The 48,988-nt window shown below is 66.7% G+C and carries 61 protein-coding genes and 1 tRNA gene; 44 read left to right on the top strand and 18 right to left on the bottom strand.

Features of this window, described 5'->3' with window-relative positions; translation table 11 throughout:
* The 6 genes from D620_RS0107495 to yghU all read right to left on the bottom strand — a co-directional run.
* The coding region (locus tag D620_RS0107495; RefSeq protein WP_017665182.1) for an ATP-binding protein at window positions 1-931 on the bottom strand (931 nt) is incomplete at its 3' end.
* Window positions 932-1,002: 71 nt separating this feature from the next.
* On the bottom strand, window positions 1,003-1,350 hold the full coding sequence (locus D620_RS0107490) for a hypothetical protein (RefSeq protein WP_017665181.1): 348 nt from the start codon (window positions 1,348-1,350) through the stop codon (window positions 1,003-1,005).
* A gap of 105 nt (window positions 1,351-1,455) precedes the next feature.
* On the bottom strand, window positions 1,456-2,079 hold the full coding sequence (locus D620_RS0107485; protein ID WP_017665180.1) for a response regulator: 624 nt from the start codon (window positions 2,077-2,079) through the stop codon (window positions 1,456-1,458).
* On the bottom strand, window positions 2,076-3,701 hold the full coding sequence (locus D620_RS0107480) for a sensor histidine kinase (RefSeq protein WP_017665179.1): 1,626 nt from the start codon (window positions 3,699-3,701) through the stop codon (window positions 2,076-2,078). The genes D620_RS0107485 and D620_RS0107480 overlap by 4 nt, the downstream gene beginning before the upstream one ends.
* 205 nt (window positions 3,702-3,906) lie before the next feature.
* Window positions 3,907-3,981: transfer RNA gene (locus tag D620_RS0107475), tRNA-Gln, on the bottom strand.
* Between the two features lie 81 nt (window positions 3,982-4,062).
* Window positions 4,063-4,938: a glutathione-dependent disulfide-bond oxidoreductase gene (yghU, locus tag D620_RS0107470; protein WP_017665178.1), complete on the bottom strand. Its 876-nt coding sequence runs from the start codon at window positions 4,936-4,938 to the stop codon at window positions 4,063-4,065.
* Between the two features lie 114 nt (window positions 4,939-5,052).
* On the opposite strand from yghU, the gene D620_RS0107465 reads away from it, so the two are divergent.
* Genes D620_RS0107465 through D620_RS0107455 form a run of 3 tightly spaced genes read left to right on the top strand, consistent with a single transcriptional unit; the run spans window position 5,053 to window position 9,117 of the window.
* The gene (locus D620_RS0107465; protein ID WP_017665177.1) at window positions 5,053-6,084 is read left to right on the top strand and encodes a DNA topoisomerase IB; all 1,032 of its coding nucleotides are present in this window, start codon (window positions 5,053-5,055) and stop codon (window positions 6,082-6,084) included.
* Between the two features lie 52 nt (window positions 6,085-6,136).
* Window positions 6,137-8,215, top strand: a complete 2,079-nt coding sequence (locus tag D620_RS0107460) for an NAD(+) synthase (RefSeq protein ID WP_017665176.1) — start codon at window positions 6,137-6,139, stop codon at window positions 8,213-8,215.
* On the top strand, window positions 8,215-9,117 hold the full coding sequence (locus D620_RS0107455; protein WP_017665175.1) for a DMT family transporter: 903 nt from the start codon (window positions 8,215-8,217) through the stop codon (window positions 9,115-9,117). Before D620_RS0107460 ends, D620_RS0107455 begins: the two co-directional genes overlap by 1 nt.
* A gap of 59 nt (window positions 9,118-9,176) precedes the next feature.
* On the opposite strand, the gene D620_RS0107450 is transcribed toward D620_RS0107455, so the two are convergent.
* The 3 genes from D620_RS0107450 to D620_RS0107440 form a co-directional block, all read right to left on the bottom strand.
* Window positions 9,177-9,599 carry a DoxX family protein gene (locus tag D620_RS0107450; protein ID WP_017665174.1) on the bottom strand — a complete coding sequence of 141 codons (423 nt, stop codon included), beginning with the start codon at window positions 9,597-9,599 and terminating at the stop codon, window positions 9,177-9,179.
* Between the two features lie 110 nt (window positions 9,600-9,709).
* Window positions 9,710-10,306, bottom strand: coding sequence for an FMN-dependent NADH-azoreductase (locus D620_RS0107445; RefSeq protein ID WP_017665173.1), 597 nt, complete (start codon window positions 10,304-10,306; stop codon window positions 9,710-9,712).
* A 66-nt stretch (window positions 10,307-10,372) separates the two neighbouring features.
* On the bottom strand, window positions 10,373-11,074 hold the full coding sequence (locus D620_RS0107440; protein WP_017665172.1) for a pirin family protein: 702 nt from the start codon (window positions 11,072-11,074) through the stop codon (window positions 10,373-10,375).
* 108 nt (window positions 11,075-11,182) lie between these two features.
* Between D620_RS0107440 and D620_RS0107435 the strand changes: the two genes are divergently transcribed.
* Entirely contained in the window at window positions 11,183-12,094 is a 912-nt protein-coding gene (locus tag D620_RS0107435) for a LysR family transcriptional regulator (RefSeq protein ID WP_017665171.1), read from the top strand.
* On the opposite strand, the gene D620_RS0107430 is transcribed toward D620_RS0107435, so the two are convergent.
* From D620_RS0107430 to D620_RS0107415, 4 genes are all read right to left on the bottom strand, one after another.
* Window positions 12,091-12,471, bottom strand: coding sequence for an STAS/SEC14 domain-containing protein (locus tag D620_RS0107430; RefSeq protein WP_017665170.1), 381 nt, complete (start codon window positions 12,469-12,471; stop codon window positions 12,091-12,093). The two genes, D620_RS0107435 and D620_RS0107430, sit on opposite strands and share 4 nt — an antisense overlap.
* Before the next feature lie 44 nt (window positions 12,472-12,515).
* On the bottom strand, window positions 12,516-13,316 hold the full coding sequence (locus D620_RS14905) for a rhodanese-related sulfurtransferase (protein ID WP_017665169.1): 801 nt from the start codon (window positions 13,314-13,316) through the stop codon (window positions 12,516-12,518).
* Window positions 13,313-14,389, bottom strand: coding sequence for a branched-chain amino acid aminotransferase (locus D620_RS0107420; protein ID WP_017665168.1), 1,077 nt, complete (start codon window positions 14,387-14,389; stop codon window positions 13,313-13,315). The genes D620_RS14905 and D620_RS0107420 overlap by 4 nt, the downstream gene beginning before the upstream one ends.
* 829 nt (window positions 14,390-15,218) lie before the next feature.
* Window positions 15,219-15,758: a hypothetical protein gene (locus tag D620_RS0107415; protein ID WP_017665167.1), complete on the bottom strand. Its 540-nt coding sequence runs from the start codon at window positions 15,756-15,758 to the stop codon at window positions 15,219-15,221.
* A 35-nt stretch (window positions 15,759-15,793) separates the two neighbouring features.
* Between D620_RS0107415 and D620_RS0107410 the strand changes: the two genes are divergently transcribed.
* Window positions 15,794-16,558 carry a TlyA family RNA methyltransferase gene (locus D620_RS0107410; RefSeq protein ID WP_017665166.1) on the top strand — a complete coding sequence of 255 codons (765 nt, stop codon included), beginning with the start codon at window positions 15,794-15,796 and terminating at the stop codon, window positions 16,556-16,558.
* Window positions 16,559-16,654: 96 nt separating this feature from the next.
* On the opposite strand, the gene D620_RS0107405 is transcribed toward D620_RS0107410, so the two are convergent.
* Complete coding sequence (locus D620_RS0107405) at window positions 16,655-16,849, bottom strand: hypothetical protein (RefSeq protein ID WP_017665165.1); 195 nt, start codon at window positions 16,847-16,849, stop codon at window positions 16,655-16,657.
* A 338-nt stretch (window positions 16,850-17,187) separates the two neighbouring features.
* On the opposite strand from D620_RS0107405, the gene D620_RS0107400 reads away from it, so the two are divergent.
* From D620_RS0107400 to D620_RS0107380, 5 genes are all read left to right on the top strand, one after another.
* The gene (locus D620_RS0107400) at window positions 17,188-17,736 is read left to right on the top strand and encodes a TspO/MBR family protein (protein WP_017665164.1); all 549 of its coding nucleotides are present in this window, start codon (window positions 17,188-17,190) and stop codon (window positions 17,734-17,736) included.
* A 148-nt stretch (window positions 17,737-17,884) separates the two neighbouring features.
* A complete protein-coding gene (locus D620_RS0107395; protein ID WP_017665163.1) occupies window positions 17,885-18,136 on the top strand; it encodes an accessory factor UbiK family protein in 252 nt (83 codons plus the stop codon).
* Window positions 18,137-18,153: 17 nt separating this feature from the next.
* Window positions 18,154-18,753 (top strand): DNA repair protein RecO, encoded by a 600-nt coding sequence (gene recO, locus D620_RS0107390; RefSeq protein WP_017665162.1) that lies wholly within the window; start codon window positions 18,154-18,156, stop codon window positions 18,751-18,753.
* A gap of 13 nt (window positions 18,754-18,766) precedes the next feature.
* A complete protein-coding gene (leuB, locus tag D620_RS0107385; RefSeq protein ID WP_017665161.1) occupies window positions 18,767-19,825 on the top strand; it encodes a 3-isopropylmalate dehydrogenase in 1,059 nt (352 codons plus the stop codon).
* Between the two features lie 56 nt (window positions 19,826-19,881).
* The gene (locus D620_RS0107380) at window positions 19,882-21,057 is read left to right on the top strand and encodes a glycosyltransferase (protein WP_017665160.1); all 1,176 of its coding nucleotides are present in this window, start codon (window positions 19,882-19,884) and stop codon (window positions 21,055-21,057) included.
* Between the two features lie 121 nt (window positions 21,058-21,178).
* Here D620_RS0107380 and D620_RS0107375 read toward each other — a convergent pair whose 3' ends face one another.
* Together D620_RS0107375 and D620_RS0107370 are read right to left on the bottom strand one after the other, a co-directional pair.
* Complete coding sequence (locus tag D620_RS0107375; RefSeq protein ID WP_017665159.1) at window positions 21,179-22,519, bottom strand: phospholipid carrier-dependent glycosyltransferase; 1,341 nt, start codon at window positions 22,517-22,519, stop codon at window positions 21,179-21,181.
* Between the two features lie 45 nt (window positions 22,520-22,564).
* Window positions 22,565-22,978 (bottom strand): hypothetical protein, encoded by a 414-nt coding sequence (locus tag D620_RS0107370; RefSeq protein ID WP_155800067.1) that lies wholly within the window; start codon window positions 22,976-22,978, stop codon window positions 22,565-22,567.
* A 74-nt stretch (window positions 22,979-23,052) separates the two neighbouring features.
* Here D620_RS0107370 and D620_RS0107365 point away from each other — a divergent pair, with 74 nt between their 5' ends.
* The 4 genes from D620_RS0107365 to D620_RS0107350 all read left to right on the top strand — a co-directional run bounded on the left by D620_RS0107365 (window position 23,053) and on the right by D620_RS0107350 (window position 27,662).
* A complete protein-coding gene (locus tag D620_RS0107365) occupies window positions 23,053-23,616 on the top strand; it encodes a TetR/AcrR family transcriptional regulator (RefSeq protein WP_233992021.1) in 564 nt (187 codons plus the stop codon).
* Window positions 23,617-23,626: 10 nt separating this feature from the next.
* Window positions 23,627-24,844, top strand: a complete 1,218-nt coding sequence (locus D620_RS0107360) for a trans-sulfuration enzyme family protein (protein WP_017665156.1) — start codon at window positions 23,627-23,629, stop codon at window positions 24,842-24,844.
* A gap of 11 nt (window positions 24,845-24,855) precedes the next feature.
* Window positions 24,856-25,473 carry a 2-hydroxychromene-2-carboxylate isomerase gene (locus D620_RS0107355; protein ID WP_033376428.1) on the top strand — a complete coding sequence of 206 codons (618 nt, stop codon included), beginning with the start codon at window positions 24,856-24,858 and terminating at the stop codon, window positions 25,471-25,473.
* 98 nt (window positions 25,474-25,571) lie between these two features.
* Window positions 25,572-27,662 (top strand): alpha/beta hydrolase family protein, encoded by a 2,091-nt coding sequence (locus D620_RS0107350; protein ID WP_017665154.1) that lies wholly within the window; start codon window positions 25,572-25,574, stop codon window positions 27,660-27,662.
* Window positions 27,663-27,666: 4 nt separating this feature from the next.
* Here D620_RS0107350 and lepB read toward each other — a convergent pair whose 3' ends face one another.
* Together lepB and D620_RS0107340 are read right to left on the bottom strand one after the other, a co-directional pair.
* Window positions 27,667-28,299, bottom strand: coding sequence for a signal peptidase I (gene lepB, locus D620_RS15765; protein ID WP_017665153.1), 633 nt, complete (start codon window positions 28,297-28,299; stop codon window positions 27,667-27,669).
* Between the two features lie 44 nt (window positions 28,300-28,343).
* On the bottom strand, window positions 28,344-29,042 hold the full coding sequence (locus tag D620_RS0107340; protein ID WP_017665152.1) for a M15 family metallopeptidase: 699 nt from the start codon (window positions 29,040-29,042) through the stop codon (window positions 28,344-28,346).
* 144 nt (window positions 29,043-29,186) lie between these two features.
* Between D620_RS0107340 and apaG the strand changes: the two genes are divergently transcribed.
* The 30 genes from apaG to D620_RS0107190 all read left to right on the top strand — a co-directional run.
* Window positions 29,187-29,600 (top strand): Co2+/Mg2+ efflux protein ApaG, encoded by a 414-nt coding sequence (apaG, locus tag D620_RS0107335; protein ID WP_017665151.1) that lies wholly within the window; start codon window positions 29,187-29,189, stop codon window positions 29,598-29,600.
* Between the two features lie 52 nt (window positions 29,601-29,652).
* Entirely contained in the window at window positions 29,653-30,453 is an 801-nt protein-coding gene (locus tag D620_RS0107330) for a LysR family transcriptional regulator (protein WP_017665150.1), read from the top strand.
* 684 nt (window positions 30,454-31,137) lie between these two features.
* A complete protein-coding gene (gene rpsL, locus D620_RS0107325; RefSeq protein ID WP_006831873.1) occupies window positions 31,138-31,509 on the top strand; it encodes a 30S ribosomal protein S12 in 372 nt (123 codons plus the stop codon).
* Between the two features lie 136 nt (window positions 31,510-31,645).
* Window positions 31,646-32,116, top strand: a complete 471-nt coding sequence (gene rpsG, locus D620_RS0107320; protein WP_017665149.1) for a 30S ribosomal protein S7 — start codon at window positions 31,646-31,648, stop codon at window positions 32,114-32,116.
* 123 nt (window positions 32,117-32,239) lie between these two features.
* Window positions 32,240-34,372, top strand: a complete 2,133-nt coding sequence (gene fusA / locus D620_RS0107315; RefSeq protein ID WP_017665148.1) for an elongation factor G — start codon at window positions 32,240-32,242, stop codon at window positions 34,370-34,372.
* A 95-nt stretch (window positions 34,373-34,467) separates the two neighbouring features.
* A complete protein-coding gene (gene tuf / locus D620_RS0107310) occupies window positions 34,468-35,658 on the top strand; it encodes an elongation factor Tu (RefSeq protein WP_017665147.1) in 1,191 nt (396 codons plus the stop codon).
* A 363-nt stretch (window positions 35,659-36,021) separates the two neighbouring features.
* The gene (rpsJ, locus tag D620_RS0107305; protein WP_017665146.1) at window positions 36,022-36,333 is read left to right on the top strand and encodes a 30S ribosomal protein S10; all 312 of its coding nucleotides are present in this window, start codon (window positions 36,022-36,024) and stop codon (window positions 36,331-36,333) included.
* Window positions 36,334-36,612: 279 nt separating this feature from the next.
* Window positions 36,613-37,377 (top strand): 50S ribosomal protein L3, encoded by a 765-nt coding sequence (rplC, locus tag D620_RS0107300; protein ID WP_033376418.1) that lies wholly within the window; start codon window positions 36,613-36,615, stop codon window positions 37,375-37,377.
* A gap of 3 nt (window positions 37,378-37,380) precedes the next feature.
* Window positions 37,381-38,004, top strand: a complete 624-nt coding sequence (gene rplD, locus D620_RS0107295) for a 50S ribosomal protein L4 (protein ID WP_017665144.1) — start codon at window positions 37,381-37,383, stop codon at window positions 38,002-38,004.
* On the top strand, window positions 37,997-38,305 hold the full coding sequence (locus D620_RS0107290) for a 50S ribosomal protein L23 (RefSeq protein ID WP_017665143.1): 309 nt from the start codon (window positions 37,997-37,999) through the stop codon (window positions 38,303-38,305). Before rplD ends, D620_RS0107290 begins: the two co-directional genes overlap by 8 nt.
* Window positions 38,306-38,328: 23 nt before the next feature.
* A complete protein-coding gene (gene rplB, locus D620_RS0107285) occupies window positions 38,329-39,165 on the top strand; it encodes a 50S ribosomal protein L2 (RefSeq protein ID WP_017665142.1) in 837 nt (278 codons plus the stop codon).
* A 6-nt stretch (window positions 39,166-39,171) separates the two neighbouring features.
* Entirely contained in the window at window positions 39,172-39,447 is a 276-nt protein-coding gene (rpsS, locus tag D620_RS0107280) for a 30S ribosomal protein S19 (RefSeq protein WP_017665141.1), read from the top strand.
* Window positions 39,447-39,824 (top strand): 50S ribosomal protein L22, encoded by a 378-nt coding sequence (gene rplV / locus D620_RS0107275; protein WP_017665140.1) that lies wholly within the window; start codon window positions 39,447-39,449, stop codon window positions 39,822-39,824. The genes rpsS and rplV overlap by 1 nt, the downstream gene beginning before the upstream one ends.
* 1 nt (window position 39,825) lies before the next feature.
* On the top strand, window positions 39,826-40,521 hold the full coding sequence (gene rpsC / locus D620_RS0107270) for a 30S ribosomal protein S3 (protein WP_017665139.1): 696 nt from the start codon (window positions 39,826-39,828) through the stop codon (window positions 40,519-40,521).
* Between the two features lie 11 nt (window positions 40,522-40,532).
* The gene (gene rplP / locus D620_RS0107265; protein ID WP_017665138.1) at window positions 40,533-40,967 is read left to right on the top strand and encodes a 50S ribosomal protein L16; all 435 of its coding nucleotides are present in this window, start codon (window positions 40,533-40,535) and stop codon (window positions 40,965-40,967) included.
* Window positions 40,967-41,179 carry a 50S ribosomal protein L29 gene (gene rpmC, locus D620_RS0107260; protein WP_017665137.1) on the top strand — a complete coding sequence of 71 codons (213 nt, stop codon included), beginning with the start codon at window positions 40,967-40,969 and terminating at the stop codon, window positions 41,177-41,179. The genes rplP and rpmC overlap by 1 nt, the downstream gene beginning before the upstream one ends.
* A 12-nt stretch (window positions 41,180-41,191) precedes the next feature.
* Complete coding sequence (gene rpsQ / locus D620_RS0107255) at window positions 41,192-41,482, top strand: 30S ribosomal protein S17 (protein WP_017665136.1); 291 nt, start codon at window positions 41,192-41,194, stop codon at window positions 41,480-41,482.
* 76 nt (window positions 41,483-41,558) lie between these two features.
* Entirely contained in the window at window positions 41,559-41,927 is a 369-nt protein-coding gene (rplN, locus tag D620_RS0107250) for a 50S ribosomal protein L14 (RefSeq protein WP_017665135.1), read from the top strand.
* Window positions 41,927-42,247: a 50S ribosomal protein L24 gene (gene rplX, locus D620_RS0107245; RefSeq protein ID WP_017665134.1), complete on the top strand. Its 321-nt coding sequence runs from the start codon at window positions 41,927-41,929 to the stop codon at window positions 42,245-42,247. The genes rplN and rplX overlap by 1 nt, the downstream gene beginning before the upstream one ends.
* The gene (gene rplE, locus D620_RS0107240) at window positions 42,240-42,821 is read left to right on the top strand and encodes a 50S ribosomal protein L5 (protein ID WP_017665133.1); all 582 of its coding nucleotides are present in this window, start codon (window positions 42,240-42,242) and stop codon (window positions 42,819-42,821) included. Before rplX ends, rplE begins: the two co-directional genes overlap by 8 nt.
* A 42-nt stretch (window positions 42,822-42,863) precedes the next feature.
* Entirely contained in the window at window positions 42,864-43,169 is a 306-nt protein-coding gene (rpsN, locus tag D620_RS0107235) for a 30S ribosomal protein S14 (RefSeq protein ID WP_017665132.1), read from the top strand.
* A gap of 10 nt (window positions 43,170-43,179) precedes the next feature.
* Entirely contained in the window at window positions 43,180-43,575 is a 396-nt protein-coding gene (gene rpsH / locus D620_RS0107230) for a 30S ribosomal protein S8 (protein ID WP_017665131.1), read from the top strand.
* A complete protein-coding gene (gene rplF, locus D620_RS0107225) occupies window positions 43,575-44,108 on the top strand; it encodes a 50S ribosomal protein L6 (protein ID WP_026092022.1) in 534 nt (177 codons plus the stop codon). The genes rpsH and rplF overlap by 1 nt, the downstream gene beginning before the upstream one ends.
* A gap of 1 nt (window position 44,109) precedes the next feature.
* Window positions 44,110-44,454 carry a 50S ribosomal protein L18 gene (gene rplR, locus D620_RS0107220; RefSeq protein ID WP_017665129.1) on the top strand — a complete coding sequence of 115 codons (345 nt, stop codon included), beginning with the start codon at window positions 44,110-44,112 and terminating at the stop codon, window positions 44,452-44,454.
* A 2-nt stretch (window positions 44,455-44,456) separates the two neighbouring features.
* The gene (rpsE, locus tag D620_RS0107215) at window positions 44,457-45,167 is read left to right on the top strand and encodes a 30S ribosomal protein S5 (protein ID WP_017665128.1); all 711 of its coding nucleotides are present in this window, start codon (window positions 44,457-44,459) and stop codon (window positions 45,165-45,167) included.
* Between the two features lie 6 nt (window positions 45,168-45,173).
* Window positions 45,174-45,350, top strand: a complete 177-nt coding sequence (gene rpmD, locus D620_RS0107210) for a 50S ribosomal protein L30 (RefSeq protein WP_017665127.1) — start codon at window positions 45,174-45,176, stop codon at window positions 45,348-45,350.
* 140 nt (window positions 45,351-45,490) lie between these two features.
* Window positions 45,491-46,015: a 50S ribosomal protein L15 gene (gene rplO, locus D620_RS0107205; protein ID WP_017665126.1), complete on the top strand. Its 525-nt coding sequence runs from the start codon at window positions 45,491-45,493 to the stop codon at window positions 46,013-46,015.
* 139 nt (window positions 46,016-46,154) lie between these two features.
* Window positions 46,155-47,501: a preprotein translocase subunit SecY gene (gene secY / locus D620_RS0107200; RefSeq protein ID WP_017665125.1), complete on the top strand. Its 1,347-nt coding sequence runs from the start codon at window positions 46,155-46,157 to the stop codon at window positions 47,499-47,501.
* A 103-nt stretch (window positions 47,502-47,604) separates the two neighbouring features.
* Window positions 47,605-48,252 carry an adenylate kinase gene (locus D620_RS0107195; protein WP_017665124.1) on the top strand — a complete coding sequence of 216 codons (648 nt, stop codon included), beginning with the start codon at window positions 47,605-47,607 and terminating at the stop codon, window positions 48,250-48,252.
* A 91-nt stretch (window positions 48,253-48,343) separates the two neighbouring features.
* Window positions 48,344-48,988, top strand: a 645-nt coding sequence (locus D620_RS0107190) for a hypothetical protein (protein ID WP_017665123.1), incomplete at its 3' end; no start/stop codon positions are given.

Raw genomic sequence — 48,988 nt, 5'->3', positions numbered from 1 at the left:
CGGCTTCGAGATCGGCGCGCGGCGGCGGGGGCGGGGCGGGGCGGCGCACCTGCTGCGGGGCAGCGGCGGCCTCGGCGAGGCGATCGGTCAGCAGCGCCTCCATCGCGCCGTCTCCCGTGGCCTGCGGCAGCGGGATCAGCCCCTCGCCGCCGCCGCGCCCGGCGGTGCGCACCGGCCCGACATGGACCGCCACCGGCCGCCGGCTGATCGCCGGGCCGAGCCCCAGAAACTGCCCGCGCTGGAGATCGCGGATGCGCTCGGCCTGCCGTCGGTCCATGCCGAGCAGGTCCGCCGCGCGCTGCATATCGATGTCTAGGAAGGTCCGCCCCATCAGGAAATTGGACGCTTCCGCCGCGACGTTCTTGGCGAGCTTGGCAAGGCGCTGAGTGGCGACGATCCCGGCAAGGCCGCGCTTCCTGCCCCGGCACATCAGGTTGGTCATCGCCGCGAGCGTCAGGCGCCGGGTCTCGTCATTCATCTCGCCCGCGGCGGCGGGCGCAAACATCTGCGCCTCGTCGACCACCACTAGGGCGGGATACCAGTGTTCGCGCGGGGCATCGAACAGCGCGGTCAGGAACAGCGCGGCGCAGCGGATCTGGGCCTCGACCTCCAGCTCGTCCAATGCCAGCACCACCGAGGCGCGGTGCTGCCGGACGCGCGCGGCAAGCTCCTCGATCTCGCGGGGGGAATGGGCGCCGGCATCGATCACCACATGGCCGAAAGCATCGGCGAGGGTGACGAAATCGCCTTCGGGATCGATGATGATCTGCTGCACCCGGCCGGCGCATTCCTCGAGCAGGCGGCGCAGCAGGTGCGACTTGCCCGAGCCCGAATTGCCCTGCACCAGCAGGCGCGTGGCGAGCAGTTCGGCAAGGTCGATGCCGATCGCCTGTCCCTCAGGCCCGCGTCCGATGTCGATGGTGGCTGTCACGCGCAAGGGATTAGGCAGGCGGCGCCCCCTCGCAAAGACCGGGCCCGCGAGTTTTCCAGCGTTTCGCGCCACTATCTTGCCGCGGCACGCTCCGGCCCAAGCAGCAGCGCCGCGATATCGCCGCGGGTCAGCAGCGACTGGACGAGCACATAGACGGACATGAACGCCATCCCCCCGAACACCGCGACCAGCCCCAGCGCAAGGCCCGCGGGGCGGAACCGGTGGCGCCACGACACCCAGATCCCGGCAAGCAGCAGAAAGCACAGAAAATCGAGATTGAACTGCCCGGGCCACGCCATCTGCGCGATGTCGCCGAAAAACACCGGCACCGGGCCCCAGCCATGATAAGCGATGGTGACCGTGGTGTAGCCGGCGATGACCAGCATGCAGGCGAGCAGAAACAGGCGGAACAGGGTCATGGCGTATCACTCCCGCAAGCGTCGCGGTTTATGTAGCACATGCTACATATCGCGCAAGCCAGGCCCGGCGTGCCACCGGGAGCCGGTGGACGGGCCGCAGGCGGCTCAGCTCGTCTCGTCGTGATAGAGGATCGCCAGTTCGGTCCGGCTCCGCACGTCGAGCTTTTCGAAGATGGTGTGGAGATAGACCTTGATCGAGCCTTCGCTCATCGACAGTTCCTCGCCGATCTGGCGGTTGCGCAGGCCGCGCGCGACGCGTTCGACGATCTCCTTTTCGCGCCGCCCGAGCGCGTCGATCCGCCGCGCTGGCTTGTCGCCCGAGGTCAGTTCCTCGATCCGCAGGGCAAGCCGCGGGTCGATCGTCTTGGCGCCCGCATGCGCGCTGCGGATGCAATCGATGAGGAAATCCTCCGCATCTTCCTTGAGCACGATCCCGCTCACCCCGTGCCGGATCGCGCCGAGGAGCTGGCGGTCGTCGATGCTGGCGGTGAGGATCACCACCGGGCGCAGGTCGCCCCGCTCGCGCAGTGCGGCCAGCGTCGCGACCCCGTCGCGCCCGGGCATGGCGACATCGAGCACCACCACATCGGGTTCCTCGGCATGGATCGCGGCGAGTGCGGCGTCGCCATCGCCCACCGAGGCTACCACCGCCATGCCGGCGGTCCGCAGCACTGCTTCGAGCCCGGCGCGCAGGAAAGGATGGTCATCGGCGACAAGGACATTGATCATTGTTCGCTCCGGTCGGGCAGGCTGATCCTGAGGTGCGCACCCGCGCTGCCTTCGTATACCGCCAATTGGCCGCCATTGGCACGCGCTCTTTCATCGAGCGTGCGCGGATGGGGCGGCGGGTTGCCGGTGAAGCCCTTGCCGTCGTCGCGGATGTCGAGATCGATCCCCGATGCTCCGCGCGTTACGGCGATGCTGAAGTGTCTGGCATCGCCGTGGCGCACGCCGTTGGCGACCGCCTCGCGGGCGATCTGCTGGATCTCGTAGGCAAGGCCGACCGGCACGGCCAGATCCGCGGGCGTGGTCGACACCCGCACCGCCGCGCGCCAGTTGCGCTGGAGCTCGCCCGCGACCCCGTCCATCTGCGGCGCGAGCTTCACCGTCGCAGGCTCGAGATCGGTGCGGCGCAGGCGCTCGATCATCTGGCGCAGGTTGCGGTGCTCGCTGCTGAGGCTTGCCTTCATCTCGTCAAATTCGGCTTCGGCGTCGGCACCGGCGCGCACCTGCGCGCGCAGCGCCTCGATCCGGAAGCGCACCCCGGCGAGGGTCTGCGCGACGCTGTCGTGGAGATCGCGGGCGAGCGTGGTTCGCAGATGCGCCACCGCCGCCTCGCGCGAGACATGCGAGAGCAGCTGGCGGTCGAGCGCGGCGGCGATTTCCTTGGCAAGGCCGGGCGCCATGGCAAGGTGGTCGATGCTGATCGCCTTGTTGCCGCTGAGGATAAGCAGCCCCGTACCCGAGGCGCTGCGGATCGGGATGACGAGCCCCTCGGCGATGCCGAAGTGGTCCACCAGCGGCGAGGAGAAGGTCTGGCGCCGCGCGACAATCCGTCCGTCGGCATCGCTGGTCAGCAGGTGGCGCCGCGGCCGGTCGAACAGTGCGAGCGGCACGTCGGCAGGGGCTGCGAGCGCCTCGGGCGGCAAGTGGCGCAGCACCGGATCGCCGCACTCCACCTTGCACAGCACGACATGCGGATCCTCGTTGCTCCACCACCCCATGTAGATGCAGGACGAGCCGGTCGCCGCAATCGCGTAATCGGCGATTTCGCGGACGGGAAGCGCTCCGGTGTCCTCGCTCGCAAAGTCGAGTCGGGCGACTGCGCGCACCCTGCGCTGGAGGCCGAACCAGACGAGGATCAGCGACAGGAGGACCATGTAGGTGCCGCGGCGCCCGAAGCGGTAGAGTTCGACATCAAGCCCGGCCCATTCGAGCCACAAGCCGGCGGCCAGATAGCTCGCGCTCAACAGGCCGGCGACGATCGCCATGCCGGGCCACCCCCAGCGCACCGTGGCGGTCAGGATGATGAAGATGAACGAGGACAGGAACGGGCTGGTGAAGTCGCTGGAGCTGCTTTCGGTGAGGTAGATGGCGATCAGGAATACCGCACAGTCGAGCAGCAGCGCCGGCAGGCGCAATGTCACATCGCCCCACCAGTTGTCCCAGATCGCCGCCAGCAGAGCGAGCGAGATCACCGCATAACCGCCGAGAAAGACGAACCCCTCGTAGGAGCTGCGCACCGGCTGGTCGGGGTCGGCATAGAGGACAAGCAGGAACACCAGCGCCAGCGCCAGCCTGCACAGGGCAATGCCGCGGCCCGAATGGTAATCGAGAATGCGCTTCAGCATGTCCCCGCTTGATCTTCCCGCTGGCCGATGGCCGGGCCCGTGCCCTCACCGCTGCTGGATGCCCCAAGCACAAAGCGCGGCCTTTTTGAAGGGGATCTGTCGATTTCTCCGGCACTGCCGCAGGCCGCCCTTCGGCCGCAACCACCCCCCCCCACCCCCGCAAGGGGGCGAGGCGATCGGGCGGACTGGTGCATGAGGGAAGTGCTGGCTGGGGCGGAAGGATTCGAACCTTCGCATGGCGGTACCAAAAACCGCTGCCTTACCGCTTGGCTACGCCCCAGCAAGAGCGGCGCTCTATAGCGGCTGGAATGCGGATGTGAAGGGGGCGAAAGCGCGTAATCGCCCGCCCCTTTGCCGGGGCCTATGCCGGGGCGCTGGTCACCAGCCGCTTGCCTTCAAAGTCCGCTGCCGAGTGGCGTTCGCGCAGCTGGGTGTCTTCATCACCCCACACCTTGTTGACGATCCGCCCGCGCTGGACCCCTGGCCGCACGGATATCTCGGCGACCCAGCGCGCGACGTTGGTGTATTCGTCGATGCTGAGGAAGGTCTTGGCATCGTTGTAGATCTGCCCCGCGACGAAGGGGGCGAGCCACGGGAAGTTGGCAATGTCGGCAAGCGTGTATTCGTCGCCCGCAAGAAAGCGCGTCTCGGCGAGGCGCTTGTCGGCGACGTCGAAGATGCGCTTGGTTTCCATCGCGTAGCGGTTGATCGGATACTCGTATTTCTCGGGCGCATAGGCGTAGAAATGGCCGAAGCCGCCGCCGATGAACGGACCCGATGCCACCTGCCAGAACACCCAGCTCAAAACCTCGGCGCGCGCGGGCGCATCGGCGGGGAGAAACATCCCGAATTTCTCGGCGAGGTGGACGAGGATCGCGCCGCTCTCGAACACGCGGAAGGGCCTGGCCGGATCGCTCTTGTCGAGGAGGGCCGGGATCTTGGAATTGGGGTTCACGCCGACAAAGCCGCTGGTGAACTGTTCGCCTTGGCCGATGTTGATCGTCCAGGCGTCATATTCCGCGCCCGTATGTCCCGCCTCCAGAAGCTCTTCCAGCATGATCGTCGCCTTCACCCCGTTGGGGGTGGCGAGCGAATAGAGCTGGAAGGGGTTGTCGCCCTCGGGCAGGGCCTTGTCCTCGCGAGGCCCCGCGGTCGGGCGGTTGATGCTGGCAAAGCGGCCGCCCGAAACGGTATCGGCGCTCCACACGGCGGGCGGGGTGTAGGTGGCATTTGCCATGGCAAGCTCTCCATTCGGCGCAGCAGGCGCGCGCCATCGTGGGCCCTAGCTGGCGTGTGCGCGGGCGGGCTGCAAGATGGAACATTGCCGGACCTGCGCGCATTTCGCTTGGCCATGGAAAAGCTGGTCTATCTTGACGACGCGCTGCCCGGGATCACGCGGCGGCGGGCAGGGAAGGGCTGGGCCTATTACGACCCCGACGGGGCGCTGATCCGTGACCGGAGCGAAAAGCGCCGGCTCGATGCCATTGCGCTCCCGCCCGCCTATTGCGAGGCGTGGTTCTGCCCGGTACCCAACGGCCATATCCTCGCGACCGGCATCGATGATGCCGGGAGGAAGCAATACCGCTACCACCCCGATTTCCGCGCGGCACGTGAGAGCGACAAGTATGACGCCTGCGTCGCTTTCGGCAGGCGCCTGCCGCTGGTCCGCAAGCGGGTGGAGGAGGACCTCGCGGCGCGCGGCGTGTCCCGCGAGGCGGCGCTGGCGGCGGTGGTGCGGCTGCTCGACCTGTCGGCGATCCGCATCGGCAATGCCCATTATGCCCGCACCAATGAAAGCTACGGCGCGACAACCCTGCGCGCAGAGCACGCCGAGGTGGGCCGCCGCAGGCTGGCGCTGCATTTCGTCGGCAAGGGCGGCAAGGCGCATGATCTGGAGGTCGAGGACGAAGGGCTTGCGGCGGCGGTGCGGCGGATGGCGGACCTGGGCGAGGAGGAGAGCGACCACCTGTTCCGCTACGTGGCTGGAGATGGGGATGACAGCGGCGACATCCGCCCCGTCACCGCTGCCGACGTCAACGCCTATCTGCGCGAGACGATGGGCGGCGATTTCACCGCCAAGCATTTCCGCACCTTCCATGCGAGCAGCCTCGCCTTCCAGCGGCTGGCGACCGGCAAGGGGCGGGTAAAGCTGGGCGAAATGCTCGATCACGTCGCCGAGCATCTCGGCAACACCCCGGCGATCGCGCGCAAGTCCTATGTCCACCCTGCGGTGATCGCACGCATCGAGGGGCAGGAGGCGTGGCGTGCGGGCTTGATTCTCCCGCGCCAGACCCGCTGGCTCAGCCGGGCCGAGCGTGGCCTCATTGCCTTTCTGGAAGAATGCGGTAGCGCGCAGGGCTATCTGGGCGGCGAGCAGAGCTAGGCAGCGCAGGCCTCGCGGGTTATGCCCGCGCCCAGCAGGAGATGCCGCAGCGATGACCGAGGCCCACCCTTTCTTCGACATGCACGCCCACGGCTTCGTGCGCGTCGCCACGGCGACCCCGTGCAGCCGCACCGCCGATGTCGCCTACAACACCGCCGGCGTGCGCGCCGAGGCGGTCAAGGCACATGAAGCCAATGTCGATCTGGTGGTGTTTCCGGAGCTGACCCTCTCCTCCTACGCGATCGACGACCTGCTGCTCCAGAACGCGATCCTCGAACGGGTCGAGACGGCGCTGGCCGAGGTGGTCGCGGCCTCGGCCGAGCTCGATCCCGTGCTGGTGCTCGGTGCGCCGCTGCGCCGCGCGGACAAGCTCTACAACTGCGCGGTGGTGATCGCGCGCGGCACGATCCTGGGCATTGTCCCCAAGAGCTTCCTGCCCAATTACCGCGAGTTCTACGAAAAGCGCCACTTCGCCCACGGGCGCGGGTGCACCGACCTGTGGATCGACGTCGGGGGCGAGGACGTGCCCTTCGGCACCGACCTGGTCTTTGCCGCCGCCAACCTTCCCGGCTTCCGCTTCGGGGTCGAGATCTGCGAGGATTTCTGGGCTCCCGTCCCGCCGGGGATGCAGGCCGCGATGGCGGGCGCGCTGATCCTGTGCAACCTTTCGGCCTCGCCCGTCACCATCGGGCGCGCGGACGACCGCCACCTGCACTGCCGCTCCTCGGCTGCCCGCGCGATAGCCGCCTACGTCTATTCGGCGAGCGGCCACGGGGAGAGCACCACCGATCTTGCCTGGGACGGTCAGGGCGTCGTCTACGAGATGGGCAGCCTGCTCGCGCAATCGGAACGCTTCGACCGCGCGGGCGAGCTTACCATCGTCGACATCGACACCGAAAGGCTTGCCGCCGAGCGGATGCGCAACCAGACCTTCGCGGACGCTGCCGAATGGGCCGGGCGGCCCGAAGACACCTACCGCCGCATCGAATTCGCCCATGCCTGGCGCGCCGGCGACATCGGCCTCGTCCGCCCCGTGGCGCGCTTTCCCTTCGTGCCCGACCGGCCCGAGAAGCTCGACGAGGACTGCTACGAGGCCTTCAACATCCAGGTCGATGCCCTGATGCGCCGCATCCAGTCGACCGGGGCAAAGAGCCTCGTCATCGGCATTTCCGGCGGGCTCGACAGCACCCACGCGCTGATTGTCGCGGCCAAGGCCTGCGACCGGCTGGGCCTGCCGCGAAGCACGATCCGCGGCTACACCATGCCCGGCTTCGGCACCTCTGAAGGCACCAAGACCAACGCCCACCGTCTGATGCAGGCGCTGGAAATCACCGCAGGCGAGATCGACATCCGCCCCGCCGCGCAAAAGATGCTCGAGGATATCGGCCACCCCTTTGCCGCGGGCGAGCCGGTGCATGACGTGACCTTCGAGAACGTGCAGGCCGGCCTCAGGACCGATTACCTGTTCCGCCTCGCCGGACAGCACAAGGGTTTCGTGGTCGGCACCGGTGACCTCAGCGAACTCGCCCTGGGCTGGTGCACCTATGGCGTGGGCGATCATATGAGCCACTACGGGGTCAATGCCGGCGTGCCCAAGACGCTGATCCAGTACCTGATCCGCTGGGTGATTGCGACCGGCCAGTTCACCCGTCCTTGCGCCGAGGTGCTGGCCAGCGTGCTCGACACCGAGATCAGCCCCGAGCTGGTGCCGCCGGGCGCCGACGGGCAGGTGCAATCGACCGAGAGCCTCGTGGGCCGTTACGAACTCAACGACTTCTTCCTCCACCACATCATCCGCTTCGGCCAGCGTCCCTCAAAGGTCGCCTTCCTGGCGTGGCATGCGTGGAAGGAGGCGGCTGCGGGAATGTGGCCTGCCGGCTTCCCGGAAACTTGCAAGAACGCCTACGACCTGGCCACCATCGCTGCCTGGCTCGACAAGTTCTGCGCGCGCTTCTTCGGTTTCTCGCAGTTCAAGCGTTCCGCGCTTCCCAACGGCCCCAAGGTCTCCTCGGCAGGCGCGTTGTCCCCGCGGGGCGACTGGCGCGCCCCGTCCGATGCGGTCGCAAGCGTGTGGCGCGAGGAGCTGCGGGGGGCTCTGCCGGACGAGGTGGCGAGCAAACTTCCCACCTGATGCCGCGCCAGCTTCCTCTCTCCGCGCTCGGCATCATGCTGCTTTGCAATGTTGCCTGGGCGCTCAATGTGGTGGTCAGCAAGATCGCGGTGGCAACGCTTGGCCTGCCGCCGCTGTTTTACACCGCGCTGCGTTCGGCGACCGTGATCGCTGTGCTGTTTCCGCTGCTGCTGCGCGCGCGGCCGGAGCGTTTGCCCCACGTCCTGCTGATCGGCTTTGCGATCACCGGGGGGAGCTTTGGCCTCCAGTTCATCGGGCTCCAGACCGCGAGCCCTTCGGCGGTCGGGATCGTCAACCTGTCGGGCGCGCCGCTGACCGTGCTCTTCGCGATCCTGTTCCTCGGCGAGGAGGTGCGCTGGCGGCGCGGGATCGGGATGGCGCTGGCGCTGGGCGGGGTGGGCCTCGCGATCGGCGCGCCGTCGGATGCGGGCGATCCGGTGGGCCTCGGCTTTGCCTTTGCAGGCGTGCTGGTCGGGGCCTTCGCGTCGGTGTTCGTCAAGCGCCTCGATATCGGCTCGGCGCGCTTGCAGGCCTGGGCGGGGCTGGCCTCGCTGTGCGTGATGCTGCCTGCGACCATGGCATTGGAGACTGGGCAGATTGCCGCCGTCAGCGCCGCGCCGCTGGCAGTGGCGGCCTGCGTGCTGTTTGCCGGCGTGATCGTCTCGGTCGGCGCGCATTCGGCCTATTTCATGCTGTTCCAGCGCTATGACGCCAACCTCATCGTTCCGCTGACGCTGTTCACCCCGCTGCTGACCATCGCCTTCGGCACATGGCTGACCGGCGATACCATCGGCTGGCCGCTGATCGTGGGCGGGACGATGGCGCTGACGGGTGTCGCGATCATCGTCATCCGGCCGACCCGCAAGCTGTTCAAGCCGCGGCTGGTGCGGCCCGAGAGCTGACACGCGAAGGACCGGCGCACCGCGGGGTGCACCGGCCCTTGCGCGTCGCCGGTCGGGGTTCAGCCGCGGTCGAGCGACAGGCGGCCCGGGCCGAAGGCGGCGAGCTGGAACATGCCGCCGGCGATCGCGAGGTTCTTGAGAAAACTCGTGAACTGCATCTGGTCGGCGAAATCGGCGTGGAAGATCGCCGCGGCAAGGATGCTGAACACCCCGAGCCCGATTGCCGCCGCACGGGTGCGGTAGCCCGCGATCAGCAGGCACGCGCCGACCACTTCCAGGGCGATCGTGGCGTAGGTGAGGCCGGACGCAAAGGGCAGGCCGACGCTCGCGATATAGCCGGCGGTGCCTTCGATGGCGGCGAGCTTGCCCAGCCCGGCGATCAGGAACAGGCCGGCAAGCAGCAGGCGGGCGGTGAGCGCGGCAGCATCCTGCGTCGAGGTGGAGGGGGAGGTTTGCGGGAGGGAGGCAGTGATATCGTTCATGATGGTTCTCCTGGAGAGGAAGGTTGCAAGGCAGGGGAGGAAGAAGGGTGGGCGGAGGATGTTGCGCCCCTTGCCGGCCGCCGCCCCCCCCCGTCCCTGTGGATCGCCGGTCAGGCGGCGAGCTTCAGTGCGGCATCCCTGGCAGCGGCGATCTTCGCCTCGCCATCCACGCCCATGATCCCGTCAGCCGCGACGATCGCGACATCGGTGATCCCGAGGAAGCCGAGGAAGAAGGTCAGCCAGCGGCTCATGAAGTCGAAGTCCGCGCCCACAGGCGTGCCGCCGGTGGCGATGGCGAGATAGGCCTTCTTGCCCCCCAACAGGCCTTCCGGACCATTGGCGGTGTACTGGAAGGTGGTCCCGGCACGCGCCACCAAATCGGCCCAGGCCTTGAGGCTCGCCGGCGGGCCGAAATTGTAGACCGGGCTTGCGATCACGATCGTGTCGGCGGCCTGCAATTCGGCGATCAATTCGTCGGCGATGGCGGCGAGTTCGGCCTGCTCCGGGCTGCGCTCGGCCGCCGGGGTGAGGTTCGCGGCAAAGCGCTCGGCGCTGACGAAGGGCAGATCGTTCGCGGCAAGGTCACGGGTGGTGACGCTCGCGCCCGTTTTGGCGGCGAGGCCGTCCACGATGCTCTGGCCGAGCTGGCGCGAGACGCTCTCGGCGTCCGAACGGATGCTGGCGGTGATGGCGAGGATGTTGCTCATGGTGATGGCTCCTTGGGGGTGAGAGGTGGAATCTCCCCTCCCGCGAGGGGGAGGGGGAGTTAGGGCTTAAGCCGCGTCGACCAGCACGACTTCGCTGTCTTCCACGGCTGTGATCGTCACCGATTCCTGTCCGGTGATCGCCACGCCGTCGCGGGCATTCGCCTCGACCGCTTCGATCCGCACCTTGCCGGTGGCGGGGACGAGGTAGAGGTGGCGGTCGGCCGACCGGGGCGTGTAGGTCACGCTCTCGCCCGCCAGAATCGTCGCGCCCAGCACCCGCGCATCGGCGCGGATCGGGAGAGCGTCGTGATCATTCGCAACGCCGCTCGCCAAGGGCACGAAGGCGCCCGCACGGTCATCCTTGGGGAACTGGCGCGCCCCCCAGCTGGGCTGGCCGCCGCGGGCATCGGGGATGATCCAGATCTGGAAGATCCGGGTTTCCTCGTCCTCGAGGTTGTATTCCGAGAGGGTGACACCGCTCCCGGCGCTCATCACTTGCACGTCGCCCGCTTCGGTGCGGCCCTGGTTGCCCAGCGAATCGCGGTGGGTGATCGCGCCGGCGCGGACGTAGGTGATGATCTCCATGTCGCTGTGCGGATGCGGCGGGAAGCCCGACTTCGATGCGATCGCATCGTCGTTCCAGACCCTGAGCGCGCCCCAGTTGACGCGCGAGGGATCATGGTAGCCCGCGAAAGAAAAGTGGTGGTGCGCATCGAGCCAGCCGTGGTTGGCAGCGCCAAGCGTGTTGAAGGGCCTGAGTTCGATCATGGCGGATCTCCTTGGGTTCTTCGTTGAGGCGGAGATAAGCCGAAGATGCCTTCCGGATAACTGCGATAAAACTTGCCAAGATGTTCGAAAATTCCGAACATGCGCCGCATGAAACTCGGCGACCCCACGCTCGATCAGCTGCGCATCTTCATCGCCGTTGCCGAATACGGCAGCTTCGGCGGGGCGGCCAGGGCGCTCGGCCGCGCGGTCTCGGCGGTCTCTTACGGGATCGCGCAGCTCGAGGCACAGCTCGCGCTCACCCTGTTTGACCGCGAAGGTTCGCGGCGTCCGGTGCTGACCCCGGCGGGCGAGGGCCTGCTCGCCGAGGCACGCGCCGTCGCCGACGGGGTCGATGCGCTGCTCGCCAAGGCGAACTCGCTCCATGCCGGGCAGGAGCCGTCGCTGACGCTGGTGGTCGACGTGATGGTGCCGGGCGATGTCACCGCGCATGTGCTCGGCGAATTCCGGCGGATGTTCCCGACCTGCGCATTGACCTTGCGGATCGAGGCGCTGGGCGCCGTCGCGGCCTGCGTGATGGAGGGCGGATCGGACCTTGCCATCGGCGGCCCGGTGATCGGTGAGCACCCCGCGCTGGAAAGGCAGGCGGTGGGCGAGGTCGATCTCGTCCCCGTGGCCGCGCCCTCTCACCCCCTCGCGCATTCCGGCGTCGCGCCGGGCGAAAGCCGCCGCCATCTGCAACTGGTGCTGACCGACCGCTCGCCGCTCACCGAAGGGCGCGAGTTCTCGGTGCTGTCACCGCTGACCTGGCGGCTGGGGGACCTGGGCGCCAAGCACTCGCTGCTGAAGGAGGGGCTGGGCTGGGGCAACATGCCGCGCGGGATGGTGGCCGGCGATCTGACGGCGGGCACGCTGGTGGAGCTCGACCTGCCCGAAAAGCCCGGCGATCACTACCGCCTCAGCGCCCTGTGGCGGCGCGACACGCGATTGGGCCCGGCGGCAAGCTGGCTGGTCGATGCCTTCAGGGAGGGGCTGACGCGTTGCGCCGCGCCCGCAGCCTAGTCCGCCCGCAGCCAGGCGAGCGCTGCCTCGGCGTCCTCGAAGATCTGCACATTGCGGCCTTCGCTGACCCGCTTGTATTGCAGCTTCAGAATTGTCGAGTTGATGATGATCGCGGTGCGCTCGATGCCGATCGACTCGGCCCGCTCGAGGGTTGCGGCCATCTGTGCGCCGATCTCGCGCGTCTGCGTGACATAGCCGCGCAGATCGCCGAGCGCGCGCAGCTTGCGCTTTTCGGCGAGCAGCGGCCCGACCGCCTTGGCGACATCGCGCAGGAAGGCATCCATCGCCGGCTTGTCGAACAGCCCGCTGGTGACGAAGTGCAGCTCGCCCCGGACGGGATCGAGTTCGACCGAATAGGAGGGCGCAAGCGTGGTCATGCCGCGAGGTTACCGGCAACGGGTATAGAATTGGTTGCAGCCGTTCAGCGCGCACATACGGGGCAGGCGCTGCCTGCCGGGTAGGGCCGCCCGCAAGGCTGGCAGCGCGTATGGGTGCCCTGCGCAAGCCCGTGGCCGAGGCTAACGCGCTCGTCGAAGACGAAGCACTCGCCCTGCCAAAGGCTCTGTTCTTCAGATACCTGTTCAAGATATTTGAGAATGCCGCCCTTGAGGTGATAGACCTCCTCGACGCCCTCCGCGCGCAGGAAGGCGGTCGATTTCTCGCAGCGAATGCCGCCGGTGCAGAACATTGCGACCTTCTTTTTCCCCGCCAGTAGCGCCTCGCGGTGGTCGCGGAACCATTGCGGAAAATCGCGGAAGGATGGCGTGGCGGGGTTGGTCGCGCCGGCGAAGGTGCCGATCGCGACCTCGTAATCGTTGCGGGTGTCGATGACGAGCGTGTCCGGGTCCGCGATCAGCGCGTTCCAGTCTTGCGGATCGACATAGTGGCCTGCCGACAGCACGGGATCGATGTCGGGCTCGCCCATGGTGACGATTTCGCGTTTCACGCGGATCTTGAGCCTGCCGAAGGGCATGGCGGGCGCGTCCGAGAACTTCACGTCGAGGTCAGCGCATCCCGGCAGCGCGCGGATGTGGGCGAGGACCCGCTCAAGCCCCGGTGGCGATCCCGCAATCGTCCCGTTGATCCCTTCGCGCGCCAGCAGCAGCGTGCCCTTGATGCCCTGCGCCTCGCACACCGCGAGCAGCGCGGGCTGCACGCTGTGGGGATCGTTGAAGCGCGTGAACCGGTAGAGCGCGGCGACGCGGATCGGCGTTGGACTCAAACCCGCATCACCCAGCCGTGGGTGTCGGCGATGCGGCCGGTCTGGATGCCGACGAGCTGTTCGCGCAAGGCAGCCGTGGTCTGGCCGATGCCGCCTGCGCCGATGGTGAATTCGCAGTCATGCCCGGCGACCTTGCCGACCGCGGTGACGACCGCGGCCGTGCCGCAGGCCATGACCTCGACGAGGTGGCCGCTGGCGGCGTCGACGCGCCACTGGTCGATCGAATAGGGGGCCTCGGAGACCTTGAGCCCCTGCTCGGTCAAGAGCGCGATCAGGCTGTCGCGGGTGATGCCGGGCAGGATCGTGCCGGTCAGGGGCGGGGTGATGACGGTGCCATCGGCGAAGACGAAGAACAGGTTCATGCCCCCCAGCTCCTCGACCCACTTGCGTTCGGCCGCATCGAGGAACAGCACCTGGTCATGGCCCTTGGCGAAGGCCTGTCCGGTGGGGACGAGGCTCGCTGCGTAGTTGCCGCCGCACTTGGCCGCGCCCGTCCCGCCGGGGGCGGCGCGGGTGTAGTCGGAAATCCAGATGCTCACCGCCTTTGCGCCCGATTTGAAGTAGTTGCCGGCCGGACTTGCGATGACGATAAACTTGTATTGCTTCGCCGGTCGCACGCCGAGAAAGGCCTCGGTGGCGATCATGAAGGGTCGCAGGTAGAGCGCGCCGCCCTCGACCGCCGGGTACCAGTTGCCATCGACCGCGAGCAGCGCGCGGATCGCGCCGAGGAACAGCTCTTGCGGCAGGGCGGGCATGGCGAGCCGCTCGGCCGAGGCGTTGAAGCGCGCGGCGTTGGCCTCGGGCCGGAACAGGCCGAGGCTGCCATCGGGATGGCGATAGGCCTTGAGGCCCTCGAAGATCTCCTGCGCGTAGTGCAGCACGCTCGCCGCCGGATCGAGCGCGATGGGCTCACGCGGGCCCAGCACCGGGGTCTGCCAGCCACCCAGCGCCTCGTCATAGTCGATCACGACCATGTGATCGGTGAACACGGTGCCGAAGCCCGGATCGGCGATCAGCTGATCGCGGGTGGCATCGGGCGTGGGCGAGGGATGGGGCAGGCGCGTGAGTTGCATGGCCAAGCGCCTAATCCTGCGCGGGGGCGAGGGCAAGATTACTCTTGAACAAGACCTCGCGTGCCCCTCCACCATGCTGCGCATGGTCCCCCTCCCGTGGAAGCGAAGCTGTCGCGTAGGGACAACAGGAGGATTGCGCTGGATCGGTCGCGCAGCGACCGCAAGGCCGACCTGCCGCCCGCAGGTGCTCGATTCCGCAGGGATCGAAACAGCGCCGAGGACGAGCGGGCGGAGGCCCGCTCGAAAAAGCCAAAATGAAAAGGGCGTTTCCTGCCCGTCGGAGGAAACGCCCTTAACATGGTCAGCGGCCGGAAGTGCCGCTCACGGTGCCTTACTCAGAAGGATGATTTACCGAGTATGCTCCGTAGGGATCTTCACCGACCTCGCTACTGAACCATGAGACATCGGATCACCTCCTTTCGCGCTTGTGAGCCAGACCCCGCGTTTCACCGGGGGCCGAGAGCCGCGTTCGCCGCTGGCCTCGGGTGCAATGTGAGTCATTGCGGGGGCATCCACAAGACTTGAAATAATCTTTTCCGGCGTCATACTCATGCCTCGCCGCGTAACGTGTGCGGACTGGCCGCCCGGGGGAGACCTCGGGCGTTTTTCGTTTCCGGCGCGGCTGTGGACAGGCTGGGGATGCCTTGTGCATGGACCTGTGGATATTAATGTATAGAATCGGCGGAAGGGGCCCTTGTTTGCGTGCCCGCCTCCTTGGGCACATCCTCGATGCTGTTTCGATCCCTGCGGGATCGAGCACCTGCGGGGCGGCCGCGTGGCCTTGCGGACCCTGCGGGTCCGAAATCAGCGAGAACCGCCCCCGTTCCTTCTACCCCCTGCAATCCTCGATCACCCGGCTGACCTCGGCATGGCTGGGCAGGATGAGCGGGGCGGTGCCGTCCACCTCTACCGCGAACCGTCCCTTCGACAGCGCCATTGCATCCAGCAGCGGGTCGCGCGCGTTAAGGATAGTGGCAGAGGTTGGGATTTCGGCGCCCGAATGCTGCAAGGGCAAGGCGCGCGCGGCGGTCTCGGTCCGGATTGTGGCGACCGAACCCGTCTCTCCGCCAAGGACAAAGGAGAGCTCACCCCTGGGCCTCCAGCAATGCATCGCAAACACGGCCTGACCCGAGAATACCGCAAGCGTCAGGTTGCCGCGGCCTTCGTAAGACCAGCTCCCCGGCGTCAGCGGGGCGTCCATCCACTGCATGTCGACCGGAGCAGGCAGCGGCGCGGGGCGGGCGGGGGCGGCCACGAGAGCAGGGCGCGGGGCAGGCCTGGCGGCGGTCGCCACCGGCGGGGCCTTGGCGGCAGGCGCGCAGGCGGCAAGGACGAGCGTCAGGGCGAGCAGGGGAAGTCCGGCTTTCATGCCTGCACTTTGCGCGCTAGGGCCTCCCCTTGTCCATGCCCGACCATCCGCCCCGTCCCCCGAAAGCGCAAAAGCGCCGCGTCGACCAGCTGCTGACCATGCGCGGGCTCGCCGAAAGTCGTGCGCGGGCGCAGGCGTTGGTGATGGCGGGGCTGGTGTTTGCGGGGGAGACCAAGATCGACAAGCCCGGCCACCAGATCGCCGAGGATGCGGCGCTGGAGGTGCGCGGGCGCGATCATCCCTGGGTGAGCCGCGGCGGGATCAAGCTGGCGCACGCGATCACGCATTTCGGGCTCGATCCGGCCGGCGCGACGGCGATGGATATCGGCTCTTCGACCGGCGGCTTTACCGATGTGCTGCTGACCCACGGGGCGGAGCATGTGTTCTGCGTCGACAGCGGCACCAACCAGCTCGCCTGGAAGCTGCGCGAAGACCCGCGCGTGACAGTGCTCGAACAATTGTCTGCCCGCCTGCTGACGCCCGAGAATATCGACCGCCCGTGCAACTGGGTGGTTTGCGATGCGAGTTTCATCTCGCTGGCGAAGGTGCTGGAGGTGCCGCTCCGGCTGGCGGCGCCGCAATGCCAGCTGGTCGCGCTGATCAAGCCGCAGTTCGAAGTCGGGCGCGAGGAGGTCGGCAAGGGCGGGGTGGTGCGCGATCCCGCGCTTCACCAGCGCGTGTGCGAAGAGGTGCGCGGCTGGATCGAGGGGCTCGGCTGGGAGGTCCAGGGGATCACCGAAAGCCCGATCACCGGGCCGCAGGGCAATGTCGAATTCCTGATAAGCGCGACCCGCCGGTAGCCGGCAAAAGAAAAGGCCGGCAGCAACCGTGGTTGCTACCGGCCTTGTCTGTTCCTGTCCCCAATCCGAAGATCGAGGCCGGAAAGCCGTTAAGGCTTACTCGGCCGGGGTGGCTTCCGGAGCAGCTTCTTCAGCAGCCGGGGTCGCTTCGGCGGTGGCTTCAGCCATCGGCTCTTCAGCAACGGCCATCGCGTCGGCTTCGGTCGAAGCTTCTTCAGCGGGCTTCGAGCAAGCGGCGGTGGCGAGGGCGAGGCCGGCGACGGCGACGAGAGCGATCTTCTTCATGGTCATTTCCCCTATGGGCCCGGCAGGGCCGGTAATGAGCAAAAGCGCGATTTGTTTATCTTCCCGCCGCTACTGCGCTTCGAATCACGGCAGGAATGTGGCAGCGTCTAGCAGAGGTTTTTCCAGACCCCAAAGCGTTTCGTGCACCTCTGCCCAATTTTCACCACATTTTTCGCAATTCGCTGCGGCCGCGCGTCCGGCGGTGGTTCATCGCGGGGCAAAAGGGTGCGGAAAAGTTGGCGCGGGCGAGCGCCTCTGGTATCGGCCGCGCTCCCGGTGATCCGAAAGATCGGCCAACGACAGGCCAAGGACAGGCCAAGGACAGGCCAAGGACAGGAACCTCAATGAACCTCCTCGCTTCCCCCGCCCAGCTGCGCGCCAGCTTCCTGCGCTGGGCGCTGCTCATGGTGCCGCTGGTGCTGCTGATCGGGTTTGTCGCAAGCAAGTTCGGCGGGCCCGACACGGCGTGGTTTGCCGGGCTGGTGAAGCCCGCGATCTATCCGCCGCCGGTCACCTTCATGATTGTGTGGACGGTGCTGTTCGTGCTGATCGGCCTTGCCCTGGCACTGGTGGCGAGTGCCTGGGGCGCGCCGGGGCGGGGAATCGCGCTGGCGGTGTTCGGGGTCCATTTCCTGATCGCGCAAAGCTGGAGCGCGGTGTTTTTCGGGATGCAGGACATGATGCTGGGCCTGATTGTCATCGGGGTCGCGATCGCCACCTTGCTGATCGCGCTGGCGCTGGTGCTGCGGGTGCGGCGCAATGCGGGGCTGTTGCTGCTGCCCTATCTGGTGTGGCTGTGCTTTGCGGGCGCACTCAACTACCAGTTCATCGCCGAAAATCCCGACGGCGGTCAGCGCGGTATCGACGGCGCGGCCACCAAGGTCGAGTTCTGAGGCGCGAGCCTGTCGATCTATCGTGTGGCGGTTAACGGACGGCGTAGCCGTCCGCAAGCGCGAACGCGCGCCCGCAGCGACGCGACCTTAAGGTCGCATGAGCGAGGATAGGCTTGCACATCTGTGCAAGCCTCCCCAAAAAGAGAAAATGCAAAGCCAGAACCCGATCATCGCCGACCTCGTCAAGCTTGCCAACAGCGCGGCGGGGACCATGGCGGGCATGACCCGCGAAGCCCGTGAAAGCGCGCGCGAACGCATGCGCGAGGCCTTTGGCGGGATCGACTTCGTCTCCCGCGAGGAGTTCGAGACGGTCAAGGCCATGGCCCAGAAGGCGCGCGAACAGGCCGACGCATTGGAAGCGCGGCTCGCGGCGCTGGAAGCCAAATCCTCCAAGCAGTAGGCGCGGGCGCGGCGGGCATGAGCCTGCGTGCTGCCGCAATCGTGCTCGCGTCCCGGCCTCAGGGCGAGACCGGGGCGATGGTGCGTGTGCTGACCCCGGCTGCGGGCCTCGTCGCGGCCTATGTCGCGGGCGGGCGCGGGCGGCAGATGCGCGCGGTAATGGTGCCGGGCAACCGCGTCGCGGCGGAGTTCACGACGAAGGCAGGCAGCCAGCTTCCCTTCGCAAGGCTGGAGCTCGAACATTCCCGCGCCGCGCTCATCACCGAGCCGCTGCCGGCTGCCGCGATCCACTGGGTCTGCGCGCTCACCGCCGCGAGCCTGCCCGAGCGTCAGCCCTATCCCTCGCTCCATGCCGCCCTCGACGCGCTGCTCGAGGCGATCGCCATCGCCCCTTCTGCACGGGGGTGGGTGAGCGGGCTCATCGCTTACGAAACGCTGCTCCTGTCCGAACTGGGCTATGGCGGCACGGCCCTGCCCGATGCGCCTGATCTCCCCGCCCAGCTGGCCCGGCTGGCCACGCTCGAACGCCGCATCGCGCACTACCTGCTTGCAGGGCCCAAGAGCGATGTTATGGGCGCGCGAAAGCTGCTGACCGAGCGGCTCCAGCGCATCGGGTGAGAGAACCACAGACATGAAGATTGCAGTCCTGCCCGGCGACGGGATCGGCCCGGAAGTCACTGCCGAAGCGGTGGCCGTGCTCGAAGCACTGGGCCTGCCGGGTCTCACCCTGTTCGAGGGCGACGTGGGCGGGGCGGCCTACCATCGCCACGGCCACCCGCTGCCGGCCGAAACGCTCGAGATGGCCCAGGAGGCCGACGCGATCCTGTTCGGCGCGGTGGGCGACCCTTCCTGCGACGCGCTGGAGCGGCACCTCAGGCCCGAACAGGCGATCCTCGGCCTCAGGAAGCACCTCGGCCTGTTCGCCAACCTGCGCCCGGCGCGGGTGTTTGCGGGGCTCGAACACCTCTCGCCCCTCAGGGCGGAAATTGCGGACGGGCTGGACATGCTGATCGTGCGCGAGCTGACCGGCGATGTCTATTTCGGCGCCAAGGGGCGGCGCGAGACCGACAATGGCGAGCGCGAGGGGTGGGACGCGATGTCCTATGCGGAAAGCGAAGTGCGCCGCATCGCCCATGTCGCCTTCCGCGCGGCGGCGGCTTCGGGGCAGAAGCTCACCAGCGTCGACAAGGCCAATGTGCTCGAAACCAGCCAGTTGTGGCGCGACGTGGTGATCGAGGTCGCGGCGGAATATCCGCAGGTTACGCTCGAACACATGTATGTCGATAATGCCGCGATGCAGACCGTCAGCCACCCCGAACGCTTCGGCGTGGTGCTGACCGGCAACCTGTTCGGCGATATTCTGAGCGATCTGGCGAGCGCGGCGGTTGGATCGATCGGCCTGCTGCCGTCCGCCTCGCTGGGCGAGCGGCAGACCGGCTTCGGGACTTTCGGCCTCTATGAACCGATCCACGGCAGCGCGCCCGATATCGCCGGGCAAGGCAAGGCCAACCCGATGGCGACGATCCTGTCGGCGGCGATGATGCTGCGCCATTCCTTCGGCCGCGAGGCCGAGGCGGCAAGGATCGAGGACGCGGTCGCCAGAGCCCTTGCCGACGGCATCCTCGGCGGCGATCTGGGGGGCAACCACGGCACCGCCGCGATCGGCGCCGGCGTGCGCGAGCGGCTCTGACGATCCGGGCGCGCGCCAGTTATGGTTTATAAAGAATTATGGTGCATTAGGAGGCCATGGATAACGCCTCCTTTCCGCGCCTGGACAGCCTCGCTGACGAACTCGCCGACATCTGGCCGGCCCCGGTGCCTGCGCCCGTGAAGCTCGAACTCGCCATCATCCTGCCGACCTTCAACGAGCGCGGCAATCTCGGCCCCCTGCTCGAGCGCATCGACCGCGCCTTTGGCACGGTGGCGGCGTGGGAGGTGATCATCGTCGATGATGACAGCAAGGATGGCACCGCCGACGAGGCGCGCGCGCTGGCGCTTGCCGATCCGCGCGTGCGGGTGATCCAGCGCATCGGCCGCCGAGGCCTGTCGAGCGCGGTGATCGAAGGCTTCTGCGCCACCGCCGCGCCCTATGTGGCGGTGATGGACGCCGACCACCAGCACGATCCCGCGTTGCTGCCGGGCATGCTCGAAGCGCTGAAATCGGGCGGGGCCGAGATCTGCGTTGCCAGCCGCTTTGCCGAAGGCGCGAGCACCGCCGAATGGGCCGCGCCCGAGCGCGAGAAGCTGTCGACTTATGCCAACGCGCTCGCCCGCAAGATGACCGGCGTTGCGCTCACCGATCCGATGAGCGGCTATTTCATGCTGCCCGCCGATGCCGCCCGCGCGCTGGTGCCGCGGCTTTCGGCGATCGGCTTCAAGATCCTGCTCGATCTGCTCGCCACGGCCGAAGAGCCGATGCGGGTCAAGGAATTCCCCCTCAATTTCGCGGCCCGCCGCGAAGGAGAAAGCAAGCTGGACCGCGCCATCCTGTTCGATTTCCTCGCCGGCCTCTATGACAAGACCTTCGGCAAGGTGATCCCGACCCGCTTCGCCCTGTTCGGCACCGTCGGCGCGCTGGGCGTGGTGGTGCACTTCATGGTGCTCACCAGCCTGCTGTTCGTGCTCGATCACGCCTTCACCTTCGCGCAGAGCGCGGCGGTGCTGGTGGCGATGAGCTTCAACTTCTGGCTCAACAACTGGCTGACCTATCGCGACAAGCGCCTCACCGGCTGGGGCGAGCTGCTGCGCGGCTGGGCAGGCTTCATCGCCACCTGCGCGATCGGCGGCTTTGCCAACGTTGCGATCGCTACCTTCCTCGAAGGGCAGGGCATCTTCTGGGTCGCGGCCGCGCTGGCGGGGATCGTGGTGGGTTCGGTGTGGAACTACGCCCTGTCGAGCCGCTTCGTGTGGGGCAGGTTCTAGAGCGCGTTTGCGCAGGCGCGCTCGACCGGACCGCGCAGCGGGCCGCAAGGCCGAACGGCCGCCCTCAGCTTGCTGCGCATCTAGCGAGGACCGCACGCCGGAGGGCGTGCGGCAAGCAATATCACCTCCACCCCTGGAGCCACGCCCAGACCAGGTAATCGCCGCCGCCGCTGAGCGGCAGGGCGGCAAGGATCGGGAAGAAGAAGGCGAACACCGCGACCGAGCCTGCGGGGATGCCCCAGGCGAGCCATTGGCCATGCGGCACCCGCCGCAAGTCGCTGCACGCGAGGGCGAGGGCGGCGAGCAGGAACAGGCTCGGCGTGAAGTAGTGGTAATAGAACTGCACCGGCTTGGGCGCGACCAGCCACAGCCCGAGGCTTGCCGCATAGCCGAGCGCGGCCGCCAGCCGTGCCGGATCGCGCCGCGCCGCGCCCGCAAACAGGCACCACGCCAAGGCCGGCAGGCCCAGCAGCATCGTCAGCGGGTTGCCGATCAGCAGCACCCCGCGCCACGCCCCGTCCGTCTCCTCGTAGAGATACCAGATCCCGCGCGTGTTCAGCACCCATTGCGGCCATTGGCTCATGTAGCGGTGCGGGGTCATCAGCTGGCTCTGGAGCGCGAAGATCTCCTCGTGCAGGCCGATCAGGCCCTTTTCGGCGAGCGGCGAGGGGCGCAGATACTCGGCGAGCCAGTAGCCGGGGATGAAGGTCGCGGCATAGACCGCAAGCGGCACGATCCCGAGCCACACGAAGGCCTCGACGAGGCGGATGCCGGGGACCGGCGCGCCGCGGCGGCTCATGAACAGGCGGCGGCGTCCGGCGCCAAGGCGTGCGAAAAAGAAGGTGAGCCCCGGCGCCATGGCCAGCGGGATCGCGTTCCACTTCGCACCGAGCGCAAGGCCGAGCGCGGCGCCGGTCAGGGCCAGCCGCCAGCGCCCCTGTTCGGGCCGCGCCGTGGCCGCGGCAAACTGCCATGCGGCCAGCGCGAGTGCGGCGACCATCACGATATCGAGCATCGCGATGCGGGCATGGATGAACAGCGCAAAGCCGGTCGCGGCAAGCACGCCGAAGGCAAGGGTGGCGAACCGGTCGTGGCTGGTGTGCCACAGCGCGCGCATCGCGGCGAACAGCGCGGCGGTGCCCGATAGCCACGCCGCCACCCGCCAGCCCAGCGGGTTGTCGCCGAACACCAGGATGCCAAGCGCGATCAGCTCCTTGGCGAAGAGCGGATGCTCGCGGTTGCGATAGGCGCCCACGCCGGTCTCGACCAACGACACGAGATCGCGGGCGGCCGGGAGATAGTGGACCTCGTCGAAGAAGGGTTTTGACGGAATCCCGAGCCGCCAGCCTGCGAGCAGCGCGAAGCCGCCGGTGATCGCGAGGGTCCACGCGAGCGGATCGCGCGGGCGCGCCTGCGCCGTGGCGGCGGGGGACGGAGAGGGGGAGGGATGCGCCTCGACCATGGCGGGGCCGCGCTTAGGGCGGCCCGCCCGGTCGGGCAAGCGGGATTATGCCGTCGCCGGCTCGCGCGCGGCAGCCGCTTCGAGCCAAAACAGCCGGGCTGCCATGGCGAGCAGGCCGATGCTCGCGCTCGCGGCGATGAACAGGGTCCATAGCGGCACGTTCATGCCCGCGGCCCGCGCGCGCGGCAGGATCAGGAAGGTTGCAACCAAGAGCGAGAACAGGAGGTCCCACCACACCTGCACGCCCCACAGATTGGAGGTGTGATTGATGATCACCGGACCTGCGCCCTCGGCCGCGATGGTGACGGCGGTGAAGGCGGCAAAGCCCGCCGACAGCGCCCCGGCGAGCAGCGCATTGCCTTGCGCGTGCGGCCTTGCGGCCATCGCGGCGATGGCTGCCAGCGCCAAGACCAGCCCGCCCCCGGCAAGCGCGACAAACGGTGTAAGACTTTCGGGCACAGCGGTTTTCTCCCAATATGTAGCAAATGCTACATGCGCTTGAAGCAAGCCTGCCTGGTCGCTACAAGCGCGCCATGAAACCCCGAGCCAAAAAGCCGCCGATGTCGCGCGAGAGCCTGCTTCCGCTGCTCGCCGGGCATGTGCTTGCGCACGGGTTGGGGCAGGCGAGCCTGAGGCCGCTGGCGCAGGCCGCGGGCACCTCGGACCGCATGCTGCTCTACCATTTCGGCACCAAGGAGCTGCTGATCATCGATCTGCTCTCGCATGTCGCAGGCGTCTATGCCGCCGGGCTCGATGCAGTGCTGGCCGAGGGCGAGCGCCCGGCGACCCGCACCGCGCTGGTGGCGCGGATCATCGCGCAGAACGCCGCGACGGCGATGCAGCCGTTCATGCTGCTGTGGTGGGAGATCGTCGCCGGCGCGGCGCGGGGCTTGCCCGGTTTCCTGCCCGCGGCCGAGGCGATGATGGGCGAATTGCTGGTCTGGCTCGAAGGGCACATGCCCGCAGGCGATCCCGATCCCGCTGGCGGTGCGCGCTACCTGCTCACCGTGATCGAGGGGGCGATGATGCTCACCGCCGTCGGTCACCGCCAGACCGCGCGCGAAGGCCTGCTTGCGGGCGGGCTTCTCGAGGCCTAGAGGCGGGCGCATGAAGAAGACCACCGGCATGGACCGCGCCGCCACCAAGGGCTGGCGCCCCGCAACCCGCGCGCTGCGCGGCGGCACCTGGCGATCGGAGCACGGCGAGACCAGCGAGGCGCTGTTCCTCTCCTCGGGCTACACCTACGACGATGCGCAGACCGTCGCCGACCGCTTTGCGGGCACCGCGCAGGGCATGACCTATTCCCGGCTCCAGAACCCGACCGTGGCGATGCTGGAAGAGCGCATCGCGCTGATCGAGGGGGCGGAAGCCTGCCGGGCGCAGGCGAGCGGCATGGCGGCGATGACCGCAGCGCTCCTGTGCCAGCTTTCCGCCGGCGACCACATCGTCGCCGCGCGCGCCGCTTTCGGTTCGTGCCGCTGGCTGTGCGACAGCCTGCTGCCGCGCTTCGGGATCGAGGTGACGATCATCGACAGCGCCGACAATGCCGCGTGGGAGGCGGCAATCCGGCCGAATACCAAGGTGTTCTTCTTCGAGACTCCGGCGAACCCCACGCTCGACATCGTCGACCTCGCCCATGTCTGCGGGCTGGCGAAAGCGCACGGAATCACCACGGTGGTCGACAACGCCTTCGCCTCGCCGGTGCTCCAGCGCCCGATGGAATTCGGCGCGGACGTGGTGGCCTATTCCGCCACCAAGCTGATGGACGGGCAGGGCCGCGTGCTCGCCGGCGCGATCTGTGCGAGCAAGCAGTGGATTGACGAGGTGCTGATGCCCTTCCAGCGCAACACCGGCCCCACCTTGTCCGCCTTCAATGCATGGGTGGTGCTGAAGGGCCTCGAAACGCTGCCCTTGCGCGCCTTCAAGCAATCCGAGCAGGCCGTGGCGCTGGGCGAATTTCTCGAGCCGCGCGTGCGTGCGGCGGGCGGGCACATGCTCCATCCCGGCCTGCCGAGCCACCCGCGCCACAACCTCGCGCTCGCGCAGATGGATGCGACGGGGCCGATCTTCGCCTTCGACGTCGGCAGCAGGGCCAAGGCCTTCGCGGTGCTTGACGCGCTGGGGCTTATCGACATCTCGAACAATATCGGCGACGCGCGCTCGCTGATGTGCCACCCGGCCTCGACCACCCATGCCGGCCTCACCGATGAAGCCCGCGCGGCGATGGGCGTGACCGAGGGGCTGTTGCGGATCAACGTCGGGCTCGAGGACCTCGCCGACCTCACCGAAGACATGGACCAGGCGCTCGCTGCGGCGGGCATTTGAGGATGACCCACATGGCAACCCGCGTTGAACTCGTCTTCGATTTCGTCAGCCCCAACGCCTACCTCGTATGGTGGCCGCTGCGCGAATTGCTGGCCCGCTACGAGGCCGAGATTGACGTGATCCCGGTGTTCCTCGGGGGCATGCACAAGCTCACCGGCAATGCCCCGCCGATGCTCCGCGACGCCGAGGTCAAGGGCAAGAACGAATATGCGATGCTCGAAATGCAGCGCTTCATCGCGAAGCACCGCCTGACCAAATATCGCCTCCACCCGCAGTTCCCGTTCAATTCGATCCTGCTCCAGCGGATGCTCTACGCTGCCGATCAGGACGGGCGCGGGGTCCAGTTCGTGGAAGCCCTGCTGCGCCCGATCTGGGAGGAGGGGCTCGACATTGCCTCGCCTGAAGCGATCGGCGCAGTGCTCGCCGCCGCCGGGTTCGACGCTGCCGGCCTGTTCGCCCGAGCGCATACGGACAACGTCAAGCAGGGCCTTGCCGCCAACACCGACGCAGTGGTTGCGCGCGGTGCCTTCGGCATTCCGACCATGTTCGTGGGGCCGAAAGGACAGGGCGAGATGTTCTTCGGCAAGGAGCGCCTCGGCCAGATCGAGGAACTGCTCGCCAAGCGCTGAGTCCTTGCGGCCTTCCGCCGCATCCCCCTTGCCAGCCCCGCTTAAAATCATAGGCTTGGCGAATCGAACACGCTTCGCAGGGGACGCACAGGGGCACCATGAGTATTTTTCGGCATTTCGCCGGGCTGGCAGTTGCTGCCGGCCTGACCTTCGCAGCCGTCACGGCCAGCGCGCAGGAGGGCGCCACCCCGGCCCCTGCCACGCTGTCTTCCGCCGCGCCGGCGGCGCCTGCCGCCGCTGGTCCTGCCGCGGAAGCCCCGCCGCCGCGCATCCCGGCCGCGCACTTCGCCAAGCGGCTCGCCTTCTGGGACACCAAGCTCTCCCCCGACGGATCGATGTTCTCCTTCATGCGCCAGGGCAAGGAGGGGACGATGTTCATCATCACCGAGACCGTCTCGGGCAAGGTCAAGCGCGCGCTGGTTACCGATCCGCTCGACGAGATCGAATGGTATCGCTGGGTCAACAACGACAAGCTCCTGCTCGGCGTTTCAACCCCCGGCAAGTATTTCGACGAGGAGGTGCGCTACTCGCGCCTCGTGCTCGTCGAAGTCGCCTCCGGCACCATGACGCGCCTGTTTGCGCGCAGCGAGGTGGTGCAGGGCGACAATGTCGTCCACGTTGCCGAGGATGGCTCCTACGTCCTCGTCTCGATCCAGCAATCCATCTACGATTTTCCCTCGGTGATGAAGCACGAGCTCAAGGCCGGGGGCCGGATCGGCACCGTGCAGGAACCGCGCCCGGGGGTGTGGGACTGGACCACCGACGAACAGGGCGTGGTGCGGATGGGCACCGGCTGGGTCGATGGCCAGCTCAAGGTCTATTACCGCCCCCGCGCGGGCGAGCCGATGAAGCTGCTTGCACAGCTCAAGGACGGCGCCGAAGAACAGCAATATTTCGATGCGGTGCTGATGGTCAGCGGATCGGACGAGGGCTATGTGCTCAGCCCGAGCGAGACCGGCCGCATCGGCGTCAGGCGCTTCAACTTCGCCACGCGCGCGGTGCTCGAGACGGTGTTCGAACACCCCGATTGGGATGTCGACAGCATTTCGATCAAGGACGGCAAGCCCTACGCCGCCTTCTTCACCGCCGAGCGGGACGAGGTGCACTGGTTCGATCCCGAAGTCGCCAAGCAATACCGTTCGCTCAGGAAGGCGCTCGGCACCGGCGAGGTGTGGATCCAGAGCCGCGCGGAAGATGATTCGCGCATCCTCGTCTATGCGGGCCAGGAGAATGATCCGGGCGTCCTCTACCTGTTCGATCCGGTCGCCAAGCGGATGCAGGAGATCGCGCAATACCGCCCCGATCTCGATTTCCGCCAGCTCGCCACACCCAGGCCGATGCAATACACCGCGCGCGATGGCACGGTGATCCACGGCTATCTCACCCTGCCGCGCGGGCGCGAGGCCAAGGGCCTGCCGCTGATCCTGCTGGTCCACGGCGGGCCTTACGGGGTGCGCGACAAGCTCGAATACAGCGACGAGGTCCAGCTGCTGGCCAACCGCGGATATGCCGTGCTCCAGCCCAATTACCGCGGCTCGGGCGGCTATGGCGACGATTTCCAGTTTCTCGGCGCGGGCGAGATCGGGCGCAAGATGCAGGACGATCTCGACGATGCAATGGACTGGGCGGTCAAGGAAGGCATCGCCGACAAGGCCCGCGTCTGCGTGGTCGGCGGCTCCTACGGCGGCTATGCGGCGCAGTGGTCGGTGCTGCGCAATCCCGAACGCTACGCTTGCGCGGCGAGCTGGGCGGGGGTGAGCGACTGGGCAAGGATGCTGCGCTATGACCGGCGCTACCTGTCCGAACGGGTCAACAAGTCGTGGCGCGCGCAGCTGACCGCCAACAAGGAGGTCGATCTCGATCCGGTCTCGCCCGCGCGGCTGGCCGGGCAGCTGACGCGGCCCCTGCTGCTCGCCCATGGTTCCAAGGACAAGCGCGTGCCGGTGGCGCAATACACCATCTTCGAAAAGGCCAGCCGCGCCGCGCCGATGCCGCCCCAGACCCTGCTGGTCGAGGGCGAGGGCCACAGCTTCTCCAAGCCCGAGAGCGCGCAGGCCTGGTACGAGGCGCTCGACACCTTCCTTGCCAAGCACAACCCGGCCGATGCAGTGCCGACGATGACGGTGACGGTGGCGGCGGGCGAGGCCGGAGCGGCGACGGACAAGGGCGCGGCTCCGGCAACGCCCTGAGCGTTCAGCGCGGGGCGCTGCCTTCGGGCCGGATCACGCGGCGCAGGATCTGTTCCCCGCGCACGATCCCGAGCCCTACCGGCACCGGTCCGACGCGGCTGTCGGCGGACATGTCGCGGTTGTCGCCGAGCAGGAAGTATTCATCCGTGGCCAGCTTGACCGGGCCGAAATTGTCGAACGCCGTCGGCCCGAGATCGAGGATGTCATGGCCGGTGCGGCTGCCCGGCAGCGTCTCGCGCAGCCGCGTCATGGTCCGGGGCGGATCGGGGTACTCGGCGTCATCGCTCCCGGCAACGGTGTAACTGCCGCGCGGGGTCTGCTGCGCCGGGGCCCCGTTCAGCACCAGCACGCCTTCGCGCAGTTCGATGGTGTCGCCCGGCAAGCCGATCAGGCGGTGGAGATAGGTGTCGCCGCGGGGATGGCGCACCGCCAGAATATCGCCGCGCGCCACATCGGCGGGGCCGACCAGTTCCGCCGTGAACTGCGTGCCGCGCGGCAGGACCGGCTCCATCGAGGTGCTGGCGGCGGTGAAACCGCGCTCGGGCAGCATCCGGTCGATGATCCCGCCGTTCTCGCAGGATGCGAGCAGCGCCGCGGCGGCGGCGAGGGCGAGGACGGTGCGGTGCGGAGCGGCCATGTCCTTTTCGCTATATTCCCCCGAGCCTTGGCGCAACCGGCGGCTCACCCCGCCGTCACCGCCTCCAGTGGCGTATCCATGATCGGATAGCGCCGCCACTCGGCCCAGTCGTAGTGCCACCATTCGTTGGGGAGGGGCACGAAGCCCTCGGCGGTCATCCATTCCTCCAGCATCCGGCTGAGGCGCAGGGCCTCTGGCGGGGCGGCGGTGTTGCTGCGGTAGGCGGCGGGGGTGAAGTCGTCGTAGGGGCTGGGCATGGTGACCTCGATGCCGTTCCGGTGGAGCGACAGGTCGATCGAGCACCCGCGGTTGTGGCGCGATCCGGTGGCGGGGTTGGCGACGAATTGGCGCTTGTCGGCCGGGGTCTGGTCCCACATCGCTTGCGTGATGCGCCACGGGCGGTAGGCGTCGAAGACGAGAAGGCCGTAGCCCGCTGCCTCGGCCCGGGTCTGCACGCGGGAGAGCGCCTCGGCCACCGGCCGCTGGGCGACGGCACGGGCGACCGGGTAGAGCACGCGGCCCATGAAGTTGGCGCTGGTCGCATAGCGGATATCGAGCCTGACGCGCGAATCGTGGCGGGCGAGATCGACCAGGTCGCTCGGCAGGTCCGCGGCCGGATCGACCGGCAGGAGCAGGGCGGGCGGGGGGGCGCGGCCCGCACATCCCGCCACCGCGCCCGCGGCCATGCCCGCCAGCACCGTGCGGCGCGAGAAGCTTGGGGGCGGGGCGGGGGCGGGCTGCATCGCTCCTGTGGCTATGCCGTCGCCCTCCCGTCTGCAAGCCCGGCATGCCCGGGCGCGAATTACGACGAGTTGCGGGATACAGCTGGGATTAAGCGCGTTGGTGCTCTTGTGAGCGCATAAAGAATCGCTAACCTTGGAGGCGTCATGAAAGCATTCTTCCAGCACGCCGCCACCACCGACGGGGTTACCGTGAGGGTCGCCGTCAACTACCTGCCCGAGCAGTCGCATCCGGAGGCGGGCAAGTGGTTCTGGGTCTACCATATCCGCATCGAGAACGCCTCGCACGAGGCGCTGCGGCTGCGCACCCGCCACTGGCGCATCACCGACGGGCGCGGGATGGTGAACCATGTCGATGGCGAGGGCGTGGTGGGCGAACAGCCGCTGCTCCAGCCCGGGCAGAGCCACGACTATGTCTCGGGCTGCCCGCTGACCACGCCGTTCGGCTCGATGGAGGGCTTCTACACCTTCGAGCGCGCCGATGGCTCGCCGGTCGAGGTGCGCATCCCCTTCTTCCCGCTCACCGCGCCCGAGACCGCCGAGGGCCGCTCCTCCCGTTAAGGGGCCGCGCCGATACTTGCGGTGAGCCTTCCGGCGTCCTAATCGCTGGCACGTGAAGCGCACCCACTTGCCCCTCAACGCCTTGCGCGTGTTCGATGCCGCCGCCCGGCACCTCTCCTTCACCCGCGCCGCGGACGAGCTCGCGGTGACCCCCGCCGCGGTCGGCCAGCAGATCCGCGCATTGGAGGACGTGCTCGGCGTCGTCCTGTTCCGCCGCACCTCCAAGGGCCTCGAACTCACCCCCGAAGGCGAGGCCGGGCTCGACCCCTTGCGCGAGGGCTTCCTCAGGTTCGAGGAGAGCGTCGCCGCGATGCAGGCCGGCCAGTCCTCCGACCGCTACACCATCGCTGTCCCGCGCGAGTTCTACGCCGAGTGGCTCGCGCCCCGGCTCGCGCGGTTCCAGGCCGGCACGCCCCATGGCTCGGGCGGCGTCCAGTACATCCTCGCCCCCGACGAGCATGCCGACTTCACCGAGGCGAACCTCGATCTCGCGATCCGCCTCGCCGACGGGCCGGGGGACCTCATGGGCGTCCAGCTTGCCCCCGCGATGCGGGTGCGGGTCGCTGCGCCGCACTGCCGCGATGCGTGGATCGACTGGCCCGGCATGCCCCTGCCCGAAGGCGTGAGCCCGTGCATCCGCGCCGGCTCCCCCGGCCAGGCGCTCGCCTCGGCGCTGGCCGGAATGGGGCGCACCATCCTCCCGCTCGCGCTCGCCGAGAACGCGCTGGCCAGCGGCAGCCTCACCGCGCTCGATCCGCCCGAGCCTGCCACCCGCGCCTACTGGCTGCTCGCCCCGCCGCCGCAGTGGCGATCCAAGAAGGTGCGAGCCCTCGTCGCGTTCCTCGCGCCCTAGCTGCCTGCGCTGGCTCCCTTGTTGGAGACACATGAGACACTGTCCAGGGCCGGAAAAGTGCCCCCCCGCATGACGCCCCCGCACCCGCCCGGACACACACCGCCGCGCGCAGCGACGAGGGGCAAGGGCGAGGGGCAAATGCGCGGATCATGGCGCGCAAGGAGATTGCAGGTTTTGCGCGAGTAGGAAAATTGTTCTTGTGGCCTGCAGCGCCTGCGCGCTGCGAAATCCTCGCTCACACGCCCTGCGGGCACCTCGCTGCGGGCGGGCATTCGCCCTTGCGGCGGCGGCGCCGCCGTTTTGCTCCCCTCCCGCCCGCGGGAGGGGTTGGGGGTGGGCAAGTGTTGGATGCGTCCAACTGTCACCTTGACCCCCCGCCCAAACCCGCCTAAGGGCGCCCATCCTTCCGGGGCACGCCCTCGGAAAGCGAGCTGAACATTGGCGGCCTTGTCTCTCTCCAGCAGAGGGGCAGCCGTCAAAGTAACCCGGTGGCCGAAGGGCCTGACTGTGCGGGTGGAGCGTTTCGGCCTCGTCGTTATGCTGGTTTCGGCCGGCACTTTTGCCGCTTGTCTTTGCGCTTGCGGCCTTAGGTCCCGGCTTTCGCCGGGATGACGGCACAGGGCAAACCTCTCCCCCCATCGTCCGGCACCCGTGCTCACCATCAACCCGGTGAAGTGAGAACATATGCCGACGATCAACCAGCTGGTCCGCAAGGGCCGCGTTCCGCAGAAGGCCAAGAGCAAGGTCCCTGCGATGGAGCAGAACCCGCAGAAGCGCGGTGTCTGCACCCGCGTCTACACGACGACCCCGAAGAAGCCGAACTCGGCGCTGCGCAAGGTGGCCAAGGTGCGCCTGACCAACCAGCGCGAGGTCATCTCCTACATCCCGGGCGAGGGCCACAACCTCCAGGAGCACTCGGTGGTGCTGATCCGCGGCGGGCGTGTGCGCGACCTTCCCGGCGTGCGCTATCACGTCCTGCGCGGCGTGCTCGACACGCAAGGGGTGAAGGACCGCAAGCAGTCGCGCTCGAAGTACGGCGCCAAGCGTCCGAAGTAGGCTTTAACGCGGCGGCGGCGCTCTCCTCCACCTGGCTACCCCTACGTGGTAGAATTTGGGTGGCCGGGTGGGGGAGAGGGCCGGCGCCGCAGGGCGCCCACGGAGGTGGGCGACCACTCCGAAGGAGTTAATCAACATGTCACGTCGTCGTCGTCCCGAAAAGCGGGTCATCCTGCCCGATCCCCAGTACGGGGATCAGATCCTGTCGAAGTTCATGAACAACCTCATGCTCGACGGTAAGAAGGCCGTTGCCGAGAAGATCGTCTATGGCGCGCTCGCCACGGTGGAGAGCAAGGCCAAGGCCGATCCGATCCAGCTGTTCCATGATGCGCTCAACAATGTGAAGCCGCAGGTCGAGGTGCGCAGCCGCCGCGTCGGTGGTGCCACGTACCAGGTGCCGGTCGAGGTTCGCCCCGAGCGTGCCCAGGCCCTCGCGATCCGCTGGCTGATCACCGCGGCGCGCGGCCGGCCGGAAACCACGATGGCCGCGCGGCTGTCGGGCGAGCTGCTCGATGCGGCGAACAACCGCGGCAACGCGGTGAAGAAGCGCGAGGACACGCACCGCATGGCGGACGCGAACCGCGCCTTCTCGCACTACCGCTGGTAACTCGTGCGATTGTGGGCAGCCGGAGGGCCAAAGAGCTAACTCTGGTCTTCCGGCTGTCACAATCTTCCCTATATGGGGGCTGACCCGCGACCCGGCGGCCCCTCTCAATCCAAGGAACCTGATATGGCCCGCGAGTATCCGCTGGAGCGCTATCGCAATATCGGCATCATGGCGCACATCGATGCCGGTAAGACCACCACGACCGAGCGCATTCTCTACTACACCGGCAAGTCCTACAAGATCGGCGAAGTGCACGATGGTGCCGCGACGATGGACTGGATGGAGCAGGAGCAGGAGCGCGGGATCACGATCACCTCGGCGGCGACGACGACCTTCTGGACCGCCGAGGATTCCTCGATGGACCCGATGAGCGATCCCGACGCGCTGCGTGACGGCCAGCCCAAGCACCGCATCAACATCATCGACACCCCCGGCCACGTTGACTTCACCATCGAAGTCGAACGCTCGCTGCGCGTGCTCGACGGTGCGGTTGCCGTGTTCGACGGCGTGGCCGGCGTGGAGCCGCAGTCGGAAACCGTGTGGCGTCAGGCCGACAAATACGGCGTTCCCCGCATGTGCTTCATCAACAAGCTCGACCGCACCGGCGCCGATTTCTACTACTGCGTCAATTCGATCATTGATCGTCTGGGTGCCAAGCCGCTGGTGCTCTATCTCCCGATCGGGGCCGAGAGCCAGCTTCAGGGCGTGGTCGACCTCGTCAACAACCGCGGCATCGTCTGGAAGGACGAGAGCCTTGGCGCGAAGTACGAGTTCATCGAGATCCCTGCTGACCTCGCCGACAAGGCTGCCGAATACCGCGAGCGCCTGATCGAGCTCGTCGTCGAGCAGGACGACGAGATCATGGAATCCTATCTCGAAGGCAACGAGCCCGATGTCCCGACGATCAAGAAGCTGATCCGTCAGGGCACCATCGCGCGCGCCTTCGTGCCGGTGACCTGCGGCTCGGCGTTCAAGAACAAGGGCGTGCAGCCGCTGCTTGACGCCGTGGTCGACTACATGCCCTCGCCGCTCGACATTCCGCCGATCAAGGGCGTGCTGCCCGACAGCGACCAGGAAGACGAGCGCCCTTCGAGCGACGATGCGCCCTTCGCCGCGCTCGCGTTCAAGATCATGAACGATCCCTTCGTCGGCTCTCTGACCTTCACCCGCATCTATTCGGGCAAGCTCACCAAGGGCCAGGTCCTGAACTCGGTGAAGGACAAGAAGGAAAAGATCGGCCGCATGCTGCTGATGCACTCGAACAACCGCGAGGACATCGATGAGGCCTTCGCCGGCGACATCGTCGCGCTGGCCGGCATGAAGGACACCACCACGGGCGATACCCTGTGCGACGCGTCCAAGCCGATCATCCTTGAACGCATGGAATTCCCCGAGCCCGTGATCGAGCTTTCGGTGGAACCCAAGACCAAGGCCGACCAGGAAAAGATGGGCATTGCGCTCAACCGTCTGGCGCAGGAAGACCCCTCGTTCCGCGTGTCGACCGACCACGAAAGCGGTCAGACGATCATCAAGGGCATGGGCGAACTGCACCTCGACATCATCGTCGATCGCATGCGCCGCGAATTCAAGGTCGAAGCCAATGTCGGCGCGCCGCAGGTGGCTTACCGCGAATACCTCGCCCGCGAGGTCGATGTCGATTACACCCACAAGAAGCAGTCGGGCGGCTCGGGCCAGTTCGGCCGCGTGAAGGTCACGGTCACCCCGGGTGAGCGCGGCCAGGGCGTGATCTTCGAGGACCAGATCAAGGGCGGGAACATTCCGCGCGAATACATCCCGGCGATCGAAAAGGGTTTCCGCGAGCAGGCCGAAAGCGGTCACCTCGTCGGCTTCCCGATCATCGACTTCTCGATCAAGCTGACCGATGGTGCCTATCACGATGTCGACTCGAGCGCGATCGCGTTCGAAATCGCCGCGCGCGGTGCCATGCGCGAGGTGGCGCAGAAGTCGGGCATCAAGCTGCTTGAACCGATCATGAAGGTCGAGGTTGTCACTCCGGACGATTACCTCGGCGACGTCATCGGCGATCTCAACAGCCGCCGTGGCCAGATCCAGGGCACCGACACCCGCGGCAATGCCCAGGCGGTCGAGGCCTTCGTGCCGCTCGCCAACATGTTCGGTTACGTCAACGAACTGCGCTCGTTCACCCAGGGGCGCGCGCAGTACACCATGCAGTTCTCGCACTATGACGAGGTTCCGGCCAACGTCGCAGCCGAGGTCAAGGAGAAACTTGCCTAAGCTGCCTCGGCAGTCTAGGGGCGGCGCCTGATTCTGCGGGCGCTGCCTTTCTCCCGCGAACACATCAAATTCATCCAAGAAGGTATACCAGAGAAATGGCCAAGGAAAAGTTCCAGCGGAATAAGCCGCACTGCAACATCGGCACCATCGGTCACGTCGACCACGGCAAGACCACGCTGACCGCGGCGATCACCAAGGTGATGGCTGAAACCTACGGCGGCAGCGCCGTGGACTTCGCCAACATCGACAAGGCCCCGGAAGAGCGCGAGCGCGGCATCACCATCTCGACCGCGCACGTCGAGTACGAATCGGCCGCCCGTCACTACGCGCACGTCGACTGCCCGGGCCACGCCGACTACGTGAAGAACATGATCACCGGTGCCGCCCAGATGGACGGCGCGATCCTGGTCGTGAACGCTGCCGACGGCCCGATGCCCCAGACCCGCGAGCACATCCTGCTCGCCCGTCAGGTCGGCGTGCCCGCGCTGGTCGTGTACATGAACAAGGTCGACCAGGTCGACGACGAGGAAATCCTCGAGCTCGTCGAACTCGAAGTGCGCGAGCTGCTCAGCTCGTACGACTTCGACGGCGACAATATTCCGATCGTCAAGGGTTCGGCGCTGGCCGCTCTCGAAGGCCGCGATGACAACATCGGCAAGGATTCGGTCATTGCCCTGATCGAAGCCGTCGACAGCTACATCCCGCAGCCCGACCGTCCGGTCGACAAGAGCTTCCTGATGCCGATCGAAGACGTGTTCTCGATCTCGGGCCGCGGCACCGTCGTGACCGGCCGTATCGAAACCGGCATCGTGAACGTCGGCGACGAAGTCGAAATCGTCGGCATCAAGGACACCCGCAAGACCACCGTCACCGGCGTGGAAATGTTCCGCAAGCTGCTCGATCGCGGTGAAGCGGGCGACAACGTCGGCGCGCTGATCCGCGGCGTTGCCCGTGAAGAAGTCGAGCGCGGCCAGGTTCTCGCCAAGCCGGGCACCGTGACCCCGCACACCGAGTTCTCGGCCGAGGTCTACGTGCTGTCGAAGGACGAAGGTGGCCGTCACACGCCGTTCTTCGCCAACTACCGCCCGCAGTTCTACTTCCGCACCACCGACGTGACCGGCGAAGTGATCCTTCCCGAAGGCACCGAAATGGTGATGCCGGGCGACAACGTGACCATCGGCGTCAAGCTGATCGCGCCGATCGCCATGGATGAAGGTCTGCGCTTCGCGATCCGCGAAGGTGGCCGCACCGTGGGTTCGGGCGTCGTCGCCAAGATCACCAAGTAAGGTCGCCGCTGCCTCGCGCAGCTGACTGAACGCAAAAACGGCCCGGCGCTCTTACGAGCCGCCGGGCCTTTTTGTGTGAGGGCACGCCGTTTCGGCCGCGCCCGAACAGGCAGGGCAGGGTGCCCCCCGCGCACGAGAACATGGTCGTTTCACGGTCATGTAATTTTCAGTCCGAGGGCCCTTGCCAGAATCCAACTCGGCCCGTATAGGCGCGCATCCCCGACGGAGATTCGTCTCCTGACGGCACGAGTTTTGAGGAAGGCCGCCCGCTCACGGGAAACCGAAGCAAGCGGGGCGGTCTTTGTTTTTGGGAAATGCCGGCTCGCCGGTTGCTCCTTGGCTCTTTCGCATCGGTAGTAGGACATGGAAGCTCAGAATATCCGTATTCGCCTCAAGGCGTTCGACCACCGCGTTCTTGACCAGGCCACTGGCGAGATCGCAGATACGGCCCGCCGGACCGGCGCACTTATTCGCGGCCCCATTCCCCTGCCGACGCGTATCGAGAAGTTCACCGTGAACCGCGGCCCGCACGTCGACAAGAAGTCGCGCGAGCAGTTCGAGGTGCGCACCTACAAGCGGTTGCTCGATATCGTGCAGCCCAACGCCCAGACGGTCGACGCGCTGATGAAGCTCGATCTGGCTGCCGGCGTGAACGTCGAGATCAAGCTGGCCTAAGAGCCGGCCGAAATGCCCCCTGCTTCGGCAGGGGGCCTCTATCGTTGGGGCGCAGGGTGCCCCGCCTGACGATAGGGTGGATACCGCCGGAGACTATCTCCGGGCCGCGTCCCCCGTCTCGCTTCCAGCGGCTACCCGGCCAGCGGAAGCACTCAGCCCGGACGGGGCGATGCATGACATATCGGGCTGAACGGGGCCGCAGGTGCATTTCGCGTCTGCGGTCTCACACGCACCTTGCGGATGGTCTGCACGGTGCCTCTGTTGAGGAGTGAACTGACGATGCGCACCGGCGTTATCGCAAAGAAAGTCGGGATGACCCGCCTCTTCCAGGAGGATGGCCGGCACGTGCCCGTGACCGTCCTGTCGCTGGAAGAATGCCAGGTGGTCTCGCACCGCACCGAAGACCGCGATGGCTACTACGCCGTCCAGCTCGGCGCGGGCGAAGCCAAGCACAAGAACGTTGCCAAGCCGCAGCGTGAACAATTCGCCAAGGCCGATGTCGGTCTCAAGAAGCAGGTCGCCGAATTCCGGGTCGACAGCGCCGATGCGCTGGTCCCGGTCGGCGCCACCATTTCGGCCGAGCATTTCATCGCCGGCCAGATGGTCGACATCACCGGCCACACGCAGGGCAAGGGCTTTGCGGGCGCCATGAAGCGCTGGGGCTTCGGCGGTATGCGCGCGACGCACGGCGTCTCGATCTCGCACCGTGCCCATGGTTCGACCGGTAACCGTCAGGATCCGGGCCGCGTGTTCAAGGGCAAGAAGATGGCCGGCCACATGGGCGACCGTCAGCGCACCCAGCAGAACCTCGAAATCGTCCGCACCGATGCCGAGCGCGGTCTTCTGTTCGTCAAGGGTTCGGTCCCGGGCGCGAAGAACGGCTGGCTGCTCGTTCGCGATGCGGTGAAGCTCAAGGCTCCGGCCGATCTGCCGTTCCCGGGCGCGGTCCTCGAGAAGAAGGCCCCTGTGGCCGACGAGACCCTCGTGGCTGTCGAGGCTGTCGCAATCGACACCCCCGCCACCGAAGAAAACAAGGAAGACTGAGCCATGAAGATCAAGGTTCAGAACATCGAGGGCGCCGCCGCTGGCGATATCGAACTGTCGGATGACGTGTTCGGCATCGAGCCGCGCGCCGACATCCTGCACCGCGTGGTGACCTGGCAGCTCGAAAACCGCCGCGGCACCGCCCGCCCGACGCGCGAGCGTTCGGACGTGGCCCGCACCGGCAAGAAGTTCGGCAAGCAGAAGGGCGGCGGCACCGCCCGTCACGGCGACCGTGCGGCTCCGATCTTCATCGGCGGTGGTAAGGCTCACGGTGCGCGCAAGCGCGACTTCGAGCAGTCGCTCAACAAGAAGGTCCGTGCGCTGGGTCTCAAGATGGCGCTCTCGACCAAGGCCAGGAGCGGCCTGGTGGTCGTCGACAGCCTCGAGCTCGCCGACGCCAAGACCAAGGCGCTGAAGGGCCACCTCACCAAGGCCGGGCTCACCGGCAAGGTGCTGGTGATCGACGGCGAACAGGTCGACGCGGGCTTCAAGAAGGCCGCCGGCAACCTTCCGGGCATCAACGTCCTTCCGGCGATCGGTGCCAATGTCTACGACATCCTCAACCACGACACGCTGGTGCTGACCAAGGCCGCTGTCGAAAAGCTGGAGGCGCGTTTCAATGGCTAAGAAGGGCACCATCGACGCGCGTCACTACGATGTGATCATCGCGCCGCACATCACCGAAAAGTCGACCCTCGCGTCCGAAGCGAACGCCGTGGTCTTCAAGGTCGCCGCTGGCGCGACCAAGCCGCAGATCAAGGAAGCGATCGAGGCGATCTACGACAAGAAGGTCGTCGCCGTGAACACCCTGATCCAGAAGGGCAAGACCAAGCGCTGGAAGGGCAAGGCCTATCAGCGCTCCGACGTGAAGAAGGCCATTGTCACCCTCGCCGAGGGTGAAATGATCGACATCACCAGCGGTATCTGAGGCCAAGGGACAGGACACGAACAATGGCACTCAAGAACTACAAACCGACCAGTCCCGCCCGCCGCGGTCTGATCCTGGTCGACAAGTCGGCGCTCTACAAGGGCAAGCCGGTCAAGGCGCTCACCGAAGGCAAGCGCAAGACCGGTGGCCGCAACAACAAGGGCCACGTCACCTCGCGCGGGATCGCCGGGGGCCACAAGCAGAAGTACCGCTTCATCGACTTCAAGCGTCGCAAGTGGGACATGCCGGCCACCGTCGAGCGTCTGGAATATGACCCCAACCGCACCGCCTTCATCGCGCTGGTGAAGTACGAGGACGGCGAGCAGGCCTATATTCTGGCTCCGCAGCGTCTGGCGGTCGGTGACCAGGTCGTGGCTGGCGAGAAGGTCGACACCAAGCCGGGCAACGCGATGCTGCTCGGCCAGATGCCGGTCGGCACGATCTGCCACAATGTCGAGATGAAGCCGGGCAAGGGCGGCCAGATCGCACGGTCCGCCGGCACCTATGTGCAGGTCGTCGGCCGTGACCGCGCTTTCGTGATCGTCCGTTTGAACTCGGGCGAGCAGCGTTACCTGCGCGCCGACTGCATGGGCACGGTGGGTGCGGTGTCGAACCCCGACAACGCCAACCAGAACTTTGCCAAGGCCGGCCGTGGCCGCTGGATGGGCAAGCGTCCGCTGACCCGCGGCGTTGCGAAGAACCCGGTCGACCACCCGCACGGTGGTGGTGAAGGCCGCACCTCGGGTGGCCGCCATCCGGTGACCCCGTGGGGCAAGCCGACCAAGGGTGCCCGCACGCGCCACAACAAGCAGACGGACAAGATGATCATCCGTTCGCGTCACGCGAAGAAGAAGAGGTAAGAGACGATGGCACGTTCCGTCTGGAAAGGTCCGTTTGTCGAGCTGAGCCTGCTGAAGAAGGCAGAGGAAGCGCAGGACACCACGAACGCCAAGCCGATCAAGACCTGGTCGCGGCGTTCGACGATCCTGCCGCAGTTCGTCGGGCTCACCTTCAACGTCTACAACGGGCACAAGTTCATTCCCGTTTCGGTTTCGGAAGAAATGGTCGGCCACAAGCTCGGTGAATTTGCGCCCACGCGCACGTTCCCGGGTCACGCTGCCGACAAGAAGGGCAAGCGCTAATGGGCAAGGCTAAGGCACCCCGCCGCGTGGGCGACAACGAGGCGCTGGCCGTCGGCACCACGATCCGTGGTTCGGCGCAGAAGCTCAACCTCGTTGCGGCCCTGATCCGCGGCAAGAAGGCCGAAGAGGCGATGAACATCCTCGCCTTTTCGAAGCGGGCGATGGCGCGCGATGCGAGCAAGGTGCTCGCCTCGGCGATTGCCAATGCGGAAAACAACCACAACCTCGATGTCGACGCGCTGGTCGTCGCCGAGGCGAGCGTGGGCAAGTCGGTGACGATGAAGCGCTTCCACACCCGTGGACGCGGCAAATCGACGCGGATCCTGAAGCCGTTCTCGCGTCTGCGGATCGTCGTTCGCGAAGCTGAGGAGGCGTAAGATGGGTCAGAAGAGCAATCCGATCGGTCTGCGCCTGCAGATCAACCGCACCTGGGACAGCCGCTGGTACGCCGAAGGGCGGGACTATGCGGGCCTGCTCAAGGAAGACATCGCGATCCGCAAGTACATCATGAAGAACCTGCCCCAGGCGGCGGTTTCGAAGGTGGTGATCGAGCGTCCGGCCAAGCTGTGCCGCGTGTCGATCTACGCGGCCCGTCCCGGTGTCATCATCGGCAAGAAGGGCGCGGACATCGAAAAGCTGCGCTCGAAGCTCGCCACCATGACCGCGAGCGACGTCAAGCTGAACATCGTCGAGATCCGCAAGCCGGAAATCGACGCCAAGCTCGTCGCGCAGGGCATCGCCGACCAGCTGGTGCGCCGCGTGGCGTTCCGCCGCGCGATGAAGCGTGCTGTGCAGTCGGCGCTGCGTCTGGGTGCCGAAGGCATCAAGATCGTGTGCGGCGGCCGTTTGGGCGGGGCGGAAATCGCCCGTGTCGAATGGTACCGCGAAGGCCGCGTGCCGCTCCACACCCTGCGTGCGAACATCGATTACGCCGAGACCGAGGCGCTCACCGCTTACGGGATCATCGGGATCAAGGTGTGGATCTTCAAGGGCGAGATCCTCGCCCACGATCCGACCGCGCAGGACCGCCTGATGATGGAAGCCCAGACTTCCGGCGTCCGTCCGGCTCGCTGAGGTAGATAGCCATGTTGCAACCGAAAAAGACCAAGTTCCGCAAGCAGTTCAAGGGCCGGATCAAGGGCGATGCCAAGGGCGGCACCACCCTGAACTTCGGGTCCTACGGGCTCAAGGCGCTGGAACCCGAGCGCGTCACCGCGCGCCAGATCGAAGCGGCGCGTCGTGCGATCACCCGTCACATCAAGCGTCAGGGTCGTCTGTGGATCCGCGTGTTCCCCGATGTGCCGGTGTCGAAGAAGCCTGCCGAAGTCCGTCAGGGCAAGGGCAAGGGTTCGGTCGAATACTGGGCCGCCAAGGTGAAGCCGGGCCGCATCCTGTTCGAACTCGATGGCGTGGCCGGCCCGCTGGCCGCTGAAGCCTTCGAGCGCGCAGCCATGAAGCTGCCGATCAAGACCAAGGTCGTCGCCCGTCTCGGCGACACCAGCCACCTGGGAGGCGAATAATGGCCGACGTTGCGGACCTTCGCACCAAGACCGATGACCAGCTGACCGCCGAGCTTATCGAGCTCAAGCGCGAGCAGTACAATCTGCGGTTCCAGGCTGCGACCAACCAGCTCGAGGCTCCCTCGCGCATCCGTCAGGTGCGCCGGACCATCGCGCAGATCAAGACGCTGCAAAGCGAGCGCGCGGCCAAGGCCGCCGCTGCCAAGGCGTAAGGAGAAAGCACAATGCCCAAGCGTATCCTCGTCGGGACTGTGACCTCCGACAAGACCGACAAGACCGTGACCGTGAAGGTCGAACGCAAGGTGCGTCACCCGCTCTACGGGAAGATCATCCGCCGTTCGAAGAAGTATCACGCGCACGACGAGCAGAACGAATACACCGTGGGTGACGTGGTGCGGATCGAAGAGACCCGCCCGATGTCCAAGACCAAGACCTGGATCGTCAAGGACCGGGTCGTGGCAGGCGGCGTGCAGGCGGTGGAAGCCGACCTCGACGTCGCGGCTGCGGGCAACTGAATCAGGCGTAATCGGAACTCTCAGGCCCCGGTCGGATCGGGCGTCCTGAAAAGCCATTGAGAAGGAAGACGGATCAATGATCCAGATGCAATCCAATCTCGACGTCGCGGACAACAGCGGCGCCAAGCGCGTCCAGTGCATCAAGGTGCTGGGCGGGTCGAAGCGTCGTACCGCGGGCGTCGGCGATGTGATCGTCGTCTCCATCAAGGAGGCGCAGCCGCGCACCAAGGTCAAGAAGGGCGACGTGCACCGCGCGGTGATCGTGCGCACCCGCAAGGACGTGCGTCGTCCGGATGGCACCGTCATCCGTTTCGACACCAATGCCGCGGTGCTCGTGAACAAGAACGAGGAGCCGATCGGCACCCGTATCTTCGGCCCCGTGGTGCGCGAACTGCGCGGCAAGGGCTTCATGAAGATCATCAGTCTCGCGCCGGAGGTGCTGTGATGGCTGCTGCAAAGATCAAGAAGGGTGACAGCGTCGTCGTCCTGTCGGGCAAGGACAAGGGCCGCACCGGCACGGTTGCGCAGGTTCTTCCCAAGGACGGCAAGGTCGTTGTCGATGGCGTCAACATCGTCGCCCGTCACCGCAAGCCCAGCCAGCAGAACCCCCAGGGTGGCATCGACCGCTTCGCCGCGCCGATGGCCATCTCCAAGGTTGCGCTCGCTGATCCCAAGACCGGCAAGGCCACCCGCGTCCGCTTCGAAGTGAAGGACGGCAAGAAGGTGCGCGTTGCGGTCAAGAGTGGGGAGACCATCGATGGCTGATTACACCGCCCGTCTCAAGGCCAAGTACGACAACGAGATCGTCAAGGCCATGACCGAGAAGTTCGGCTACAAGAACCGAATGGAAGTGCCCAAGCTCGAAAAGATCACGCTCAACATGGGCGTGGGCGAGGCGAGCCAGGACAAGAAGAAGGTTCAGACCGCTGCCGAGGAAATGGCGCTGATCGCCGGCCAGAAGCCGGTCATCACCATCGCCAAGAAGTCGATCGCGCAGTTCAAGCTGCGTGAAGGCATGCCGATCGGCTGCAAGGTGACCCTGCGCCGCGAGCGGATGTACGAATTTCTCGACCGTCTCGTGACTGTCGCCATGCCGCGCATCCGCGACTTCCGCGGGCTGAACGCCAAGTCGTTCGATGGCCGCGGCAACTACGCGATGGGGCTGAAGGAACAGATCGTGTTCCCCGAAATCAGCTACGACAAGATCGAGAAGGTGCGTGGGATGGACATCATCGTCACCACCACCGCCAAGACCGACGAAGAGGCGCGCGAACTGCTGCGCCTGTTCGGCTTCCCCTTCGCGGGCGAGGCCAAGACCGAACAGAAGGAAGCGGCGTAAGCCGCCTCCCCTTAGTGACACGAAAGCAGAGAGCTTAAGTCCATGGCGAAACTGAGTTCCATCAACAAGAATGAGCGTCGCAAGAAGCTCGTCAAGCAGTACGCTGCGAAGTACGAGAAGCTGAAGGCGATCGCTGACGACGAATCCCTCGACGAGACCGAGCGCCTGATGGCCCGGCTCAAGATGGCGGAGCTTCCGCGCAACGCGAACCCGACCCGGGTGCGCAACCGTTGCGCCACCACCGGCCGCCCCCGCGGCTATTACCGCAAGTTCGGCATCAACCGTATCGAACTGCGTCAGCTTGGCAACCGGGGCATGATCCCGGGTCTGACCAAGTCGAGCTGGTGAGGACTAGACAATGGCAATGACCGATCCTCTGGGTGACATGCTCACCCGCATCCGCAACGGCCAGCGCGCCAAGAAGGACTCCGTCCTGACCCCGGCGAGCAACCTGCGTGCAAGCGTTCTCGAGGTGCTCCAGCGTGAAGGCTACATCCGTGGCTATTCCGAGGACACCACCGGCAAGCACAAGGCGCTGCGGATCGAACTGAAGTATTTCGAAGGCGAGCCCGCGATCAAGCACGTGGCCCGCGTCTCGAAGCCGGGCCGCCGGATCTACTCGGGTTCCAAGGAACTGCCGACGATCCGCAATGGCCTGGGCATCACCATCGTCTCGACCCCCAAGGGCGTGCTCTCGGATGCCGAAGCCCGCGCCAACAACGTCGGCGGCGAAGTCCTGGCGGAGGTGTTCTGATGAGCCGCATCGGTAAAAAGCCGGTCGCGATCCCTGGTGGTGTGACCGCCAGCATCGACAACGGCACGCTCAGCGTGAAGGGCCCCAAGGGCACCCTCACCATGGGCCTGTCCGACCTCATCACCTACTCGCTCGAGGAAGGCGCGATTTCGGTCAAGCCGGCCAATGACAGCAAGCAGGCCCGCGCCTTCTGGGGCATGCAGCGCACGCTGGTGTCGAACCTGGTGGAAGGCGTCAGCGCCGGCTTTACCAAGGTGCTCGTCATCAAGGGCGTCGGCTACCGTGCCAATGCGCAAGGGACGACCCTCAAGCTGCAGCTCGGCTACAGCCACGATGTCGATCTGCCGGTGCCCGCGGGCCTTGAGGTGAAGACCCCGGACCAGACCACGATCGAGATTTCCGGCACCGACAAGCAGGCCGTCGGCCAGTTTGCCGCCGAAATCCGCCGCTGGCGCAAGCCCGAGCCCTACAAGGGCAAGGGGATCGCCTACAAGGGCGAGTTTATCTTCCGCAAGGAAGGGAAGAAGAGATAAGATGGCAAAGCTTTCCCTTTTCGAACGTCGCCGTCGCCGGGTTCGCACTGCGCTGCGCGCACGTGCCGGTGGCAAGCCCCGCCTGTCGGTGCACCGCACCGGCCGTCACATCTACGCCCAGATCATCGACGATGCGGCCGGCAAGACCGTTGCTGCCGCCTCGACGCTCGGCGCCAAGGCGAGCGGCGCGAATGTCGATGCCGCTGCCGAAGTCGGCAAGGCGATCGCCGAGGCCGCCAAGAAGGCGGGCGTGACCACTGTCGTGTTCGATCGCGGCGGGTTCCTGTTTCATGGCCGCGTCAAGGCGCTGGCCGATGCCGCCCGCGAAGGCGGGCTGGAGTTCTGACAATGGCTGACGAAAACACCATCGATACCGTCGACGTGGCGGGCGACATCGGCGGCGATGCCGGCGAGAGCCAGGGTCGTCGCGGCCGGGGCCGTGGCGGCAACCGCGAAGGCGGCGAAGGCCGTGGCCGGGGGCGGGGCGGTCGTGATGACCGTCGCGGGCCCAAGCAGGAAGAAGATGACGGCATCATCGAGAAGCTGGTGCATATCAACCGCGTCTCCAAGACCGTGAAGGGCGGCAAGCGCTTCGGCTTTGCGGCGCTCGTGGTTGTCGGTGACGGCCAGGGCCGCGTCGGCTTCGGCCACGGCAAGGCCCGCGAAGTGCCCGAGGCGATCACCAAGGCGACCGCTTCGGCGCGCAAGAAGATGATCCGCGTGCCGCTCAAGGAAGGCCGCACCCTGCACCATGACGGCAATGGCCGTTTCGGCGCGGGCAAGGTCACCGTCCGCACCGCGCCTCCGGGCACCGGCATCATCGCCGGCGGTCCGATGCGCGCCGTGTTCGAGAGCCTCGGCGTTGCCGACGTGGTGACCAAGTCGGTCGGCACCTCGAACCCCTACAACATGATCCGCGCCACCTTTGACGCGCTTTCGGACCAGACTTCGCCGAAGTCTGTCGCCCAGCGCCGCGGCAAGAAGGTTGCCGACCTCCTGGGTCGCGGCGGGGCCAGTGCGGTTGAGGCGGAAGCCGAAGCTGCCGCGATCGTGGAGTAATTTCAGATGGCAACCATCAAGATCAAGCAGATCGGCTCGCCGATCCGTCGCCCCGCCAGCCAGCGCCAGATCCTCATCGGTCTGGGGCTGAACAAGATGCACAAGATCGTCGAGCGTCAGGACACCCCCGAGGTGCGCGGCGCGATCGCCAAGATCCCGCATCTGGTGCAGGTGATCGACTAAAATACTGTGGCGGGGAGGAATTCGTCCTCCCCCGTCATTCCGGCGAAATCCGGAATCCAGGGCGGTCAGCGCGTCCATCCTGCGGCAGAGCTAACCTCAGGTCCCAGCTTTCGCTGGGATAAACTTCAGCGAGTGCACACATGAAACTGAATGACATCCGCGACAATGCCGGTGCCCGCAAGGGCCGCGTCCGCGTCGGCCGTGGTATCGGCTCGGGCAAGGGCAAGACCTCGGCACGCGGCCAGAAGGGCCAGAAGGCCCGTTCGGGCGTCGCCATCAAGGGCTTCGAAGGCGGCCAGATGCCGCTCCACATGCGCCTGCCGAAGCGCGGCTTCAACAACCCCTTCGCCAAGGACTATGCCGAAGTGAACATCGGCATGGTCCAGAAGTTCATCGATGCCGGCAAGCTCGATGCCTCGGCCACCATCACCGAGGACGCGCTGCGCGCAGCGGGCCTCGTGCGCGGCAGCAAGGACGGCGTGCGTCTGCTGGGCAAGGGGGAGATCACCACCAAGGCTGCCTTCGCCGTCACCGGCGCGACCAAGGGCGCGATCGCTGCGGTCGAAAAGGCCGGCGGCAGCGTCGAAGTGGCGCCCGAGCCGACTCCCGAGCACGAGAAGAAGCTCGCCCGCCGCGACGCGAACAAGGCCGCCAAGGCCAAGTAATCGACAAAAGGTGGAGCGCGGGGGTTCGACAAGAGCCCCCGCGCTCCCTATTTACGCTCTCGCGCGCCCCGGCGGCTCTTGGCTAAGGGCCACAAAAGCAGGGCGCGCCCGGATCAAGAGCTAGGATCGACCCGTTCCCATGGCATCACGCGCCGACAATATCGCGAGCAATCTGAACCTCGGCAATTTCGCCAAGGCGACCGAGCTCAAGCAACGCATCTGGTTCACCATCGGTGCGCTGATTGTCTTCCGCTTCCTGAGCTTCGTGCCGCTGCCGGGGATCGACCCGGTCAAGCTCGCCGAGTTCAACAGCCGCGCTTCGGGCACGATCCTCGACCTGTTCAACGCCTTCTCGGGCGGCGCGCTCGAGCGCATGAGCCTGATCGCGGTCGGCATCATGCCCTACATCACCGCCTCGATCGTGGTGCAGATGGCCTCGGCGCTGCACCCGGCGCTTGCCGCGATCAAGAAAGAGGGCGCGAGCGGGCGCCAGAAGCTCAACCAGTACACCCGCTACGGCGCGGTGCTGCTGTGCGTGATCCAGGGCTATGCGGTCGCAGCCAATGCAGTGGCGCAGGGCATCGCGGTCGATACCAGCCCGCTGTTCTACATCACCACGATCATCAACGTGACCGGCGGGACCATGTTCCTCCTCTGGCTGGGCGAGCAGATCACCAGCCGCGGCATCGGCAACGGCGTGTCGCTGATCATCATGGCCGGGATCGTCGCGCAGTTCCCGACGTTCATCACCGCCCTGTTCGAAGGCGGCCGGACCGGGGCGATTTCGGAAGTGGTGATCATCGGCTTTGTCGCCATGGTGATCTTCCTGATCCTCGGCATCGCCTTCATGGAGCGTGCCCAGCGCCGCCTCACCATCCAGTATCCCAAGCGCGCGACCGAGCGCGGGATGATGCAGGCCGAGCGGTCCTACCTGCCGCTCAAGATCAACACCGCGGGCGTCATCCCGCCGATCTTCGCCTCCTCGCTGCTGCTGCTGCCGCTGACCATCACGCAGCTCGTCGGCACCTCGATCCAGCCCGGCACCACCGCCTACACGGTGTTGCAGACGATGAACCAGTATCTCCAGCACGGCCAGCCGCTGTACATGAGCCTCTATGCGCTCGGGATCATCTTCTTCTGCTTCTTCTACACCGCGGTCGTGTTCAACCCGGAAGAGACCGCGGACAACCTCAAGAAGAACGGCGGCTCGATCCCCGGCATTCGCCCGGGCAAGCGCACCGCGGACTATCTCGAATATGTCCTCACCCGCATCACGGTGATCGGCTCGATCTATCTCACCGTCGTCTGCGTGCTGCCCGAAGCGGTGATTGCGCAGACCGGGATCCCGCTGTTCCTCGGCGGCACCAGCCTGCTGATCGTCGTCAACGTGACGGTCGACACCATCAGCCAGATCCAGTCGCACCTGCTTGCGTTGCAATATGGCGACCTCATCAAGAAGGCCAAGCTCAAGGGCCGGATGCGCTGATATCCGACATTAGTCGGCTTGACGCGCGCAGCCACTTGGTCGAACCCGTAAGACTTGAAGAACGCGCGCGGCGCAGATCCGCGGCGATATTGGGGGACGGTTCGTGAACATCATTCTTCTTGGCCCTCCCGGCGCCGGCAAGGGAACGCAGAGCGCAGGGCTGGTCGAGCGGCATGGCATGCGCCAGCTGTCGACCGGCGACATGCTGCGCGCGGCCGTCAAGGCCGGAACTCCGGTGGGCCTGCGCGCCAAGGAAGTCATGGAGCGCGGCGAACTGGTCTCGGATGCAATCGTCTCCGACCTGATCGACGCCGAACTGGCCGCCATGGCGCCCGAAACCGGCGCGATCTTCGATGGCTATCCCCGCACCGCTGCGCAGGCGGATTCGCTCGATGCCATCCTCGCCCGTAACGGCCGCGTGCTCGACCACGTGATCGAGCTCGAAGTGAACGAGGATGCGCTGGTCGAGCGGATCACCGGCCGCTTTTCCTGCGGCAATTGCGGGACGCTCTACCACGATACCGCCAACCCGCCCAAGGTTGCCGGCGTGTGCGACACCTGCGGCAGCACCGAATTCAAGCGCCGCCCCGACGACAACGAGGAGACCGTGCGCATGCGCATGCAGGAATACCGCGCCAAGACCGCGCCGATCCTGCCGGGCTATGAAGCGCGCGGGATCGTCAGCCGGGTCGACGGGATGGCGGCGATTGACACGGTTGCGGGCCAGATCGACGCGATCCTCGCCGGCTGACGCAAGGCTCTGCGGGCAGGGCAGGGGGCTTGCTCCCGTCACGCTTTTGCCGCAGCCATGGCGGCATCGTTTCGCAAGGGAGGGTCTTGCCATGAAGTTCAGCGCAACTGCGCGCGCCGCCGTGCTGGCGCTCGGCGCGATTGCCGCATCGGTCCCGGCCTCCGCCGAGGTGACCCGCGCCACCGACAACGGCTTCGTCTCGCGCAACGAGGTCACCGTCAGCGCGACCCCCAAGGAGGTGTGGCTGGCGCTGATCGCGCCTGCGACCTGGTGGCAGTCCTCGCACACATGGTCGGGCGATGCCGGGAACCTCAGCCTGCTGCCCCAGGCGGGCGGGTGCTTCTGCGAGATCATCCCCGAGGTCGACGAGCCCGGGCGCTTCACGCTCCAGGGCAGTGTCGAGCATATGCGCGTGGTCCAGGCCTATCCCGAGGCCGCGCTGCGCATGGTCGGCAGCCTCGGGCCGCTCCAGAGCGAGCCGGTGACCGGCGTGCTGACGATCGTGCTCAGCAAGGTCGAGAAGGGCACGCGCATCGTGTTCGAATACAATGTCGGCGGAACGATGCGTTACGAGGTGCCGGTGATCTCCAAGGCTGTCGACGGGGTGATGGCGACGCAGCTGATGTCGCTGGCAAGGCCGCTGGGGATCGTCGCCGTGCCTCCGCCTCCGCCGCCGCCGCCGCCCGCGCCTGCGCCTGCCGAAGCGTCGGCCGCGGCACCTGCGGCAGCGCCTGCC

This window comes from Porphyrobacter sp. AAP82 (assembly GCF_000331285.1).
Classification (GTDB): domain Bacteria; phylum Pseudomonadota; class Alphaproteobacteria; order Sphingomonadales; family Sphingomonadaceae; genus Erythrobacter.
The sequence above is the reverse complement of the archived record's forward strand: the minus strand, read 5'-3'. Positions and strand labels throughout refer to the sequence as shown.

Bases quoted from the DNA above. Each gene is read 5' to 3' on its own strand.
- D620_RS0107410 (WP_017665166.1), top strand. From the start codon at position 15,794: ATGCCCGACCATCCGCCCCGTCCCCCGAAAGCGCAAAAGCGCCGCGTC.
- rplP (WP_017665138.1), top strand. From the start codon at position 40,533: ATGTTGCAACCGAAAAAGACCAAGTTCCGCAAGCAGTTCAAGGGCCGG.
- D620_RS0107290 (WP_017665143.1), top strand. From the start codon at position 37,997: ATGGCTAAGAAGGGCACCATCGACGCGCGTCACTACGATGTGATCATC.
- D620_RS0107450 (WP_017665174.1), bottom strand. From the start codon at position 9,599: ATGAACGATATCACTGCCTCCCTCCCGCAAACCTCCCCCTCCACCTCG.
- rplD (WP_017665144.1), top strand. From the start codon at position 37,381: ATGAAGATCAAGGTTCAGAACATCGAGGGCGCCGCCGCTGGCGATATC.
- rplF (WP_026092022.1), top strand. From the start codon at position 43,575: ATGAGCCGCATCGGTAAAAAGCCGGTCGCGATCCCTGGTGGTGTGACC.
- rpsH (WP_017665131.1), top strand. From the start codon at position 43,180: ATGGCAATGACCGATCCTCTGGGTGACATGCTCACCCGCATCCGCAAC.
- D620_RS0107440 (WP_017665172.1), bottom strand. From the start codon at position 11,074: ATGATCGAACTCAGGCCCTTCAACACGCTTGGCGCTGCCAACCACGGC.
- D620_RS0107480 (WP_017665179.1), bottom strand. From the start codon at position 3,701: ATGCTGAAGCGCATTCTCGATTACCATTCGGGCCGCGGCATTGCCCTG.
- D620_RS0107355 (WP_033376428.1), top strand. From the start codon at position 24,856: ATGGCAACCCGCGTTGAACTCGTCTTCGATTTCGTCAGCCCCAACGCC.
- D620_RS0107405 (WP_017665165.1), bottom strand. From the start codon at position 16,849: ATGACCATGAAGAAGATCGCTCTCGTCGCCGTCGCCGGCCTCGCCCTC.
- rpsQ (WP_017665136.1), top strand. From the start codon at position 41,192: ATGCCCAAGCGTATCCTCGTCGGGACTGTGACCTCCGACAAGACCGAC.
- D620_RS0107365 (WP_233992021.1), top strand. From the start codon at position 23,053: ATGAAACCCCGAGCCAAAAAGCCGCCGATGTCGCGCGAGAGCCTGCTT.
- D620_RS0107375 (WP_017665159.1), bottom strand. From the start codon at position 22,519: ATGGTCGAGGCGCATCCCTCCCCCTCTCCGTCCCCCGCCGCCACGGCG.
- rplB (WP_017665142.1), top strand. From the start codon at position 38,329: ATGGCACTCAAGAACTACAAACCGACCAGTCCCGCCCGCCGCGGTCTG.
- rpsC (WP_017665139.1), top strand. From the start codon at position 39,826: ATGGGTCAGAAGAGCAATCCGATCGGTCTGCGCCTGCAGATCAACCGC.
- rplE (WP_017665133.1), top strand. From the start codon at position 42,240: ATGGCTGATTACACCGCCCGTCTCAAGGCCAAGTACGACAACGAGATC.
- D620_RS0107445 (WP_017665173.1), bottom strand. From the start codon at position 10,306: ATGAGCAACATCCTCGCCATCACCGCCAGCATCCGTTCGGACGCCGAG.
- rpsL (WP_006831873.1), top strand. From the start codon at position 31,138: ATGCCGACGATCAACCAGCTGGTCCGCAAGGGCCGCGTTCCGCAGAAG.
- D620_RS0107455 (WP_017665175.1), top strand. From the start codon at position 8,215: ATGCCGCGCCAGCTTCCTCTCTCCGCGCTCGGCATCATGCTGCTTTGC.
- rplX (WP_017665134.1), top strand. From the start codon at position 41,927: ATGGCTGCTGCAAAGATCAAGAAGGGTGACAGCGTCGTCGTCCTGTCG.
- yghU (WP_017665178.1), bottom strand. From the start codon at position 4,938: ATGGCAAATGCCACCTACACCCCGCCCGCCGTGTGGAGCGCCGATACC.
- tuf (WP_017665147.1), top strand. From the start codon at position 34,468: ATGGCCAAGGAAAAGTTCCAGCGGAATAAGCCGCACTGCAACATCGGC.
- rpsE (WP_017665128.1), top strand. From the start codon at position 44,457: ATGGCTGACGAAAACACCATCGATACCGTCGACGTGGCGGGCGACATC.
- D620_RS0107460 (WP_017665176.1), top strand. From the start codon at position 6,137: ATGACCGAGGCCCACCCTTTCTTCGACATGCACGCCCACGGCTTCGTG.
- D620_RS0107415 (WP_017665167.1), bottom strand. From the start codon at position 15,758: ATGAAAGCCGGACTTCCCCTGCTCGCCCTGACGCTCGTCCTTGCCGCC.
- D620_RS0107400 (WP_017665164.1), top strand. From the start codon at position 17,188: ATGAACCTCCTCGCTTCCCCCGCCCAGCTGCGCGCCAGCTTCCTGCGC.
- rpsN (WP_017665132.1), top strand. From the start codon at position 42,864: ATGGCGAAACTGAGTTCCATCAACAAGAATGAGCGTCGCAAGAAGCTC.
- D620_RS0107430 (WP_017665170.1), bottom strand. From the start codon at position 12,471: ATGACCACGCTTGCGCCCTCCTATTCGGTCGAACTCGATCCCGTCCGG.
- D620_RS0107395 (WP_017665163.1), top strand. From the start codon at position 17,885: ATGCAAAGCCAGAACCCGATCATCGCCGACCTCGTCAAGCTTGCCAAC.
- D620_RS0107350 (WP_017665154.1), top strand. From the start codon at position 25,572: ATGAGTATTTTTCGGCATTTCGCCGGGCTGGCAGTTGCTGCCGGCCTG.
- rpmD (WP_017665127.1), top strand. From the start codon at position 45,174: ATGGCAACCATCAAGATCAAGCAGATCGGCTCGCCGATCCGTCGCCCC.
- D620_RS0107340 (WP_017665152.1), bottom strand. From the start codon at position 29,042: ATGCAGCCCGCCCCCGCCCCGCCCCCAAGCTTCTCGCGCCGCACGGTG.
- D620_RS0107465 (WP_017665177.1), top strand. From the start codon at position 5,053: ATGGAAAAGCTGGTCTATCTTGACGACGCGCTGCCCGGGATCACGCGG.
- rpsG (WP_017665149.1), top strand. From the start codon at position 31,646: ATGTCACGTCGTCGTCGTCCCGAAAAGCGGGTCATCCTGCCCGATCCC.
- leuB (WP_017665161.1), top strand. From the start codon at position 18,767: ATGAAGATTGCAGTCCTGCCCGGCGACGGGATCGGCCCGGAAGTCACT.
- secY (WP_017665125.1), top strand. From the start codon at position 46,155: ATGGCATCACGCGCCGACAATATCGCGAGCAATCTGAACCTCGGCAAT.
- rplV (WP_017665140.1), top strand. From the start codon at position 39,447: ATGGGCAAGGCTAAGGCACCCCGCCGCGTGGGCGACAACGAGGCGCTG.
- rplR (WP_017665129.1), top strand. From the start codon at position 44,110: ATGGCAAAGCTTTCCCTTTTCGAACGTCGCCGTCGCCGGGTTCGCACT.
- rpsJ (WP_017665146.1), top strand. From the start codon at position 36,022: ATGGAAGCTCAGAATATCCGTATTCGCCTCAAGGCGTTCGACCACCGC.
- rplN (WP_017665135.1), top strand. From the start codon at position 41,559: ATGATCCAGATGCAATCCAATCTCGACGTCGCGGACAACAGCGGCGCC.
- D620_RS0107360 (WP_017665156.1), top strand. From the start codon at position 23,627: ATGAAGAAGACCACCGGCATGGACCGCGCCGCCACCAAGGGCTGGCGC.
- D620_RS0107485 (WP_017665180.1), bottom strand. From the start codon at position 2,079: ATGATCAATGTCCTTGTCGCCGATGACCATCCTTTCCTGCGCGCCGGG.
- apaG (WP_017665151.1), top strand. From the start codon at position 29,187: ATGAAAGCATTCTTCCAGCACGCCGCCACCACCGACGGGGTTACCGTG.
- fusA (WP_017665148.1), top strand. From the start codon at position 32,240: ATGGCCCGCGAGTATCCGCTGGAGCGCTATCGCAATATCGGCATCATG.
- lepB (WP_017665153.1), bottom strand. From the start codon at position 28,299: ATGGCCGCTCCGCACCGCACCGTCCTCGCCCTCGCCGCCGCCGCGGCG.
- rplO (WP_017665126.1), top strand. From the start codon at position 45,491: ATGAAACTGAATGACATCCGCGACAATGCCGGTGCCCGCAAGGGCCGC.
- rplC (WP_033376418.1), top strand. From the start codon at position 36,613: ATGCGCACCGGCGTTATCGCAAAGAAAGTCGGGATGACCCGCCTCTTC.
- D620_RS0107380 (WP_017665160.1), top strand. From the start codon at position 19,882: ATGGATAACGCCTCCTTTCCGCGCCTGGACAGCCTCGCTGACGAACTC.
- rpsS (WP_017665141.1), top strand. From the start codon at position 39,172: ATGGCACGTTCCGTCTGGAAAGGTCCGTTTGTCGAGCTGAGCCTGCTG.
- recO (WP_017665162.1), top strand. From the start codon at position 18,154: ATGAGCCTGCGTGCTGCCGCAATCGTGCTCGCGTCCCGGCCTCAGGGC.
- D620_RS0107420 (WP_017665168.1), bottom strand. From the start codon at position 14,389: ATGCAACTCACGCGCCTGCCCCATCCCTCGCCCACGCCCGATGCCACC.
- rpmC (WP_017665137.1), top strand. From the start codon at position 40,967: ATGGCCGACGTTGCGGACCTTCGCACCAAGACCGATGACCAGCTGACC.
- D620_RS0107490 (WP_017665181.1), bottom strand. From the start codon at position 1,350: ATGACCCTGTTCCGCCTGTTTCTGCTCGCCTGCATGCTGGTCATCGCC.
- D620_RS0107435 (WP_017665171.1), top strand. From the start codon at position 11,183: ATGAAACTCGGCGACCCCACGCTCGATCAGCTGCGCATCTTCATCGCC.